Below are 57,023 nucleotides of genomic sequence, written 5' to 3' on the forward strand. Positions count from 1 at the left end.
ATCGAGCACCGGGGCGTGCGCATGATCGGCGTGGAGGCCGGCGGCCACGGCGTGCAGACGCCGGACCACGCGGCGCCGCTCAATGCCGGCAAGGCCGGCGTGCTGCACGGCAACCGCACCTACATCATGGCCGACGAGAACGGGCAGATCCTGCCGACGCACTCGATCTCGGCCGGCCTGGACTACCCGGGCGTGGGCCCGGAGCATGCCTGGCTGAAGGATCTCGGCCGCGTCGAGTACGCGGCGATCAACGACGACGAGGCGCTGGCCGCGTTCCACNTATGAGCCGCATCAAGGAAACCCTGGAGCGCATCCGCAGCCAGGGCCGCAAGGCGCTGATCCCGTACATCACCGCCGGCGATCCGCAGCCGGACGCCACGCTGGGCCTGATGCATGCGCTGGTCAAGGCCGGTGCCGACGTGATCGAACTGGGCGTGCCCTTCTCCGACCCGATGGCGGACGGCCCGGTGATCCAGCTGGCCTGCGAGCGTGCGCTGAAGCACGGCACCGGCCTGTGGGACATCATCGACATGGTGGCGGAGTTCCGGAAGACCGACAGCGCCACCCCGGTGGTGCTGATGGGCTACCTCAACCCCATCGAGATGCGCGGCGTGGCCGCCTTTGCCGAGCGCGCGGCACGCGCGGGCGTGGACGGCGTGCTGATCGTGGACCTGGCGGTGGAGGAGGCGGACGGCTACGTGCCTGCGCTACGCTCGCAGGGTCTGGATTGCATCTTCCTGCTGGCGCCGACCAGCCCGGCGGAGCGCATCCAGGCCGTGGCCCGCCAGGCCAGTGGCTACCTTTACTACGTTTCGCTCAAGGGCGTGACCGGTGCGGCCAGCCTCGACGTGGCCAGCGTGGCAGAAAAATTGCAGGAAATCCGGCGGTTTACGAAACTTCCGCTGGCGGTGGGATTCGGAATCCGCGACGCCGCTTCGGCGCGCGCGGTAGGGGCGGTGGCCGATGCCGTGGTCGTAGGCAGCGCACTGGTCGCCGAAATCGAGAAGCATCAGAATGAGCCTTCAACGCTGCCGGGACGGCTGGCCGACAAGCTGGCGCCGCTGCGCGAGGCTCTAGACAAAGGGAATTGAGTAGCCGATGAGCTGGCTCGACAAGATTTCAGGATCCAAGCTGCTGACCAACGGGCGCCGCAGCAAGAGCGTCCCGGAGGGGCTCTGGACCAAGTGCGAGAGCTGCCAGTCCGTGCTGTACCGGGCGGAACTGGAGCGGACCCTGGAGGTGTGTCCCAAGTGCGGCACGCACCGTCCGATCGATGCGCGCGAGCGCCTCAACCATTTCCTGGACCCGGAACCGCGTTTCGAGATCGCCGCCAACGTGATCCCGACCGATCCGCTGAAGTTCAAGGACAGCCGCAAGTACACCGAGCGCATCAAGGAAGCGCAGGCCGAGACCCAGGAGAAGGATGCGCTGGTGGTGATGCGCGGCCAGCTCATGGGCCTGCCGGTGGTGACGGCGTCCTTCGAGTTCAGCTTCATGGGCGGCTCCATGGGCAGCGTGGTGGGCGAGAAGTTCGTGCAGGGCGTGGACGCGGCGCTGGAGTACGGCACGCCGATGATCTGCTTCGCCGCCACCGGTGGCGCGCGCATGCAGGAGTCGCTGTTCTCGCTGATGCAGATGGCCAAGACCTCGGCGGCGCTGGCGCGCCTGTCGGAGCGCGGCCTGCCGTTCATCTCCGTGCTGACGCACCCGACCATGGGCGGCGTGTCGGCGAGCCTGGCGATGCTGGGCGACATCAACATCGCCGAGCCGCGCGCGCTGATCGGCTTCGCCGGGCCGCGCGTGATCGAGCAGACCGTGCGCCAGAAGCTTCCCGAGGGCTTCCAGCGCGCCGAGTTCCTGCTGGAGAAAGGCGCGATCGACATGATCATCGACCGCCGCGAGATGCGCGAGAAGCTCTATCGCATCCTGTCGATGCTGACGCATTTCACGCCCACGGTCGTGGAGCAGCCGAACTGAGCCCTGCCTCTGCCATTCCGACCGCGGCGTGGACGCTCGCGGACTGGCTGGCCTGGCAGGAGCAGCTGCACCCGAAGAGCATCGAACTGGGGCTGGAGCGCGTGCGCAGCGTCGCGCTGCGCCTGGGCCTGCTGCCGGCGCGGGCGGTCACGCTGACCATCGCGGGGACCAACGGCAAGGGCTCCAGCTCCACGCTGGCCGCGGCGATCTGCCGCGAGGCCGGCTACCGCACCGGGCTCTATACCTCGCCGCACCTGCAGCGCTACAACGAGCGCGTGATGATCGACGGCGTGCCGGCATCGGACGCGCAGCTGTGCCGCGCCTTCGCGGCGATCGAGCAAGCGCGCGCGGCGACGCCGCTGACCTATTTCGAGTTCGGCACCCTGGCGGCGCTGTGGCTGTTCCGCGAAGCGGACGTGCAGGTGCAGGTGCTGGAGGTGGGGCTCGGCGGCCGCCTGGACGCGGTCAACATCGTCGATCCCGATGCCGCGCTGATCACCAACATCGGCCTGGATCATACCGACTGGCTGGGTGCGGACCGCGAGAGCATCGGCCGCGAGAAGGCGGGCATCCTGCGCCCGGGCCGGCCGGCGGTGTTGGTGGAGCGGCATCCGCCGGAGTCGGTGCTGCAGATCGCGCAGGACCTGGGAGTGCCGCTGCTGCGGCTGGGCCGCGACTACGACTTCGCGCCTCGTGACGGCGCTTGGCGCTGGCGGGGACCTGCCGGCGCCCTCGATGACCTGCCGCCGCCGGCCCTGCCGGGCGCCATGCAGCTGCAGAACGCCAGCGGCGTGCTGGCCCTGCTGGAGACGCTGCGCGAGCGGCTGCCGGTGGCGCCTGCGGCCGTCGCGGCGGCGTTGCGCGCGCTGCGGCTGCCGGGACGCCTGCAGCGCCTGGGTGCCTGCCTGCTGGATGTCGGCCACAATGCCGAGGCCGCGGAGGTGCTCGCCGAGCACCTGCAGAGCCTGCGCCCGCGCGGGCGTGTGCTGCTGGTGCTGGGCATGCTGGCGGACAAGCCGGTCGAGGCCTTCGCGCGGCTGCTGCAGCCGCAGGTTTCGCGCGCCTTCCTCGGTGGCCTGCCCGGGCCTCGCGGGCTGGACGCCCATGCCCTGCAGGCGCGGCTGCGCAGCCTGGGCATGGACACCGAGGCCTGCCGCGATATCCCGGAAGCGCTGCGGCGCGCGCTGGCGCAGGCGGCGCCCGAGGACCTGGTGGTGGTGACCGGATCGTTTATTACCGTGGCTGCGGCCCTGGATGTACTGCATGAATGAGCAACTCAAGAATCGCCTGATCGGTGCCCTGGTCTTGCTGGCCGTGGCGCTGCTGATGGCCTTCCTGCTGCCCAAGCCGGGCCAGGTCGAGCGCGACGATGGGGTGCGCCGGGTCACCATCGACCTGGACGGCGGCGAGCCGAAGCCGGTGGCGGAGGGCGACCGCACGATGCCGCCGGCGATCGCCGCGCCGGAGCCGGCCACCCTGTCCGGCGAGCCCGACCCTGTGGTGGAGGGCGAGCCGGAGATCGACGAGCCGGCCCCGGCGGACGCCGAGGGCGACAGCCGCATGGCGGCGGCACCGGTGGCGATCCGTCCCTCCGAGACGCTGGCGCAATCCTCCACCAGCCGCGTGTTGCCGGCGCCGGTGGGCAAGGCGCCGCCGGTGCAACTCAAGCAGGACAACAGCATGGAAGGCCTGACGGCCCCCGGCGCTACCACGCCGCCGCCTCCCGCCAAGCCCGAGGTTCCGCCGCCGGCCCGTCCCGAGATCGCGGCCCGGCCCAGGCTGGAGCCGCCGGCACCGCGCGCCCAGGCCGAAGTGACCAAGCCAGTGGCCCCGGCCAAGCCCGAGCCCGCTGCCGCGCCGCCGCCGCCGAAGCCGGAGGTTGCCGTGGCCAAGCCGGCTCCCGCGCCGGCGGCGAAGGCGGAGCCCGCCCGGCCCGAACCCGCCAAGCCGGCCGGCAAGGAGCGCTGGAGCGTGCAGGTGGGCAGCTACGCGGCGCTCGAGAATGCGCGGACCGCGGAGGGCAAGCTGAAGGCGGCCGGCCTGCCGACCCAGTTCGGCCCGGTGGATACCGCCAAGGGCGTGCTCTACCGCGTGCGCGTGGGGCCGCTGTCCGACGAGGCGGCGGCGCAGGCCGCCAAGGCCAAGGCGGTGCAGCTGGGTTTTGCCCAGGCCACGGTGCGCAAGGACTGACGCGGGCACTGAGCAGCCGTACGGCGCGCGAGGGTAGCGGCGGGATGTTAAAATCCCGTTCTACCTACTGGGCAGGCCGCATGATCTGGGTTGACTACTGCATTCTTGCCGTCTTCATCCTCTCGGTCGCCATCGGCCTGCTGCGCGGATTCACCCGCGAAATCCTCGGTCTTGCCACCTGGCTCTTCGCCCTCCTGCTGGCCTGGCTGCTCGGCCATACCCTGGCCGACGCCCTGGCGGGCAAAATCGCCAATCCCGCGCTGCGCCTGGGCTGCGCCTACCTGCTGCTGTTCCTGGGCGGCCTGCTGGTGGGAGCGCTGGTCACGCATTTCGTCTCGGAGGCGGTCAAGGACAGCTTCCTGAGCCTGCCCAACCGCATGGTGGGCGGCGGCTACGGCCTGGCGCGCGCCGTGGTGCTGACCGCCGGCTTCGTGCTGCTGGCCGGCCAGATGGGCGCCAAGGCGGAACCCTGGTGGCAGCAATCGCTGCTGATCGACAAATTCGAGTGGCTGGCCGACGGGCTGGGCACACTGGTCCCGGAACGCTGGCTTGAAGTCCTGCGTCCCGCCCCCAATTCTTCTCTTCAGACTCAGCAAGGCTAACCATGTGCGGAATTGCCGGTATCGTCACCCAGGGCGCCGGGGTCAACTCGGAACTGTTCGACGCCCTGACCATGCTGCAGCATCGCGGGCAGGATGCGGCAGGCATGATCACCAATGACGGCGATCGCCTGTACCTGCGCAAGGAGAACGGCCTGGTGCGCGACGTCTTCGCCAAGGACGAGCACATGGTCATGCTGCGGGGGAACATGGGCGTGGCGCATGTTCGCTATCCCACCGCGGGCTGCTCCACCTCGGCCGAGGCGCAGCCCTTCTACACCAACACGCCCTTCGGCATCTCGCTGTCGCACAACGGCAACCTGACCAACGCCGAGGAGCTGAAGCAGGAGCTGTTCCTGCAGGACCGCCGCCACCTCAACACCGAGTCCGACTCCGAGGTGCTGCTCAATGTCTTCGCGCACGAGCTGATGCAGCGCGGCGCGCTGCGCCTGTCGCCGGACGACGTCTTCGCCGCCGTGTCCGGCGTGCACCAGCGCTGCCGCGGCGCCTATGCCTGCGTGGCGATGATCACCGGCTTCGGCGTGGTCGGCTTCCGCGATCCCTTCGGCATCCGCCCGGCGGTCTATGGCCGCCGCCTGGGCCCCAACGGCGTGGACTACCTGATCGCCTCCGAGTCGGTGGCGCTGGACGCGCTGGGCTTCGAGATCATCGGCGACATCGCTCCGGGCGAAGCCGTGCTGATCACGCTCGACGGCAAGCTGCACAAGCGCCAGTGCGCCGCCAACCCGACCTATTCGCCCTGCCTGTTCGAGTACGTGTACCTTGCGCGCCCGGACTCGGTGATGGACAACATCTACGTCTACAAGGCGCGCCTGCGCATGGGCGTGAAGCTGGCCGAGAAGATCCTGCGCGAGTGGCCGGACCATGACATCGACGTGGTGATCCCGATCCCGGACACCAGCCGCGTCGCCGGCGCCGAACTGGCGGCGCGCCTGGGCGTGCCCTACCGCGAGGGCTTCATCAAGAACCGCTACATCGGCCGCACCTTCATCATGCCGGGCCAGGCCCAGCGCAAGAAATCGGTGCGCCAGAAGCTGAACCCGATCGACCTGGAGTTCAAGGGCAAGAACGTGCTGCTGGTGGATGACTCCATCGTACGCGGCACCACCTCCAAGGAGATCATCCAGATGGCCCGCGAGGCCGGCGCGATGAAGGTCTACTTCGCCTCCGCCTCGCCGCCGGTGCGCTATCCGAACGTCTACGGCATCGACATGCCGACGGCCTCGGAGCTGGTGGCCCATGGCCATACGGTGGAGGAGCTGCAGCGCATGCTGGGCGCCGACCGCCTGATCTACCAGGACCTGAACGACCTGATCGAGGCCGTGCGCGCCGGAAATCCGCGCATCACGCGCTTCGACACCTCGGTGTTCACCGGCGAGTACATCACGCAGGACATCACCACCGAGTATCTCAACCAGCTGGAGCTGTTCCGCTCCGATGCGGCCAAGGCGGCGCGCAAGCGCGCTTCGTCCACCGTGATCGAGATCCAGAACGCTTGAGTTGTCGGGCGGTTCGCCTTAAAGTCCGCCCCGCGCCCTTTTGATCCCAGCTTGCAGGCGCGGGCTTTCCCCCGGGAAGGTCCAATAAATATCGCTAAACGGGGCTGGAAGCCCGTTTGGTTTTGACCGACGGGCTTTTTCATTGCCCGCAGGAGTGCAGGGCAGTGACCGACACGACCGAGCCGTACTTCGACCCCGAGTGGGGCTACGCCACCCTGGGCATCCGGGCCGCCGAGCCGCGCACGGAGAACATGGAGCATTCCGCTTCGGTCTCGCTGACCTCCTCCCATGTGTACCGCAGCGCCGCCGAGGCGGCCGCGGTGTTCAGCGGCCAGCAGCCCGGCTACATCTATGCCCGCTTCTCCAACCCCACGGTAGAAGCCTTCGAGCGCCGCCTGGCGGCGATGGAGGGGGGCGAGGCCTGCATCGCCACCGCCAGCGGCATGGTGGCGATCCAGACCCTGTGCCTGGCCCTGCTCAAGGCCGGGGACCACATCCTGGCCTCGCGCGGGCTGTTCGGCGCCAGCATCAACCTGTTCAACAACATCCTGTCCCGCTTCGGCCTGGAGACGACCTATGTCGATCCCACCGACCCGGCGGCCTGGAAGGCGGCGGTCAGGCCCAACACGAAGCTGTTCTTCGTGGAGACGCCGTCCAATCCGCTGATGGAGCTGGCCGACATCCGTGCGCTGGCGGACATCGCCCATGCGCACGGCGCACTGCTGGCCGTGGACAACTGCTTCCTGACGCCGGTGCTGAGCCAGCCGCTGAAGCTGGGCGCCGACTTCGTGATCCACTCCGGCACCAAGTACATCGACGGCCAGGGCCGCTGTATCGGCGGCGCCATCGTCGGCGACGCCCAGCGCGTCGGCAAGGACATCTACAGCTACATGAGGACGGCCGGCCCCTGCCTGTCGCCGTTCAACGCCTGGGTGTTCCTGAAGGGCCTGGAGACGCTGGCGCTGCGCGTGCGGGCCCACAGCGACAGCGCGCTGAAGCTGGCGCAGTGGCTCAAGGCACAACCGCGCGTGAAGCGGGTGTTCTACCCGGGCCTGCCGGAGCATCCCCAGCACGAGCTGGCCAGGCGCCAGCTCGCATCGCCTGGCCGCGGCGCCAGTGCCGCGGTGGGCTTCGGCGGCATCGTGTCCTTCGAGGTGGAAGGCGGCCGCGAAGCGGCCTGGAAGCTGGTGGACAGCACCCGGATGCTGTCGATCACCGCCAACCTGGGCGACACGCGCAGCACCATCACGCACCCGGCCACCACCACGCATGCCCGCGTCACGCCGGAGGCCCGCGAGCAGGCCGGCATCACCGAGAGCCTGCTGCGCATCTCGGTGGGGCTGGAGGACATCGAGGACATCATCCGCGACCTGGAACGCGGGCTGGCCTAGGGCCCGCCGACGCCGTGGACGCCTTCGCCGCGATCCATGCCGCGCTGGCGGAGCCCGATCCGCCGGCCAAGTGCGAGCGGGTCGCGGCGCTGGCGTTGCCGCCGGGCGATTTCCCGGTGCCGGCCATGGCCGAGGACGGCATTGGCGTGCCCGGCCGCCCGCAGCGCCCGGTGCTGATCCATCCGCGTGACGTGCCGCACCGCGGTCTCGGCAGCGTGGCCGGGCGCGCGGCGCTGCTGCATGCGGTGGCCCATATCGAGTTCAACGCGATCAACCTGGCGCTGGATGCCTGCTGGCGCTTCCGCGGCATGCCGGCCGGCTACTACCGCGACTGGCTCAGCGTGGCGCAGGACGAGGCCCGGCATTTCACGATGCTGTCCGGGCGCCTGGCGCAACTCGGCACCGCCTACGGCGACCTGCCGGCGCACAATGGGCTGTGGGAGGCCGCCGAGAAGACCGCGGACGATCCCCTGCTGCGCATGGCCCTGGTGCCGCGCGTGCTGGAGGCCCGCGGGCTGGACGTGACGCCGGGAATGATCCAGCGGCTCACGGAGGCCGGCGATGCCGGGACCGTCGCGATCCTGCGCGTGATCCTCGACGAGGAGGTGCGTCACGTGGCGATCGGCACGCGCTGGTTCGAGCATCTCTGCGCGCAGCGCGGCCTGGAGCCGAAGCCGACATTCGCGCGCCTGCTCGCCGAGCATCGCGTGCGCGTGGCGCCGCCGCTGAACCGCGAGGCCCGCCGGCTGGCCGGCTTCGGCGATGCGGAGATGGACGCGCTGCTGGCGGCTCCGCGCTGAGCGGTGCCGGCGCTCAGTGCGCCATCTGGGAGGTCTTGAGTCCGCTGAACTTCGGTGGCGGCAGTTCCTTGTCCGCCGGCACCTGCGCCTCGAAGGTATGCGCCGCCGCCATGTGCCAGAAGTACTGGTACACCGGGTGGCTGGCGCGGCTCTCCAGCAGGTCGCCGGGGTTGAGCCAGGTGATCAGGTTGGAGACAAGGCGCACGTCGTTGGCCGAGACGCGCCGCACGATGTGCCGCGGCTGCAGTTCCGCCGGGTGCTGCAGGCCGGCCGCGCCCACCAGCTCGCCCAGCGCATGCAGCGTGTGGTGGTGGAACTGGTGCACGCGCACGGCCTTGTCGGCCGGCACCAGGGCGCGCTGGCGCAGCTTGTCCTGGGTGGTGACGCCGGTGGGGCAGTGGCCGGTATGGCAGGTCTGCGCCTGCAGGCAGCCCAGCGCGAACATGAAGCCGCGCCCGCTGTTGCACCAGTCCGCGCCCAGAGCCATGTAGCGCGCCATGTCGAAGGCCGAGATGATCTTGCCGCTGGCGCCGATGCTGACGCGGTCCTTCAGGTTCAGGCCCACCAGGGTGTTGCGCACCAGCAGCAGGGCTTCCTGCAGCGGCGTGCCGACGTGGTCGGTGAACTCCACCGGTGCGGCACCGGTGCCGCCTTCGCCGCCGTCCACCACGATGAAGTCCGGCGTGATGTCCGTCTCCAGCATGGCCTTGCAGATGGCGAAGAATTCCCAGGGGTGTCCCAGCGCGAACTTGAAGCCGACCGGCTTGCCGCCGGACAGTTCGCGCAGCCTTGCGATGAACTGCAGCAGCTCGATCGGCGTGGTGAAGGCGGCGTGCCGCGGCGGCGAGATGCAGTCCTTGCCTATGGGGACGCCGCGGGCCTCGGCGATCTCCGGCGTCACCTTGGCGCCCGGCAGCACGCCGCCATGGCCCGGCTTGGCACCCTGCGACAGCTTGATCTCGATCATCTTGACCTGGGGATCGGCCGCGTTGCGCGCGAAGGCCTCCGGGTCGAAACGGCCCTGCTCGTCGCGGCAGCCGAAGTAGCCGCTGCCGATCTCCCAGATCAGGTCGCCGCCGTGCTCGCGGTGATAGCGGCTGATCGAGCCTTCGCCGGTATCGTGGGCGAAGCCGCCGAGCCGCGCACCCTTGTTGAGGGCGAGGATGGCGTTGGCGGACAGCGCGCCGAAGCTCATCGCCGAGATGTTGAACACCGAGGCGCTGTAGGGCTGGGCGCAGGTCCTGGCCCCGATCATCACGCGGAAGTCGTTGTCGGCGATGCGCAGCGGCAGCATGGAGTGGTTGATCCACTCGTAGTCGTCGGCATAGACGTTGTGCTGGGTGCCGAAGGGCCGCAGGTCGATCTGGCTCTTGGCGCGCTGGTAGACCAGCGAACGCTGCGCGCGGGAGAAGGGGATGGGGTCGGTGTCCGACTCCAGGAAGTACTGGCGGATCTCCGGACGGATGAATTCGAGGAAGAAGCGCAGGTGCGCCAGGATCGGGTAGTTGCGTCGGATCGACTGCTTGCTCTGCGCCAGGTCCCAGATGCCGACGAAGGCCAGGAATCCCGCCACCGCGGTGACCAGCCACCAGCCGGGCTGGACGAAGCCGGCGGCGAAGCTCAGCAGGGTCAGCAGGCAGGCCGCGGCGAATGCAGCGAAGCGCGGCGGCAGAAAGGATGGCCAGAGCGTCATCGTTACCCCTCTCGGCGAGCCGCGGTCCGCGGTCCGGTGACCCAGTATAAGGGCTTGCCCGGGCTCAGACCGTGAGCCGGTATAGGCCTTCCTGCGTCACCGCGAGGTATTCCATGCGCTCGGGCCGCCAGTCGGCCAGCACAATGCGCTGCATGCCCCCGGACAGGTCGTGCTGGGCCGGGCGGTGGGTGTGGCCGTGGATCAGGCGGCGGGCGCCGGAGAGCCGGAAGAAGGCTTCCACCGCGGCCGCGTTGACGTCCATGATGTCCTCGGGCTTGTAGCGCTTGCCGCTGTTGCTGCGGCGGCGCACGCGCTGGGCGATGCGCTCGCGCCAGGCGCGGGGCAGGGCGCGGAAGATGCCCTGGGCGGTGCGGTTGTGGGCGAAGCGGCGCCAGCGCTGGTAGCCCAGATCGTCGGTGCAGAGCAGGTCGCCATGCGAAAGCACGGTGATGCCGCCGTAGAGATCGATGACGGCGGGGTCGCGCAGCAACTCCACGCCGGCCAGGGCGCAGAAGTCCTCGCCGACCAGGAAGTCGCGGTTGCCGCGCTGGAAGTACAGCTTCACGCCTTGCTGGGAGAGCGCGGCGAGCAGGGCCACCTCGGCGGCGTACTCCTGCATGCCGAGGTCGTCGCCGATCCAGTATTCGAAGAGGTCCCCGAGGATGTAGACCGCCTCGGCATGGCGGGCGGGTCCTTCGAGGAAGCGCCGGAAGCCCTCGCGGAAGGGCGAGGGCCCCGGCGGCAGGTGCAGGTCGGACAGGAACAGCGTGCGCGGAGTCACGCGGACCGGACCTGCGGTGCAGACCTTACTTGGCCTCGATGATCGTGACCTTGCGGATCACGATCGGCGTCACCGGCACGTCGCGGCCGAACGGCGGCAGGTTGCCGGTGCGGGTGGCGGCGATCTTGTCGACCACGTCCAGGCCTTCGGTCACCTTGCCGAACACGGCATAGCCCCAGCCGTCCTGGCCCGGGTAGTTCAGGAAGTCGTTGTTGCCGTGGTTGATGAAGAACTGAGAGGTGGCCGAGTTGGGCACCGAGGTGCGGGCCATGGCGATGGTGCCGCGGTCGTTCTTCAGGCCGTTCTTGGCTTCGTTGTCGATCGGCGCGCGGGTCTTGCGCTGGTCGTTCTTCTCGTCGTAGCCGCCGCCCTGGATCATGAAGCCGCTGATGACGCGGTGGAACACCAGGCCGTCGTAGTGACCGTCCTTGGCGTACTGGACGAAGTTGGCGACCGACTTCGGCGCCTTGGCGGAATCAAGCTCCAGCTTGATGTTGCCTTCGGTGGTTTCCATCAGCACCTGCACGGGTGCGGCATTTGCAATCGACATAGTGAGTCCCAGGGCTAGAGAGAGCAGCAATTGTTTCATGTTTTGTCCTTCAACGAGTTCTACGCCGCCGGACGAAGGGCGGCAGCCTCCACCTCCGCCAGGGCGGCGCGGATGACGTCCGCGCCGGCACCGGGCCGGGTGGCATTCTGCGAGATCACGCGGCGGAATGCTCGTCCGCCGGGCTGGCCGCGGAACAGGCCCAGGATGTGCCGGCTGATGTGGTTCAGCTGAGCGCCGGCCGCCAGTTCGCGGTCCACGTAGTCCAGCAGCGCTTCGATCACGGCCGGGCGGGTCAGTTCCACCGCAGCCTCGCCGTAGATGCGCGAGTCCACCCCGGTCATCAGGTAGGGGTTCTCGTAGACCTCGCGGCCGAGCATGACGCCGTCGAGTTCCTGCATCTGCTCGACGCAGGCATCCAGGGTCTTGAGGCCGCCATTGAGCACGATGGTGAGCTGCGGGAACTCGCGCTTGAGGCGATGCACCACCTCGTACTGCAGCGGCGGGATCTCGCGGTTCTCCTTGGGCGAGAGGCCCTTCAGCCAGGCCTTGCGGGCGTGGACGATGAAGATCGTGCAGCCGGCGGCGGCGACGGTCTCGATGAAGTCCTTCAGGAAGACGTAGTCCTCGGATTCGTCCACGCCGATGCGGGTCTTGACCGTGACCGGCAGGTGGGTGGCGCGGCGCATGGCGGCCACCGCTTCGGCGACGCGCGCCGGCTCCTTCATCAGGCAGGCGCCGAAGCGGCCCTCCTGCACGCGGTCGGAGGGGCAGCCGCAGTTGAGGTTGATCTCGTCGTAGCCGTAGGCCGTGCCGATCTCGGCGCAGCGGGCCAGGTCGTCCGGCTCGGAGCCGCCGAGCTGCAGGGCCACGGGATGCTCGGCCGGGTGGAAGCGCAGGAAGCGCTCGCGGTCGCCGTGGATGATGGCGCCGGTGGTGACCATCTCGGTGTACAGCCAGGCACGGCGCGACATCAGGCGCAGGAAGAACCGGCAATGCCGGTCGGTCCAGTCCATCATCGGAGCAACGCAGAATTTACGTTCTATTTCAGTCACTTGAAGAATTATCTTCAAGCCGGTGCCGAGACGGCGCCAGCAAGGCGGGCATTTTAAGCCTGCCGGGCCGGTCCGGACACCGCGCGGGCACAGAAATCGACGATGGCCTCGATCAGCTTCTCGTCCTTGCTGCGCGGCGTGGTGGGGGCTACCGGCCGCACCAGGGCCTCGGTGAAGGCGCCGACGATGCAGGCGGCGCTGACGTCCACCGACTGCCGGGGAAACTCGCCGGTGGAGATGCCCTGGCGCAGCACGGTCTTGAAGACGTCGCTGAACTCCTGGCGGCAGAGGATACGGGCGGCCTCGACCTCGGGATCGGTGGGTTCGGCGATGAAGGCGTAGGCGAGATAGGGGCCTTCCAGAGCGCGGCGGGCAAAGGAGTCCACGGCGGCCCGCAGGCGCTGGTCCGCGGTGCCGGGCCGGCCGATGATCTCGCGCAGGATGTCGCACTCGCGCCGCACGGCCTCGGTCAGCACCTCGACGAACAGCTCCGCCTTGGAGGGGAAGTAGCGGTAGATCGCGCCGGTGGACAGGCCGGCGTCGGCCGCCACCGCGGTGATCGAGGCCTCGCGGAAGCCGCCGCGGGCGATCAGGGCGCGGGCCGAGCGCAGGATGCGCTCGCGGTTTTCCGCGAGGCGTTCCTGCATCAGGGCGGAGCGCTGGTAGGCCATGGGGCGAGTATAAAGTGAATCTTGGTTAAATTTGTGAAAGTGACTTCACTTTTTTGCGGTGGAGGCTTAGGATGCAGGCTCCCGGGATTCCCGGACCCGCAGGCACTTCCTTCAGGCAGGCATCGCAGACATGACCTTCAAGAGTCTCAATTTCGATCTCGGCGCGGACATCGACCAGCTGCGCGAGGCCACCGAGCGCTTCGCCGCCGGCGAGGTCGCGCCGCTGGCGGCACAGGCCGACCATGAAAACGCTTTTCCCAACATGCTCTGGCGCAAGTTCGGCGAGTTGGGACTGCTGGGCCTGACGGTGGAGGAGGAGTACGGCGGCACCAACCTGGGCTACCTGGCCCACGTGGTGGCGATGGAGGAGATCTCCCGCGCCTGCTCGGCCATCGGCCTGTCCTATGGCGCGCACTCCAATCTTTGCGTGAACCAGCTGCGCAAGAACGGCAACGAGGCGCAGAAGAGGAAATACCTGCCCAAGCTGGTCAGCGGCGAGCACATCGGCGCGCTGGCGATGAGCGAGCCGGGCGCCGGCTCCGACGTGGTCAGCATGAAGCTGCGCGCCGACAAGAAGGGCGACCGCTACGTGCTCAACGGCAACAAGATGTGGATCACCAACGGCCCCGATGCCAACACCCTGATCATCTATGCCAAGACCGACCCGGCCGCCGGCTCGCGCGGCATGACGGCCTTCATCGTGGAGAAGGGCTTCAAGGGCTTCAGCACGGCGCAGAAGCTGGACAAGCTGGGCATGCGCGGCTCCAACACCTGCGAGCTGGTGTTCACCGACTGCGAGGTGCCGGAGGAGAACGTGCTGGGCGCCGTCGGCCGCGGCGTCAACGTGCTGATGTCGGGCCTGGACTACGAGCGCGTGGTGCTCTCCGGCGGCCCGCTGGGCATCATGGCGGCCTGCCTCGACGTGGTGGTGCCCTACGTGCACGACCGCAAGCAGTTCGGCCAGTCGATCGGCGAGTTCCAGCTGATGCAGGCCAAGCTGGCCGACATGTACGTGGGCCTCAATGCCTGCCGTGCCTATGTCTACGCCGTGGCACGCGCCTGCGACCGCGGCGAGACCACGCGCAAGGATGCCGCCGGCGCGATCCTGTATTCCGCCGAGAAGGCGACCTGGATGGCCGGCCAGGCGATCCAGGCCCTGGGTGGCAACGGCTACATCAACGAGTTCCCCACCGGCCGCCTGTGGCGCGACGCCAAGCTCTACGAGATCGGCGCCGGCACCTCGGAAATCCGACGCATGCTGATCGGCCGCGAGCTGTTCGGCGAATCGAAGCACTGATCCCATGAGCGCGATCAAATCGAAGGTCCGCACGAACTCCGCCGAGTTCCAGGCCAATGCCGCGCTGATGCGCGGGCTGGTCGACGAGCTCCGCGCCAAGACGGCCGAGGCGGCCCGCGGCGGTTCCGAGGCGGCGCGGCAGAAGCACACGGCGCGCGGCAAGCTGCTGGCCCGCGACCGCATCGACGGCCTGCTCGACCCGGGCTCGGCCTTCCTCGAGGTCTCCGCGCTGGCCGGCCACGGCATGTACAACGGCGAAGTGCCCTGCGCGGGCGTCGTCGCCGGCATCGGCAGCATCCAGGGCCGCGAGTGCATGATCGTGGCCAACGATGCCACGGTGAAGGGCGGCACCTACTACCCGGTCACGGTGAAGAAGCACTTGCGCGCGCAGGAGATCGCACGCGAGAACCGGCTGCCCTGCGTCTACCTGGTGGACTCCGGCGGCGCCTTCCTGCCGATGCAGGACGAGGTCTTCCCCGACCGCGACCATTTCGGCCGCATCTTCTACAACCAGGCCAATCTCTCGGCCCTGGGCATCCCGCAGATCGCCTGCGTGATGGGCTCCTGCACCGCCGGCGGCGCCTACGTGCCGGCGATGTCGGACGAGACGGTGATCGTGAAGAACCAGGGCACGATCTTCCTCGGCGGCCCGCCGCTGGTGAAGGCGGCGACCGGCGAGGTGGTGAGCGCGGAGGATTTGGGCGGCGCCGACGTGCACACGCGCATCTCCGGCGTGGCCGACCATTTCGCCGAGAACGACCACCACGCGCTGTCGCTGGTGCGCCGCATCGTCGGCAACCTCAACATCCGCAAGCAGCCGGGCGTGGACATCCAGGCCCCGGAAGCGCCGCTGTACGATCCGGAGGAGATCTACGGCATCATCCCGGCGGACACGCGCAAGCCCTATGACGTGCGCGAGGTGATCGCCCGCATCGTGGACGGCTCGCGGCTGGACGAGTTCAAGGCGCGCTACGGCAGCACCCTGGTCACCGGCTTTGCCCATATCCACGGCTACCCCGTGGGTATCCTCGCCAACAACGGCATCCTGTTCTCGGAGTCCGCCCAGAAGGGCGCGCACTTCATCGAGCTCTGCGCGCAGCGCGGCATCCCGCTGCTGTTCCTGCAGAACATCACCGGCTTCATGGTGGGCCGCAAGTACGAGAACGCGGGCATCGCCAAGGACGGCGCCAAGCTGGTGACGGCCGTGGCCACGGCGCAGGTGCCCAAGTTCACCGTGCTGATCGGCGGCTCCTTCGGCGCCGGCAACTACGGCATGTGCGGCCGCGCCTACTCGCCGCGCTTCCTGTGGACCTGGCCCAACTCGCGCATCTCGGTGATGGGCGGCGAGCAGGCGGCCAGCGTGCTGGCCACCGTGCGCCGCGACGGCCTGGAAGCGCAGGGCAAGACCTGGAGCGCGGAGGAGGAGGAGAAGTTCAAGGCGCCGACTCGCGCCCAGTTCGACACGCAGGGCAGCCCGTACTACGCCAGCGCGCGCCTCTGGGACGACGGCATCGTCGATCCCGCCCAGACTCGCCGCCTGCTGGCGCTGGGCCTGTCGGCCTCGCTCAACGCTCCGATTCCGCAGACGCGCTTCGGCGTGTTCAGGATGTAATGGCCATGTTCACGAAAATCCTGATTGCCAACCGCGGCGAGATCGCCTGCCGCGTGATCGCCACCTGCCGCCGCCTGGGCATCCGCACCGTGGCGGTGTATTCCGAGGCCGATGCCGGTTCGCGCCACGTGCGCCTGGCCGACGAGGCCTACTGCGTCGGTCCCGCCGCCTCGCGCGAGAGCTACCTGCGTGCCGACCGCATCCTGGAAGTCGCCCGGCAGAGCGGCGCCCAGGCGGTGCATCCGGGCTATGGCTTCCTGTCGGAGAACGAGGGCTTCGCCGAGGCCTGCGCCGCGGCGGGGGTGGTGTTCATCGGCCCGCCGGTGAGCGCGATCCGCGCCATGGGCTCCAAGTCCGCCGCAAAGGCGCTGATGGAGAAGGCCGGCGTGCCGCTGGTGCCGGGCTACCACGGCGACCGGCAGGAGCCGGCTTTCCTGCGCTCGCAGGCCGACCGCATCGGCTACCCGGTGCTGATCAAGGCCTCCGCCGGCGGCGGCGGCAAGGGCATGCGCGTGGTCGAGCGCAGCGAGGATTTCGAAGCCGCGCTGGCCTCCTGCCAGCGCGAGGCGAGCGCCAGCTTCGGCGACGACCGCGTGCTGATCGAGAAGTACCTGGTACGCCCGCGCCATATCGAGATCCAGGTGTTCGGCGACAGCCAGGGGCAGGTGATCCACCTGCACGAGCGCGACTGCTCGGCGCAGCGCCGCCACCAGAAGGTGGTGGAGGAGGCGCCGGCCCCGGGCATGACGGCCGGGCGCCGCGCCGCCATGGGCAAGGCCGCCTGCGATGCCGCGCGCGCCGTCGGTTATGTCGGTGCCGGTACGGTGGAGTTCATCGCCGACCCGTCGGGCTCCTTCTACTTCATGGAGATGAACACCCGCCTGCAGGTCGAGCACCCGGTCACCGAGATGATCACGGGGCAGGACCTGGTGGAGTGGCAGTTGCGCGTGGCCGCCGGCCAGCCGCTGCCGCTGGCGCAGGAACAGGTGCCCCTGCGCGGCCATTCGATCGAGGTGCGCGTCTACGCCGAGGAGCCGGAAAAGGGCTTCCTGCCGTCGATCGGGCGCCTGGTGCACTGCGCGCCGCCGGCCGCCTCGGCCAACGTGCGCATCGACACCGGCGTGGAGCAGGGCGACGAGATCAGCCCGCACTACGATCCGATGATTGCCAAGCTGATCGTCTGGGACGAGAACCGGGAGCGCGCCACCGAACGCATGCTGGCGGCGCTGTCGCGGTTCCAGATCGTCGGCGTCGGCAACAACATTGCCTTCCTGTCGCGCCTGGTGGGCCACGCCGAGTTCCGCGCCGGCACGGTCGATACCGGCCTGATCGCCCGCGAGGGCGAGGCCCTGCTGACTGCCGATGCGGGCTTGCCGGCCGCCGCCGTGGAAGCGGCGGCGCTGTGGACCGCGACGCAGGAGCAGCGGCGCCTGCGCGAGAAGGCCGCCGCGTCGCTGGACCTGCATTCGCCCTGGGGCGTGGCCGACGGCTGGCGCATCAACGCCGATCTCGGTCGCCGCATGGCGTTCAGCGCGGGCGAGCAGCGACGCGAGCTGAGCCTGCAGTACGGCCGCCAGGGGCTGTCGATCGACGGCGAGGCGGTGCGCATCTCGACCGCGGCCAATGGCCTGCTGCGATACGCCGCGGGCGAGCGTCATACCGAGGCCACGGTCGTGGCGCTGGGCGAGCAGTTGCATGTGTTCCAGGGCGGACGCCACACGGCGCTGACGCTCCTGGACCCGCTGGCCCATGCCGGCGAGGAACAGGACGCGGACGGCGGCCTGGCGGCGCCGATGCCGGGCAAGATCGTCGCGCTGCTGGTGGAACCCGGTGCCGAGGTGGAGAAGGGCGCGCCGCTGCTGGTGATGGAGGCGATGAAGATGGAACACACGCTCTGCGCGCCGGCCAGGGGCGTGGTACAGGCCTTCCTCGCGGCCGCCGGCGAACAGGTCAAGGACGGCATGGAACTGGTCGACTTCAAGGCGGCCGCGTGAGCCGGCTGCCGCAGCGGGTGAAGCTGGTCGAGGTCGGCGTTCGCGACGGCCTCCAGAACGAGCCGGGCGTGGTGCCCACCGGGATCAAGCTGGACCTGATCACGCGGCTGGCCGATGCCGGCCTGCGCCACATCGAGGCCACGGCGTTCGTCTCGCCCAAGTGGGTGCCGCAGATGGCGGACCATGACGCGGTGATGCGCGGCGCGCCGCGGCGCGAGGGCCTGACCTATTCGGTGCTGGCACCCAACCTCAAGGGATTCGAGGCGGCGGTGGCGGCGGGAGCCCAGGAAGTGGCGGTGTTCGGCGCCGCTTCCGAGGCGTTCACGCAGAAGAACATCAACTGCTCCATCGCCGAGAGCCTGAAGCGTTTCGAGGACGTGGTGCTGGCGGCGAAGCAGCAGGGTATCCCGGTGCGGGCCTATGTCTCCACCGCGTTGGGCTGTCCTTACCAGGGTGACGTCGCTCCGGAGAAGGTGGCCGAGGTGGCGGGCGAGATCTACGACATGGGCTGCCACGAGATTTCGCTGGGCGACACCATCGGCGTCGGTACGCCCCTGGCGACGCGGCGCATGATCGAGGCAGTGGCCCGGCGCGTGCCGCTGGACCGGCTTGCCGGGCATTTCCACGATACCTACGGCCAGGCCCTGGCTAATGTGCTGGCCTCGCTGGAGAGTGGCGTGACGGTGTTCGACAGTTCGGTGGCGGGTCTCGGCGGCTGCCCCTATGCGGCGGGTGCCTCGGGCAACGTGGCGAGCGAGGACCTGGTGTACATGCTGCAGGGCATGGGTATCGAGACCGGCGTGGACCTGAAGGCGCTGGCCTGCGCCGGCGACTACATCAGCGCCGCTCTGGGCCGGCCGACGCGCTCGCGCGTGGCGCTGGCCTTGGCCGGCAAGGCCGCCAGGACGGCTGGCTGAGCACCGCGCGTTTCCGGAACCCGGTTCAGTCCGCGACCCTTCCGGACAATCCGCTCCGCGCCTGCCTGCGGCAGGATGGCGGCGAACGAGGGCATCCGCCGCGGCCGGGGCTAAGATGGGCAAAAGCCCCGGAGGAGACCGCGGATGGATTTCGACTACAGCGTCGAGCAGGACCTGCTGCGCGACACCCTGGCCAGCTACCTGGCCGATCACTATGACTTCGAGATGCGGCGGGCGGCGGTGTCCACGCCGGCCGGCTGGCGTCCCAAGGTCTGGGCGGACCTCGCCGAGCGACTGAACCTGCTGGGGGCGCCGTTCCCGGAGGAATACGGCGGCCTGGGCGGCGGCGCCATCGAGAATGCCATCGTCATGGAGGAACTCGGCAAGGCCCTGGTCGTGGAGCCTTACCTGGGAACCGTGGTGATCGGCGGCGGCCTGTTGCGTCAGGCGGGCGGGGCGCTGGCGGCGGAGTGGCTGCCGCGCATCATCGCGGGCCATGCCGTGCTGGCGTTTGCCGCGGCGGAGCGCCAGGCGCGCTACAGCCTCGGCGATATCGCTGCCACGGCTGCTCCGGCCGAGGGCGGCTACCGGCTCAACGGCCGCAAGACCGGAGTGGCCGGCGGCCCCTGGGCCAGCCAGTTCCTGGTGACCGCAAGGAGCGGGCCGGGCATCAGCCTGTTGCTGGTGGACGCCGGCGCCAGGGGCCTCACGCGCTCCGACTACCCGACCATCGATGGCGGCCGCGCCTCGGATCTCTCCTTCGACGATGTCGTCGTGCCCGCTGCGCGCCTGGTCGGTGCCGAGGGCGCCGCGCTGCCGCTGGTGGAACGCATCGCCGACGAGGCGATCTGCGCGCTCTGCGCCGAGGCCGTGGGCGGCATGCGCCGCATGCTGGCCGACACGGTGGCCTACGCCAGCCAGCGCAAGCAGTTCGGCGTGCCGCTGTCGACGTTCCAGGTCCTGCAGCACCGCATGGCCGACATGTACACGGCGCTGGAACAGTCGGCGGCGCTGACGCTGGTGGCGACGATGAAACTGGACCGCCCGGCGGCGGAGCGCGCGCTGGCAGCCAGTGCGGCCAAGGTGCAGATCGGCAACGCGGCGAAGTTCATCGGCCAGTCGGCCGTGCAGATCCACGGCGGCATGGGCGTGACCGAAGAGCTGTCGCTGGGCCATTACTTCCGCCGGGCCACCGCCATCGGCGCGCAGTTCGGCAACGCCGACTTCCACCTTCGGCGCTACGCCGACCTGTCGCTGGCCGACGCCGCCTGAGGAGACCGACATGAATCTCGACTACACGACCGAAGAGCTGGCCTTCCGCGACGAGGTCCGCGCCTGGATCAAGCAGGCCTACGATCCGGAGCTGAAGAAGCTGATGTCGCAGAGCAAGAACGGCTATCTGGACAAGGCCGGGCAGGTGAAATGGCAGAAGAAGCTGGCCGCCAGGGGCTGGGCCGCGCCGGGCTGGCCGGTGCAGTACGGCGGGCCGGACTGGACGCCGACGCAGCGCTATATCTTCCAGAGCGAGACGGCGGCGGCGGGTTGCCCGATCGTCTCGCCGATGGGCATCGCCATGGTGGCGTACGTCATCATGGAGTACGGCACCGAGGCACAGAAGCAGAGCTTCCTGCCGAAGATCCTCAATACCGACGAATGCTGGTGCCAGGGCTACTCCGAGCCGGGCTCCGGCTCCGACCTCGCCTCGCTGCAGATGAGCGCGGTGCGTGACGGCGACCACTACGTACTCAACGGCTCCAAGATCTGGACCACGCACGCGCAGTGGGCGGACTGGATCTTCTGCCTGGTGCGCACCAACCGCGAGGCCAAGGCCCAGAGCGGCATCAGCTTCCTGCTGGCCGACATGCGCACGCCCGGCATCAGCATCCGGCCGCTGCCCTCGCTGGACGGCCCCATCGACGGCGAACAGGAGGTCAACCAGCTGTTCTTCGAGAACGTGTGCGTGCCGGTGGAGAACCGCATCGGCGAGGAAGGGCTGGGCTGGACCTACGCCAAGTACCTGCTGCAGTTCGAGCGCGGCACGGCCTACGGCTCGCTGCTGCGCTACCTGCTGGCCAAGATCCGCCATATCGCCAGGGAGCAGCCCGCCGGCAACGGCGGCCGGCTGATCGACGATCCGGATTTCCGCCGACGCTATGCCGAACTGGCGGTACGGGTGGAGGCGGTGGATGCCGCCGAGATGCGCTTCTTCTCCAGCGTGGAGTCGGGTGCGGCCATCGGTGCCATGTCGAGCATGTTCAAGCTGGTGGGCACGGAGCTGCAGCAGGCATTGAGCGAGCTGGCCATGGAGGCGCTGGGGCCCGACGGGCTGCCCTTCGTGCAGGACAGCTTCGCCGAGGTCCGTGGCCGCGAGGCTCCAGTGCGCCCCATCCCGGACCATGCGGCGGCGGTGACGCCGCTGTACTTCAACTACCGCAAGACCTCGATCTACGCCGGCACCAACGAGATCCAGCGCAACCTGCTGGCGCGCCATGTGCTCAGCTCCGCGGGAGTGCGCGGATGACCTACGCCCCCTTCGATCTCTCCGGGCGCGTGGTCCTGGTTACCGGCGGCAATGCCGGCATCGGGCTGGGCATCGCCGAGGGCCTGGCGCAGGCCGGGGCCGATGTCTGCATCTGGGGCACCCGCGAGGCGCGCAACGCCGAGGCCCTGGAGCGCCTGCGCGCCCACGGACGCCGCGCCGCGGCGCTGCGCTGCGACGTGTCGAGCAAGGCGGAGGTGGATCGCAGCTTCGCCGCCACGCTGGAGCAGTTCGGGCGCGTGGACGGCTGCTTCGCCAATGCCGGCGTCATGAGCGTGCAGAAGCCTTTCCACGAGATGAGCGAGGCGGACCTGGACCGCACCTTCGGCGTCAACCTGAAGGGAGCCCTCTTCACCTTGCAGTGCGCGGCGCAGCACATGAAGCAGCGCGCCGAGGCCGGCGATGCCTTCGGCCGGCTGGTGGCCACCAGCAGCCTCTCGGCCGTGTCGGGCCTGGCGCGCGGCGAGGACTACGCCGCCACCAAGGGTGCGCTGCTGTCGACCATGCGCGGGCTTTGTGTCGAGTACGCGCGCTACGGCGTCACCGCGAACTCGATCGTGCCGGGCTGGATCGAGACGGCGATGACCGGGCCGCTGCTGGAAAGCGCCAAGTTCGTCAGCGCGGTGACCGCGCGCATCCCGCAGCGCCGCTTCGGCAAGCCGGAGGATTTCGCCGGCATCGCGGTGTACCTGATGTCCAAGGCCAGCGCGCACCATACCGGCGACTGCTTCACGATCGACGGCGGTTACCACAATTTCTGAGGTGACGATGGACTTCTCCACGATCCGGTACGAAAAGGACGGTCATGTCCTGACGATCACGCTCCATCGTCCCGAGCGCATGAACGCCTTCACCTTCACGATGGCGGACGAGCTGATCCGCGCCATCGACCTGGCGGACGCCGACGGCGACATCCGGGCCGTCATCCTCACCGGTGCCGGCCGCGCCTTCTGCGCCGGCGCGGACCTGGAGAAGGGGCAGGATGCCTTCCGCTACGAGACGCCGGAGGGCCAGGAGCCCGACTGGGACGAGGTGCGCGATGCCGGCGGCAAGGTAGCGCTGCGCTTCTTCGAGTGCCGCAAGCCGATGATCGCCGCGATCAATGGTCCGGCGGTGGGGGTGGGGGCGACCATCACGCTGCCGGCGGACATCCGGCTGGCCGCGGAAGGAGCGAAGATGGGTTTCGTGTTCTGTGCCCGCGGCATCGCTCCGGACGGAGCCAGCAGCTGGTTCCTGCCGAAGATCGTCGGCCTGCCGCAGGCCCTGGAGTGGGTGCTGACGGCCCGGGTGTTTCCCGCCGAGGAGGCCTTGCGGGCAGGGCTGGTGCGATCGCTGCACGCCCCGGGCGAGCTGCTGGCCGCGGCGCGGCGGCTGGCCGACGAGATCGCCGCGAACGTAGCGCCGGTGTCGGCCACGGTGGCGCGGCAGATGATCTGGCGCATGGCGGGCAGCCCGCACCCGGTGCATGCCAATGCGCACGAGACCCGCGCGATCTACTGGCGCGGCCGCAGCGAGGACGTGAAGGAGGGGGTGATGTCCTTCCTGGAGAAGCGGCCGGCGAAGTATTCCAACCGCGTGCCGGAGGACCTGCCGCCGGGCTACCCCTGGTGGGGCGAGGAGCCGGAGTTCCGCTAGGCCCTAGCTGGCCAGCGCCTGGGTGCGGGCCAGGCGTTCCTGGTTCTTCAGCATCCAGGCCTCGAAGTCGGCGGCGGACATGGCCTTGCTGAACAGCCAGCCCTGGCCGCAGTTGACACCCTTGCGCGACAGGAACAGCTGCTGCTCGACGGTTTCGATGCCCTCGGCCACCACGCGCAGGCCCAAGTCATGGCCCAGGGTGATGATGGTACTCATCACCGACATCGCTTCCTGTTCCTGCGGAATGCCCTGCAGGAAGCTGCGGTCGATCTTGATCGCCTGCACCGGCAGCTTGCGCAGGTAATTGAGCGAGGAGTAGCCGACGCCGAAGTCGTCCACCGCGGCACTGACGCCGCGCATCAGCAACTGCTGCAGCAGCGCGCTGGTGCGGTCGATGTCGTCCAGCACGATGTTCTCGGTGATCTCCAGCATCAGGCGGTCGCGCGACAGCGGCGAGGCGATGAGGGCCTTCTCGACGTGGCGGACGAAGTCCGGATGGCGGAACTGGTGGGCGGAGACGTTGACCGCGACATAGGGCAGGTCGAGCCCGCGCGACTGCCAGTCGGCGATCTGGCGGCAGGCCTGCTGCATGACCCACTCGCCGAGCTGGATGATCAGTCCGCTGGACTCGGCCACCGGGATGAACTCGCCCGGCGGCACCATGACGCCGTCGCGCGGCCAGCGGATCAGGGCCTCGGCGCCGCGCAGCTCGCCATTCTCCAGGCCGACCAGGGGCTGGTAGTGCAGCACCAGCTCGTTGCGGATCAGGGCCTGGCGCAGCTGCTTGGCCAGGCGCAGGTGCTGATGCGACTGCTGCTGCAGCTCGGGGCGGAACACCATGACCTCGCCCAGTCCGGCCTGCTCGGTACGGTAGAGGGCTTCGTCGCTGCGGCGCAGCAGCAGGTCGATGTCGCCGCCGTGGTCCGGATAGATCGACACGCCGATGTCGCAGCTGACCATGACGCCGCCGGCGTTGGCCAGCGGAGCGCCGATGTCGCGGCGCAGGCCCAGGCAGCGGCCCTGCAGGTCCAGCAGTTCGCCGCTGGGGTGGACCTGGGTGATCCAGATGAAGCCGTCGCTGCCCATGCGGGTGAGCAGGTCGCCGGAGCCGACCGACTGGCGCAGGCGCAGCGCGATCTCCGCCAGGCCGGCATCGGCGGCGTTGCCGTCGATGCCGTGGCGCAGCGTGCGGTAGGACGAGAGGCTGATGCTGACCACGGCCAGGCGCTGCTGCTGCTCGTGCGCGTCCTGCACGCGCTTGCGCAGCAGCTCGCGGAACAGCTTGCGGTCGGGCAGGCGGGTGACGTCGTCGATGCTGGCCTTGCTGAGCGCCACGCGCTGGCCGTCCAGCGCCAGCTTGAGCTCGGACATGCGGTCCTCGCGCAGGCGGTGCAGCGAGGCGATGGTGCCGAGGCTGAACAGGGTTACCGCCAGGCCGCTGGCGACCTGGAAGACATTCATCCAGAAGGCGGGGGTCGGCGGCAGGGAGTAGCCGACCCAGAGCAGGGTGTTGGGGGCCAGGGCGGCGAGCAGCAGCAGGGCTCCGGCCAGGATGCCGATGGCCGTCCACTGGCCCTGGCGAAGGCGCTGCCAGGAACCGATCAGCAGGCCCAGCGCCGTCGCCGCGGCCAGCGGGCCGAGCAGGCGCAGCGACCAGGCCGCAGGCAGCAGCAGGGCGGCGCCGGCGGCCAGCAGCAGCAGGCCGTTGAGGACCCGCAGCCCCGGGTCCAGGGCGGGCAGTCGCCGGCGGCTGTCCAGGGACAGCCGCCCGTAGCGCAGCACGGTGGCGCTGAACAGGGCGCCGAACAGCGGCATGGCGGGCGCCGTGAGTTTCGCCGGCCCGGGGATCTGGCCGCGCCAGGCCAGCAGCCACAGCAGCGACAGCAGGGCACTCAGGGCGAGCCAGGGCATGGAGGGCTCGTCGCGGTAGCGGGCGTAGATCGCCAGGCCCAGCACGCCGATGGCCAGCAGGAAGCCGACATGGACCCCGGCGACGGGATCGGGGTAGGGCGTGCCGAGTATCAGGCCCTCGGGCATCAAGGGGTCCCCCGGGGACGGGAGAGGTCCTGCGCGCGCTCTTTTTCGATGGCGTTCATGTGGTAAGCCCATTCTGGCATTAGTCCCGCCGCAAGGCGACGGGAATTCCGCATCATGTCAACGGGCTATGGCTGGCTGCGTTTCAACGTCTTGATGACACAATACCGCTGCTAGGCTTCCCGCCCCCCGACCCTTCGACCCGCCAAACCCGCATTCATGAATTCGAACAACAATCTGCGCTCCGGACGCCCCGGCCGGCGCTGGGGCCTGTGGGCCGCCGCCGTGCTGGTGCTCGCCGCCGTCCTCTGGTTCGGCAAGGGCCTGTTCAAGGGCGAGAAGCCCCCCGAGTTCACCACGGCGCCTGCCGAGCGCGGCGAGGTGGTGGCCAAGGTGACCGCCACCGGCACCCTGTCGGCGCTGGTCACGGTCCAGGTGGGCAGCCAGGTCAGCGGCCGCATCCAGGACCTGTACGTGGATTTCAACTCCCAGGTGAAGAAAGGGCAGCTGATCGCCAAGATCGACCCGCGCCTGTTCCTGGCCGAGGTCGAGCAGCAGCAGGCCAATGTGATGGCGGCGCAGGCCAACCTGACCCGCGCCAAGGTTCAGGCCCAGGATGCCCGGCGCCAGGCCCGGCGTGCCGACGAGCTGTCGCCCCGCGGCCTGATCTCGCAGAGCGAGCGCGACACCGCCCAGGCGACGGCCGATGCCGCCGATGCCTCGGTGGTGTCCTCGCAGGCCGCCCTGGCCCAGGCGCGCGCGGCGCTGAACCGCGCCCAGGTGAACCTCAACTACACCGACATCATCTCGCCGACCGACGGCGTGGTGATCTCGCGCAGCGTGGACGTCGGCCAGACCGTGGCGGCCTCGCTGCAGGCCCCGGTGCTGTTCACCATCGCCCAGGACCTGCGGCAGATGCAGGTCAATACCAGCGTGGCGGAGTCGGACGTCGGCAAGCTGCAGGGCGGCATGAAGGCCAACTTCACGGTGGACGCCTATCCGGGCGAGCGCTTCCGCGGCGAGGTGCGGCAGGTGCGCGATGCCGCCACCACCACGCAGAACGTGGTCACCTACGATGCCGTGCTCGACGTGACCAACGAGGAACTGAAGCTCAAGCCCGGCATGACCGCGAACGTGACCTTCGTCTATGCCCGGCGCGAGGACGTGCTCAAGGTGCCGAATGCGGCGCTGCGCTTCCGCATGCCAGGTGCCGACGGCCAGCACGGCAATGGCGGGCCCAAGGCGGCGGCCGCCCCGGCGCAGGCCCAGGCGCGTCCGGAATCCGGCGCGCGACAGGCCCCGGCGGGCACGGAGGCCGGCGCGGCCAATGGCAATGGCGAGCGCCGGCAGCGCCGCCAGCGGGGCGGCGAGGGCGCCTCCAGCGGTCCGCGCACGGTCTACGTGCTCCGAGAAGGCCAGGCGCAGCCGGTGGAGATCAAGACCGGCATCAGCGACGGCAGCTACACCGAGGTGATCGAGGGCAGCCTGAAGGAAGGCGATGAACTGATCACCGACATGCCCTCCGCCGAGGACGACAAGCCGCGCAGCGGCGCCCCCGGCATGCGCATGTTCTGAGGCAGGCCCTCGACATGGCACTGATCGAACTGCGTGACGTCACCCGCGAGTACCACATGGGCGACGTGGAGGTGCGCGCGCTGCGCGGCGTCACCCTGGACATCGAGGCCGGCGAGTTCGTGGCCATCATGGGCACCTCCGGCTCCGGCAAGTCCACGCTGATGAACACCCTGGGCTGCCTGGATCGCCCGACCGCGGGCCATTACCGGCTCGACGGCCGCGAGGTGTCCACGCTGGGCCGCGACGAGCTGGCCGACATCCGCAACCGCACGCTGGGCTTCGTGTTCCAGAACTTCAACCTGCTGGCGCGCACCAGTGCGCTGGAGAACGTGGAGCTGCCGCTGCTGTACGCGGGGGTGCCCGCCGCCGAGCGCCACGCCCGCGCGACCGCCGCGCTGGAGCGCGTGGGCCTGGGCAAGCGCCTGGACCATACGCCGAGCCAGCTTTCCGGCGGCCAGCAGCAGCGCGTGGCCATTGCCCGCGCCCTGGTCGGCGAGCCGCGCGTGATCCTGGCCGACGAGCCCACCGGCAATCTCGATTCCGCCACCAGCGTGGAGGTCATGGCCCTGCTGCAGTCGCTGGGGCGGGCCGGCATCACCGTGATCCTGGTGACGCATGAGCCCGATATCGCCGAATACGCGGCGCGCAACATCGTGATGAAGGACGGACAGGTGATCAGCGATATCCGCCGCGAGCCGGTGATCGCCGAGGTGCAGGCATGAACCTGCTGGCCGTGATCCGCGTGGCGATCCGCGCGCTGCTGCGCAACCGCCTGCGCTCCTTCCTGACCGCCCTGGGCATCATCATCGGCGTGGCCGCCGTGATCGCGATGGTCTCCATCGGCGAGGGCGCCAAGTCGCGCGTCGAGCAGAGCTTCTCCGCGATGGGCACCAACCTGCTGGTGGTGCGCTCGGGCTCCAGCCAGATGGGCGGCTCGCGCGGCGGCTTCGGCAGCCAGCCGACCCTGACCTGGGACGATCTCAAGGCGATGCAGACCGAGCTGCCCTCGGTGAAGTATGCGGCGCCCGAACTGCGCAGCAACGCCCCGCTGATCTCCGAGGAGCAGAACTGGACCACCCGCGTGGCCGGGGTGACGCCGGACTACCTGCTGGCGCGCAACTGGCGCATCGCCAGCGGCAGCGGCCTGCCGGAGGACCCCGACTCCAACGTCAAGGTCGTGCTGCTGGGCCAGACCGTGGTGGAGAAGCTGTTCGGCGCCTATTCCGATCCGGTGGGGCAGATCGTGCGCATCCGCAACGTGCCCTTCGAGGTCGTGGGCGTGCTGGCGGCCAAGGGCCAGTCGCCGATGGGTGACGACTACGATGACACGGCGCTGGTGCCGGTGCGCGCCTATGCCGAGAAGCTGCAGGGCGGCCTCAAGAAGTTCATTGCCGGCACGATCTACGTCAGCGCGGCCCCCGGGGTGCCGACCTCCAAGACCGAGAGCGATCTCACCAACCTGCTGCGCGACCGGCACCGCATCCGCCCGGGCGCGGAGGATGACTTCAACGTCCGCAACCTGGCCGAGATGGCCAGCGCGCAGGAGGAGAGCACCAAGACGCTGACCACCCTGCTGGCGGCCATTGCGGCGGTGTCCCTGCTGGTGGGCGGCATCGGCGTGATGAACATCATGCTGGTATCGGTGACCGAGCGCACCCGCGAGATCGGCGTGCGCATGGCGGTGGGTGCCCGTCCGCGCGACATCCTGCTGCAGTTCCTGGTGGAGGCGCTGGTGCTGGCCCTGATCGGCGGGCTGACCGGCGTCGCGCTCGGCGTCACCATCGCCCAGCAGTTGTCCTCGTCCTTCGGCTGGCCGCTGCTGATCCGAGTGGACGTGGTGCTGCTGTCGGTGGCCGTCAGTGCCGCGGTGGGGGTGGTCTTCGGCCTCTATCCGGCCCGCAAGGCCTCGCAGCTCGATCCGATCGAGGCGCTGAGGTACGAGTAGGCGAGGGTCTCGAGGGGCCCGGGGCGCCCGCCTGCCGTCCGGCACCCGTTTCCCTGCCTGTCCAGTCAAGGGGCATGCTGCAAACTGGGGAGGCGCCCCGGGTGGTTTCGGGCATGCTGTCAACCGGTGCATCATTTGCACCCCTGACGGTCCAAGCTCCTGATGATCCAGCCGAAACAGCGTCATATCCTCGTCACCGGCGGAGGCTCCGGCCTCGGCGCCGCCACCGCGCGGCTGCTGGCCGGCCAGGGGCACCGCCTGACCCTGCTGGGCCGCCGCGCCGAGGCCCTGGAAGAGGTTGCCGCGCCGTTGCGCGCCCGGGGAGCGGATGTCCGCGGCCATGCCTGCGACATCGGCGACACGGCGGCCCTGGATGCGCTCTACACCGGCTTCGGCGACACCCCGCCCGACGGCATCGTCGGCAGCGCCGCGCAATTGCTGATCAAGCCCTTCATGGACACGAGCCTGGAGGAGTACGACCGGGTGATGGACGTGAACGTCCGCGGACTCTGGTACCTGTGCCAGCAGGCCTTCCGCACGATGAGCGCGCGGGGCGGGGGCGATATCGTGCTGGTGTCCTCCCTGTCCGGCATCCGCGGCCTGCAGATCGCCCCGGGCAAGAGCGTCTACGCCCCCAGCAAGCATGCGGTGACCGGCCTGACCGAAGCCCTGGCCTTCGACGGGCGCGAGTTCAACATCCGCGTCAATGCCGTGGCACCCGGCTACATGAGGACCGATATGAATGCGCGCTACGGCCTGTACGGCGGCGTGCAGCCGGAGGATGTGGCGCCCAGCGTGGCCTACCTGCTGGACCGCGCCCAGTCCGGCGCCACCACCGGCACGACCCTGGAGGTGTTCTGCAATGGCTGATTCCCGGCCGATCGTGACCCTGAGCCGCCGCGAGTCTTTCTGCGCCTCGCACCGCCTGTGGGAGCCGACGCTGTCGCGCGAGGAGAACTTCGCGCTGTACGGCAAGTGCGCCCGCGACAACGGCCACGGCCACAACTACGTGCTGCAGGTGACGCTGCGCGGCGGCGTGGACCCCGCCACCGGCATGGTGGTGAACCTGGCGGACCTGAAGAACTTCCTGCGCGAGGAAATCATTGCGCGCGTGGACCACTACCACCTGAATCACGACGTGGAGATGTTCCGCGGCGTGAACCCCACCTCCGAGAACGTGGCCCTGGTGTTCTGGAAGGTCTGCCATGCGCGCTTCGGCGAGCTGCTGTCCGAGGTGCGCGTCGAAGAAACGCCGGACAACATCGTCTGCTATCGCGGCGAGTCGGGCTGAAGTTTTCCGCAGGAGCGGCCGTTGCCGCGATACGGAGACTGTCATGGGCATGCCGCCCACGCGGCCAACGGCCGCTCCTACGGCATCTGCCACTCGAGCAGCGCGCCAAAGCTGCGTGGCTCGCCGTAGCGGCTGGCCAGGCGGCTGCCGGCCACCAGCGCACCCTGGTCGTTGAGTTCGCCGGTCAGGTTGCGTCCGTAGACCGCCAGCGTGAAGCCGGCCGGCAGGGCATAGCCCAGCTTGGCGTTGACCAGCACGCGGGCGTCGGCGCGCGAACGCGGGTCATTGTCCGGGTCGCTGTGGAAGGAGCCGATATAGTTGGCGGCGAGCTGCCCGCTGACCCGCTTCCATTCCCGCAGGGTCAGGCCGATGCCGGCGGTCTGGCGCGGGGCGTAAGGGAACTCGTTGCCCCGGTAGTCCTCGTCGTCGGCATCGCTGGTGTCGCCGTCGCCATTGAGGTCGTTGCCGAATTCGTCGAACTCGCTGCGCAGCAGGCCGAAGGTGAGGAAGGCCTCCAGCGGCCCCTGCAGCTTCCACAGCAGCTCGGCTTCCAGGCCGTAGTAGTGCGAGCGTCCGGCGTTGGTGGTGTAGGTGGCGAAGCCGGAAGTCTCGCCGATGGTGACCTGCTGGTCGCGCCAGCGGGTGTAGAACAGGTTGGCGTTGAGCGTCAGCCGCTCCTGCAGCCAGCGTGAGCGCAGCGACAGTTCCACGGTCCGGGTGTACTCCGGGTCATAGGGACTGACCGCCCCGCCGAAGAAGGAGATGCTGGTGCCGCCGGAGCGGTAGCCCTCCTGGTAGGTGAGGCCCAGAGAACTGTCGTCGGTGGCGAACCAGGTCAGGCCGGCCTTGGGCAGCAGGTCGGTGAAGCGCGTGTCGTTCCTTTCGTCATAGTCCGGCGGTACGAGACCGGAGGCGGCAGCGGCCAGAACGTCGGCCAGCGGATCCAGCACCGGGATCACGATGGGCAGCGGCAGGGGAACCTGAGGAGGGGTCGTGAGGCTCAGGTCGAGCTGGCTGACGTCGTGGCGGCGGGCGCGCTCGCGGTTCAGGCGCAGGCCTGCGGTGAGTCTCCAGGCCTCGGCGAAATCCCAGTCGGCTTCGGCGAACAACGCGGTGGTGCGGGTGCTGGCGTCGGAGTCGATGGTGCCGTTGAGCAGGGCGATGCCGCCGCCCGCGGCGACATCGTATCCGGTGGTGTTCTTCACCACGTCGGATCCGGCGTAGTAGAGACCGGTGACCGCCTTCAGGCGCGGGCGCGAATAGCGCAGCCGCAGCTCCTGGCTGAGGATTTCCTCGTCCTCGGTGTTGTCGGAATAGCCGCCCTCGGCGGCGCTGCGGTCGTAGTCGATCGTGTACAGGTTGGACAGCTTCGACCAGCCGCTGATCGCCTCCAGGCTCCAGCGCCGGCTGAAGGCATAGCTCTGCTCCAGGCTGTGCAGTTTCGTGCTCACGTCCTCGTTGGGCCGGACATTGGAGGTCTCCGTGCGGTCGCCGCCGGAGGAGTCGTGGAAGGGATCGCCGTATTCGTTGTCCGACTCGGTGTAGCCATAGAGAGCCTGGTAGCCGGGCAGGGCCTGCGGCAACCAAGCCAGGCGCGCCCGGGCGTTACGCGTGCGCTCGCGCTGGGCGTCGTCCTCGTTGCGCGTGGTGTTGACCACGTCGCCGTTGTCGTAGCGGTCCTGCGTGGCGATGCGGAAGCGCAGCGTGTCGGTGAGAGGGCCGCCGCCGGCCAGCGCGTAGTCGTGACCGTCGCGGCTCATCAGGCCGGCGCGCAGGCGGAGGTCCCAGTCCTCGGTGGGTTCGACGGAGCGCAGCACCACCGAGCCGGCCAGGCTGTTACGGCCCTGGTTGGTGGACTGGGCGCCGCGCAGGATCTCGACCTGCTCCAGGTCCCAGGCCGACAGCGGTCCGGCGAAGGCGCCGGCGCGCGACGGCAGGGCCACGCCGTCGAGATAGACGCTGATGGTGTCGCCCTGGCCGCCGATGCCGCCCTGCGGCACGCCGCGGATGGCGATGGCGCGGTCGCCATCGGCCGATACGACGTTGGCGAACTGCGTGACCACGTCCTTCATCGACGCATCGCTGCTCGCCCTGAGGTCCTCCCGGGTGACGATGGCGACGCTGCTGCTGGTCTCGGCCAGCGAGCGGCCCAGCTTCTCGCCCGTGACGACGACCGGCGCGAGCTGCACCGGCAAGTCCTCGCGCAACTCCGGCATGCGCCGCTCTTCCTGCGGCAAGGGGATGGTCGGCAGCGTCGATTCGGCCTCGGCGTTCCGGGCCAGGACGGGCGGCGGCAGCAGCGAGGCGGCGAGGGTGACGGCGATGTAGGAGACCGGCGCGAGGAAGCGCCGCAGCCGTCGCGGCTGCAGGCGGCGCAGCGCCAACCCCAGGCGCAGCGTGGCAACCATGGCGCCCTGGGCGAGCGCGTGACGCAGCCATAGCTCGGGCAATGCGGCAGGGCCTGCGGCCGCGTTCCACAGGGCCAGCGCGGCGGCATTCAGCAGCAGCAGTGCGAGGAGCCACTCGCAGCGGTTGGACGCTTCGGTGCGTCGCGCGAACAGGTGATGCAAGGCGATAGCCGCCAGGGCGATCTGCAGCGACGCCAGCTGGTCCATGAACTTCCCCCGAGTGTGATCTTGACGCTGCGGCCCCTGCCCGCGATTTGCAAATGATATTAATTATCAATTAAATAAGGAAGCGATTGATATTCACGGCCATCCCATGCCCACGATCCGGAACGCCCTTGTCCTTGCCCTGAGCCTGATGGCGGTGGCCTGCGCCACCACGTCCATGCCACCCGCGACGGCAACGGAAGGGGACCCGGAGCGTGACCGCCGCGCGATCCTGGCGATGGCCGGCGAGTACGAGGTGCATTTCCGCTTCGACGAAACCGTGGCGCTGCAGCCCGGCTACAAGCGGCAGGAGCCGCACCTGACCGGCGGCCATGAGTTCGTGGAGGTCCTGGAGGACAGCCCGCGTCGGATCGTGCTGCAGCATGTGCTGGTGGACGGATCCGGCCATGTGACCAAGCACTGGCGGCAGGACTGGGAGTACGAGCAGACCCGGTACTGGGGCTACGCCGGCGACTACGCCTGGGAAGTGCGCCGCGCCGGCCCGGAGCAGGCGCGCGGGCGCTGGCTGCAGACGGTCTGGCAGGTGGACGACAGCCCGCGCTACGCGGCGCTGGGGCGCTGGACGCATCAGGATGGCGTGTCCAGCTGGGCCTCCGACCGCACCTGGCGGCCGTTGCCGCGGCGCGAGCACACCACGCGCGGCGACTATGACGTGCTGGACACCTGGAATCGCCAGACGCTGACGCCCGCCGGCTGGGTACACGAGCAGGACAGCCTGAAGCTGGACCGTAAGGCGGAGGGTGGTCCGCGTGCGCTGGTGCGCGAGCGCGGACTCAACACCTACACGCGGGTGCAGGGTTACGACTTCGGGCCCGGCCGCGAGTACTGGCGCAAGACCCGCGCCTACTGGGCCGCGGTGCGCTCGGTCTGGGCGGAACTGCTCGCCCGGTACCCCCGCGTGGCCCTGCGCGAGGAAGTGGACGGGACGCCGCACTACATGGCCGTGATGGCGCAGGCCAACGACCTGGCGAACCGGCCCCTGTCCGACGAACAGCGCCGCGCCGCCGTGCGTGAGGCGCTGGAGCCTTATCTGGTGCTGGGAAAACCTTAGCGTTCTTCCAGGCCGGAGCGCAGCACGCCGGCCGGCTCGTTGCCCAGGTTGAGGATCATGCGCACGAAGGCGCCGACCTGCGCATGCATCAGCGGGTAATCGGTGAACTCGCTGGTGACGCGTGGGATGCCGAAGTTGAGCAGGTACACCGGACCGGTGATGTACTGGATCATCGGCAGCCCCGCATCGTTGCGGTAGGCCTGGCCTTCGCCGAAGGGCAGCACCGGAGGAAGCACGATGCTGCGGTCGAACTGCTGCGACAGCAGGATGCTCTCTCGCTCGAATGCCGCGCCGAAGGGCGTGACGATCACCTGCGGCTCGTTGAGCCCGGTGAGACCCATGACGCCCGGGGCGATTTCCAGCCACTCGCGGGCGCCGACGTGCTCGATCTCGATCGCCGCGAGCACCTTCTCCTGCAATTCGTCGTGGTGTTCCTCGATGTAGTGGCCCAGGCCGCCGCCGCCGAAGTGTCCACCGCTGAACACCACGCGCAGGCTGCGCTTGCGCTGCGCCTGGGGGATGCGGGTGAAGTAGCGCATGATCCCGAGGATGGCCGCGGGACCGTTGTCCTCGATGGAGTTGGTGCCGTCCGTGTGCGAGCTGAGCACGATCTCGAGTTCGCTGGCGCCGGGCAGCACGGCGACCACGTTGTAGGCCTCCACGCTTTCCTCGAGGGCATGCAGCGTCAGCCGGGCCGGCTTGGGTGAGAGCGGGTTGGCCAGCAGGCGCTGCTTCAGCGCGGCGCCGGTGTCGCGGTCCAGGTAGACCGTGGGCGAGGCCGGCAGGAAGCGCGCGAAGAAGGGGTAGTAGGAACCCTGCGCGGCCTCCAGGGGATAGTCGACGATGCCGACCGCTCCGGCGGCGCCGGCGGCCTTCAGCGCGGTGGTGACCACCTGCGCCACCACCATGTCGAGGAAGGGGCGCGAGAAGGGCGTGGTGAAACCCATGGTGCCGGCATCGTCGGTCACATGCAGGGCGATGCTGCTGAGTACGCCGATGGGGATCGTCAGCCGCGGAAGGTCGTAGACCACGATCTTGCCGCGCACGTCCGCCGCGGCGAGCAGGGAGACGATGGAGGACAGTCCGCTGGCGGTATCGCCGAGCAGGGATACCAGCGACTGCACCAGCCCGAGGACGCCGCCGGCGAGGGCGCCGCTGTCGAGCATGCGCACGACGACATCGGTCAGGTCCACGGCGGCCAGGCCCGGGACATAGACCAGCGGGCCTTCCAGGCCTTCCGCCCCGGTGTTGCCGGAAAAGGGAATGTAGGACACCAGGGGGACGTCTTCCGGGGACTCGCCCCACAACAGTTCGAGCTGGGCCTTCTGTGCGACCCAGCGGTCGACCGGATAGGGTTCCAGGCGCACGTCGGGTACGCCCATGCCCCGCAGCTGGCTGGCAAGGCGCTGGGCGTAGGCGATCTCGGCGACGCTGCCGGCCGGACGGAAGCCGTTGTCGAAGCGGTCGATCTCGTACTGCCAGCCGCGCACCTGCGCCAGCGTCGGCATCAGCTTCGCGTCGAACTCGCGGCTATGGTCGATGCCCGGGGTGCCGCCGTTGCCGCCCTCGACGGGCTGGCTGCTGCCGCAGCCGGCGGCCAGGAGCAGGCCGGCGGCGGCCATTGCAAGGCCGGCTCCGCGGGCCAGGCGCAGGGAAAGACTCATGTTTTCTCCTCGGGGGGCTGTCCTGGTCGCCGTGGCGGCACTGGCCGCAGGACCGGCAGGCCCATGTCTAATCCGCGAAGTGTGCCGCCGGCAGCCCGCTGCCGCCATTGGCCATGTCACAAGCACTTTTGTGGTCTGGCACAAAAACGGCATCGATTTGTCAGCGGCCGCTTTTTCGTGCAATCGTGTCAGGTTGAAGACATAAAAATGGCTGCATCTGCCGTTCTGCAGCCGCGTGAGTCGTCTCTTCGGGGGATTTATGGGGGCCAAGCTATTCCGGATCGTGATCCCGGTATCGGGACTGGACCAGGCCGCGCGCTTCTACGGCAGCCTGCTGCTGGCGGACGGTTTCCGCGTGCCGCCGGCCAGCCACAGCTTTCCGCTGGGCCAGGCCCTGCTGACCTGCTACGACGCCCGGGTCGACGGTGAGGCAGTACTGCCCCCGTCGCCGCAGGCGATCTATATCGGGGTGGATGAAAACCTGATGCAGCTGCGGGTGCGGGCGCTGCAGATGGGGGCGACCGAGGTCGATGCCGAGCCCCGTCGCATGCCCGCAGGCGAGGCAGGACTGTGCCTGACCGATCCCTGGGGCAACCGCCTGGCGATGGTCGATGCCCATACCATGCAGTGGGGTGCTCCCGCGCCTGCCTTCCGCGCGAAGGAAATGGTTGCCTCGCCCCAGCAGGGCGTGCTGCTGCTGCGGCAGGATTTCCTCAACGCGGTGAAGGGTGGCGAGTTCTCGCGCGTGAAGGAACTGCTGGCCCTGGACCACGACCTGATCGATACGGTCGACAACACCGGGGCCTCGGTGCTGCTGGTGGCCGCCTACAAGCGGCATGAGCGTGTCGCCGCCTACCTGCTGGCCTTGCGCGACGAGCTGAATCTCTGCGAGGCGGCGGCCATGGGTGCGATCGAACCCCTGGCGACCCTGCTGCGCCGCCATCCCGAGCAGGTGAACCTGCCGGGCGCCGATGGCTTCCTGCCGCTGGGCCTGGCCTGTTTCTTCGGGCATGGCGACTGCGTGGACCGGCTGCTGCAGGCCGGCGCCGACCCCAACGCCGTGTCGCGCAACAACATGCGCTCCCATCCGCTCAACAGCGCCCTGACGCAGACCTCCCAGGAATGCGCCCTCGGCATTGTCCATCGACTGCTTCGCGCCGGCGCACGGCCCGATGCGGCACAGGTCTCCGGGCACACGGCACTGCACCAGGCCGCGGGCCGGGGTTTCCTGGAGGCGGTGGACGTGCTGCTGTCGGCGGGCGCCAATCCGGATCTGCGGGCCGACAACGGCGCGACCCCGGCGATGCTGGCGCGCCGGGCCGGACATGTCGCGGTGCTGGAGCATCTCCGGGCGCACGAGCAGGGGCGGCGCCCGGCGGTCGATCCCTTTGCCGAGACCCTGATGTTCTGAGCGGGGCCGCTTCTCCGGCGCGACTCCGGAGCGTTGCGCGCCGCGCGACGGCTACACGCTGTCGGCGCGACCCATGCGCCGCATCAGCAGCGCGGCGCTGAGGCGCGATTGCCAGGACAGATCGTCCAGGTCGGCCTTCAGCAGCGTCTCGATGCGCTTGAGGCGATAGCTCAGGGTGTTGGGATGGATCTGCAGGGTGGCGGCGACTGCCTTGCGCTGCTGCCGCTGCAGGAAATAGCTGTCCAGTGTCTCCAGCAGGTGCGGCTCCGGGGCGATCAGCTCCAGCAGCCCTTCCAGGTAGCCGGCGACGTTGCGCGACTGCAGGGCAGTGTCGTCGAGCACGTAGTCGGAATAGCGGAACTGCCGGCCGCGCGTCGCCAGGCGCCGTCCGATGTCGAGGCCGCGCAAGGCCTGTTCCGCGCTCAGGTGCCAGCCGCGGGCGCCGGTGCCGGCAAGCCCGATGCCCACGGGTTGCGGGTGTCCGCGCAGCGCCGGCAACTGGCCCAGCTGCGTGGACAGGCGGCGCTCGTGGCGGATCGCGTTCTCGCCGCCGGGTACGGCCATCCAGATCACCGCGTGCTCGCGCCACAGCGTGCCGATGGGGCGCGGCTCGTCGCGTACGGTCAGGGCGCGCATCAGCGATTCCAGTTCGTCCTCGGCGGCGCTGCGGCTGCCGCCGGGGGAGGTCTTGGCGAAAGCCAGCGCGATGCGCCGTCCCAGGGGGTCGGCGCCCAGCGCCAGCGCCCGTTCGCGGAATCCCTCGGCGTCGTCGGGGCGGTCGAAGACGATGGAGCACAGTTCGTGCTGCAGGCGACTCTGCCAGCGTTCGCCGCGGCGCTGCTCGTCGACGTAGGCATGGCTGATGGTCTGACCGAGCAGGTCGGTGTGGTACATCATGTAGGGCGAGAGCTTGAGCAGCACCTCGTCGCGCAGTTCGTGGCGGTGCTGCACGCCGTCGAGAAAGGCCTGCCACAGCACCGTGCTGCCGACGCGGAAGGAATGCAGCAACCCGGTCAGCGCGATGCCCTGGTGGAAGCGCCGGCGGGCGAAGTCCGCCACCGGCTTGAGCATCTCGGCATCGGGCGAGCGCCCACCCAGCAGGGCGCGGAACCAGATGTCGACGTTGATCCGGATCATGGTCTCGACTTCCTGAACCACGGCCGGATCGCGGATCGCGGCGTACTCCGGCACGTCTTCCCGCACCGTGGCAAAGACGCGCTGCACGATGGTCTCCGCACGCTGCGACAGTGCCCGCACCTCCGGCGCCATCCGCCGTGAAACCGCCGGGACGGCCGCGCCATCGCGCGGCCGGGCTGCCTTGCTCATCTGCCGTCTCCTCCATATGCGCCCGGTCTTTGCCGCCGGGCTGACCCTTGTATAGCACGGGGCGCCGCCGGGCAGGCCGCCCTGCCTTTGTGCCGCGGCACAAAAGCAGCCGTGAACCTGCCAATGGCGCTGCCGCAGGGCCGCCGCGAAGATGGAGCCACGACATATACGCGTCCGCGAAGGGCCTGCCGGCCCTCGACGGCTGCGAACGCGAGGAGAGACCAACATGCTGGACGCATTGGCGCGCCTGCGCCCGAGGGGTGTTTTGCTTTTTGCATGGCTGTGCCTGGCACTGGCGCAGCCCGCGGCGGCCGAAGTGCGTCGCCAGGGCTACATCACGCTGCGCGACGGCGTGAAGCTGCACTACAACCTGGCCTTGCCGGACGAGCGGGGCAGTTTCCCCACGGTATTCATCTATGACCCCTATGAGGCCGGCGCCGCTCGCAACGGGCCGGTGACGCGGCCCTACGTGACCTCGTTCTGGGCGCAGCGCGGCTATGCCGCCATCGGCGTGAACATCCGCGGAACCGGCTGCTCGGGCGGGACCTTCGTCGCCGAGGATGCACCGCAGTGGGGGCGGGACGGTGCCGAGGTGGTGGACTGGATCGCCGCGCAGCCCTGGTCCAATGGCCGCGTCGGCATGTTCGGCATCTCCTTCACCGGCACCTCGCAGTTCGCGGTGGCGGCACTGGCGCCAACGGCGCTGAAGGCGATCGCGCCCTGGCAGGTGTTCCCGGACTTCTACCGCGACATGGCCTATCCGGGAGGCATCTACAACAGTGTCTTCGTCACCGGCTGGGGGCTGCTGTCGCGGCCGCTGCTGCAGTCTTCGGGCGCCAATGCCGAGGCCCTGGGAGACCCGCAGTGCCTGGCCCACATCCTGCAGTCGCTGCTGCCGAATACCGCCGCCAATGTCGGCCTGAACATGCTGCTGCATCCTTACCGCGATGACTACTGGTCGCGCGATCCCTCCACGATGCTGCCGGCCGTGCGCCTGCCGACACTCGGTTGCGTGACCTGGCAGGACTCCACGGTCACCAGCCGCGCCGCCGATCTGTTTGCCGAGGACCTGCCGCGGGACAGCACCTGGCTGGTGGCCAACAACGGCCTCCACGGCGGCTGCGCAGTATCCGAGGACATGCTGATGCGCTTCTACGGCCGCTATCTCAAGGCAGAGGCGAACGGCTGGGAGCGCACCCCCAGGCTGACCCTGCATCACGAGGTGCCGCCGGAAGGCGATGCCGGCATCGAGCGCTGGACCTCGCCGGGCCGCCCGGCCTGGACCACGAGCCATGATCGCTTCGACGGCGGCGTGCAGCCGCTGCGCCTGCGGCTTCAGCCGGGTGGCCGGCTGGACCTGGAGCCGGTGGCGGCGAAGGAGACGGTCGAGCGCTACCTGTATCCCTCGGTCTCGGCGAATACGGCCTACGACTGGCTGGCGGCCTTCAGCCGCTGGGGATGGCCCCAGCTGCCGGGTACGGTGCTGAACTACACCACGCCGCCGCTGGAGCAGGATGCCGAATTCCTCGGCTCCGGCAGCGTGGAACTGTGGATGTCCACGCCGGGCACCGACGCCGACGTGCAGGTGACGCTCAGCGAGGTGCGGCCCGACGGGCAGGAGATGTACATCCAGAACGGTTGGCTGCGCCTGTCGCACCGCCACGAGGATGCGGCGCGCTCGACGCCGCTGCGGCCCTGGCACACCCACCGGGCCGCGGACGCCAGGCCGCTGGTGCCCGGCGAGCCGGTGCTGGCGCGCATCCCGATGCTGCCGTTCAACCACGTGTTCCGCGCCGGTTCCTCGATCCGCCTGGCCATCGATACGCCGAACCTCGACCACGGTGCCCGCCCGGTGCCGGCAGTGCATGCCGTGCACCTGGGCGAAAACCATGACTCGACGCTGGTGCTGGGCTGGCTGCGCGGCGCGCGTGCCGGCGCTGCGCTGCCCGGCTGCAACGCGGTGCAGAGCCAGCCCTGCCGCCAAGACCGGGTCGGCGTGCCCGAGGGACGCCTGAGGCTGGAGGCCTCCGGGGAGCCGGCGGCCGGCGGCTCCGGTGGCGGCGTCTTCGGTCCCTCGATGTTCGTCTTGCTGATGGCGGCGCTGCTGTGGCGCCGCCGGAGCCACGGTCCCTTCGTGGGGATGCCCGGGGCGCTTCGCCGCCGGGATTGAGATTCATGGCCGGCGTGCGGCGGAGCCGGCCATGAATCTTCTTTCTCCCGGGCCCGCGGACCGGCACGAGGCTGGGCCTTGCTATGCTGGAGCATGTTCAACGGGGGTAGCTCCATGCCAGCGGATTCGTCCTACACGCGCCTGCTCTTCGGCACGGCGATGCTGTTCAATCTCGTGGTCGCGGCCGGGCTGCTCACCTCCAGCGCACAGATCGGAGCGGCCCTGGATCTCGGCGCGGCCACGCCCGGCAGCGTGGTGCTGTCGAACCTCTCCGGCGCGTTCGTGGCCCTGTTCGCCTACGCCTATGCGCGCGTTGCGCTGGAGCCGCAGCGGTATCGCGCCTACGTGGAACTCGGTGCCATCGGCAAGCTGCTGGTGCTGCCGGCCGCCGGCATTCCCCATGTCCTGGGCTACATCGGCTGGGAATTGCCCTTGCTGGCCTGCGGCGACCTGGTCTTTGCGCTGCTGTTCTGGGACTGGCTGCGCCGCACGCGCTAGAGCCGCAAGCTCACCGACGCCAGCAGCATCAGCATCAGCAGCAGCGGTACCGGCAGGCTGATCCAGAAAGTAGCACTGGCGCGGGGCGTTGCGCGTGCCCGCGCGAAGTTGACGATGGCGGTGACCGGGATCGCCCAGACTCCGAGCAGCATCGCGGCCAGGCCGACGAAGGAGCCGTTGCCCCGCGTGGCGAACATCACGAACAGGGTGAGCGCGACCTGCAGCACTGCGGGCAGCCCGACATGGAGCAGGTATTTCACGGCACCCAGTCCACCGGTTCGAGGGCCTTGAACAGGAACGGCAGCATCACGTCGGCCTGGTTCCAGCCCCATTGGAAGGCGCGGTCGAAGTCCTGCGGCGAGGGCAGCAGGTTGATCGGCGACAGGGTGGGTTCGAAACGCAGCAGCCAGTCGAAGTAGGGCTTCTGCGAGTTCATCTGCAACTGCACCGCCTGCGTGACCGGCCACAGCCAGAGATGGCTGGGATCCCATTGCGGATGGAAGCAGTCCAGCGCCAGGTAGAAGGCGTTGCGCGTGCCGATGCGTCCGCCCTGCACGCGCTCCCAGGCGATGCGCGCCGGTACGTTGGATGCCACGCCGCCGTCGACGAACAGCGCCACGTCGTGCTGCTGCCGCAAGGCGGCAAGGATGGCGTCGCTCTCCGCATCGCGTGCCGGAGGCTCGTACTGCAGCACCGCGGGAATGGCCGCCGACAGGCCCACGGCGTCCACGGCCCGGAGGCGCCTTGTCAGCGCGTCGCCGCCCAGCACGATCGGCTTGACCACGCTGGGGCTGACCATGGCGGCGAGCAGCAGCATGCGCTCGGCCACCCGCTTGGAGAAGCGCTTGCCGCTGGCCAGCGGCGAGGTGAAGTCGCGCAGGCCGGAGGGCAGATGCTCATAGGCACGGGTATGGATGCCGGCCACGACCGAGTCGTAGGGGATCTCCAGGTCTTCCAGCCGCATCGGACTGCCGTCCGGCAGGGTCATGATCCGGTGCATGCTGTGCAGGTGCAGGCGCGTGATGCCGGGCAAGGTATGCGTGGCGCCGATGTGGGGACGGCTGAAGATGTCGCGCACGCGCAGCGACTTGGCCCAGGCCATCAGGGCTTCGATGTCGGCCTGGCGGGAGCGGGCCAGGAAGGCGCCGATCAGCGCGCCGATGGACGAGCCCACGAGATAGTCGGAAGAGCGACCCTCGGCACGCAGGCGCGCGGCGGCGCCCACGTAGACGTAGCCTGCACCGCCGCCGCCGCCCGCGATGGTGACCAGCGACTTGCGGCCCACCTCGGCATCGAGTTCCCCGGCGGTGAAGCGACCGGCGTGGCGGATCAGCAGGTTGTCGCGCGCCAGCCGGGCTGCGGCATGCAGCGCATCCAGCGAGGCCATGCAGCCGGCCAGGCGCGCGCGGGGAGAGTCCTCATGGCGCAGCGGCTTGTACCACTCGCGCAGCACCAGTTCGCGCAGCGGTTCGATGATGCCCGGGTCCGGCTCGACCTCGGGGCGCCAGGGAGCGCCCAGCGCGGCACCCGGCGCGAAACCCTGCAGGCGCGCCAGGCCCAGCACATAGCGCAGGCGATGGTATTCGGCAGGCAGCAGGAAGCGCGGCTGCGCCAGTACGGCGCGGATCGCCGCCATCTCCATGCGCTGCAGCTTGAGCAGGGCCTTGGCCCGCGGGTCGGACATGGACGATGGTGCCCCTTGCACTCGTTATTGGAATGCGCCGTATCATGCCATCGACCGCTGTCGGCATCTGCCCGGGCTGCTTCAGTCCCCGGCCCGGCGGTGTGCCGGCAGCTGCGTGAAGACCAGCAGGCCCATGGCCACATCCACCAGCAGGCAGCCCAGCGCGTACCAGTCCGGCATGTAGGCGCTGTGCCCGTGATGCCAGGCATCCCAGGCGACGCCATGGGCGAGGATGCCGCCGCCGAGCAGGACCGGCGCACGCAGGTATCCCCATAGCGCCAGGGCTCCGAACAGCGGGACACCGATGGCTTCCAGCCGCAGCCCGGCCGCGTCCTCCGCCAGCCAGGCCGCCCAGAGGTAGATCAGCGGCATGCCGGCCAGGAACAGGGCCTGCACGAGCCTTTCCAGTTTCAGCCGGCGCCGCGGCAGCGAGCGCAGCAGCACCAGCTGCACGGTCACCAGCACAGCGGCCAGCGTCGCGAAGTAGGGTGGGACCAGCGGATGCCGCAGGGGAGATTCCGGCGCCAGGCCGATCCAGGCGTAGGCGACGACGGCGATCAGCAGGATGAAGGCGGGCCGTTCGAGCCGGGCGAGCAGGTTCATGGTATTCCCAGGAGTCATTCCAGCCTTGTAACCCTGGAGCCGGGTCCCTGCGCAAGCGCGGCCGTCAGCCAGGCCGGGCTTCCAGCGCGCCGCCATACCGGAGCACGGTGCCGAGCAGCGGCAGCGCAAACTCGACCTGGAACAGGTAGCGTCCGTTCTCGATGCGCTTGCCGGCCCGGGAGCGCGGCATCAGAAACAGCGGGACCGGGATGCCGCGGACGCGGGTCCGCAGCACCCGCCAGAGCCATCCGCCGCGGTCCACGTCCACGGTCAGGTGCATCTCGACCGGTCCGGTGCTTTCCACCCACCAGCCGTCGCGGCACGTGCCGACCGGCACGAACAGCGAGCGCATCTCGGCGCCGTTGTCGAAGCGCCGGTTCCACTCCAGCGCCGTTCCGGTGTGCCGGATGCTCACCTCGAAGCCGCGGCGCGGCAGGTCCACCGGAATGCCGACGGACTTCGCCAGCCGCCGTCCGATCCAGCCGGCGGGTCCGCGGCCGACCTGGATGTCGATCTCGCCGCTCAGCACGCCGCCATGGCGATGCAATTGCTGCAGCAGCGGATGCAGTTCGCCGAAGGCGGGGCCGAACCAGCGGCTGACGACCGTTTCCGGGGCCATGGCTTTCAGCGCTGGGCTTCCAGCTCCTCCCAGCGCGCGTAGGCCTCGCCCAGGTCCTTCTGCGTCCTGGCCAGGGCCAGCTCCACCTTGGCGATGTTCTCCCGGGGTTGCTGGTAGAAGCCGGGGGCACTGATCTCCGCCGCCAGCCTGGTCTGCTCGCTCTCCAGTTTCTCGATGCGTCCCGGCAACTGGTCCAGCTCGCGCTTGTCCTTGCTGTTGAGGCGCGAAGCCGGCGCGGCGGCGGCCGGAGCGGGCGAGGGCGCCGCCGCCGGCTTCGGCGGGGGCGATGCGGCCGGGGCCTGGTGCTGGCGCTGGCGCAGCCAGTCGTCGTAGCCGCCGACGTAGTCGCCCACGCGTCCGCCGCCTTCGTAGACCAGGCTGCGCGTGACGACGTTGTTCAGGAACTCGCGGTCGTGGCTGACCATCAGCACGGTGCCGGAGTACTCCACCAGGCGCTCCTCCAGCAGGTCCAGGGTCTCCATGTCCAGGTCGTTGGTGGGCTCGTCGAGCACCAGCAGGTTGGAGGGTCGCGAGAACAGCTGGGCCAGCAGCAGGCGCGAGCGCTCGCCGCCGGACAGGACCCGCACCGGGCAGCGGGCGCGGTCGGGCGTGAACAGGAAATCCTGCAGGTAGGTGTAGACGTGCTTGCGGGTGCCGGCGATCTCGACGAATTCCTTGCCGTCGCCGATGGCGTCGATCGCGGTCTTCTCCTCGTCCAGCAGCGGGCTGCGCAGCTGGTCGAAGTAGGCGATCTCCAGCTTGGTGCCCTCGCGGACCTCGCCGCTGTCCGGCTTGAGCTTGCCCAGGATGATGTTGAGCAGCGTGGTCTTGCCGGCGCCGTTGGGGCCGATGATGCCGACCTTGTCGCCGCGGATCACCGCGGTGGAGAAGTTATGGATGATCTTGCGGCCGCCGTAGGACTGGCTGACGTTCTTCAGCTCCGCGACCAGCTTGCCGGAGCGCTCGGCTTCCTGCACCACGATGTTGGCGGTGCCCTCGCGGTTGCGGCGCTGGGCGAAGGTGTTGCGCATCTCCATGAGCGCCTTGACGCGGCCGGCGCTGCGCGTGCGGCGTGCCTCCACGCCCTTGCGGATCCAGACCTCTTCCTGCGCCAGCTTCTTGTCGAACAGCGCATTCTGGCGCTCCTCGGCATGCAGCGCCTCGGCCTTGCCGGTGAGGTAGGCGTCGTAGCCGCCCTGCCAGCTGCTGAGCTTGCCGCGGTCCAGGTCGCAGACGCGGGTGGCGAGCTTGCGCACGAAGGCGCGGTCATGGCTGATGAACAGCAGGGCCCCGCGGAAGGACAGCAGGAACTCCTCCAACTGCGCGATGCTGGGGATGTCGAGGTGATTCGTCGGCTCGTCCAGCAGCAGGATGTCGGGCTCGCTGACCAGGGCCTGCGCCAGCAGCACGCGGCGCTTTAGGCCGCCGGACTGCGAGGCGAAGGGGGCGTCGGCCGGCAGGTCCAGCTTGGTGATGACCGCCTGGACGCGGCTTTCCAGCGACCAGCCGTCCTGCGCCTCGATCTGCGACTGCAGGCGGCCCAGCTTTTCCAGTTCGGCCTCGCTGTGGGCCTCCATCGACAGGTGATGGAACTCGGCGATCTTGCGGCCGAGTTCGCCGAGGCCCTCGGCCACCACGTCGTAGACCGTGCCGGCGGTACCGGGGGGCACGTCCTGCACCAGCTGCGCCACGCGCAGGCCCTGCTGGCGGATCACCTCGCCCGCATCCACGGCCTGGCTGCCGGCGATGACGCGGAACAGCGTGGACTTGCCGGCGCCGTTGCGGCCGACGAGGCAGACGCGCTCGCGGGCTTCGATGGAGAAATCGGTGCCGTCGAACAGCACGGTATTGCCGATGCGCAGGCTGACGTTCTTGAGGCCGAGAAGCATGGGGGACGGGGCAGGAAAACGGGGCGCGGATTGTCGCATTCCCCGACGTCCGGCGGGATGTGAATCGTGCTTCCAATTTACAAATGAGAAGCATTCCTATGTAATGGCCGCCTCTCTTCCGCCGGTGCAGCCAGTCCTACGCACCAGCCATCCCCCGGCCGAAGTCATTGATGCACTTCCGGGGATTCGTCATGAACACGCTGCACGGGCGGTTGCGCCCGCATTTCGTCCTTGCCGCCGGCCTGGGGCTGGCCGCGCTGTCGCCGGCCGCCGCCGCGCAGGATCCGGTGCCCGCCGCCGAAGCCGCGGCACCTGCGCCTGCAGGAGCCGTACCGCCCGCCGCCGAGATTCCCGCGCCGGCGCCGGCCGGGGACGTCAAGGAGGAAGCCGTCACCCTGCCGGCGGTCCTCGTGACCGATACGGTGGTGACGCCGACCACCGAGGGCAGCGGCAGCTACACCAGCCGGCAGGTCACCCTTGGCAAGACGCCTCAGTCGATCAAGGACACGCCGCAGTCGGTAACCGTGATCACGCGCCAGCGCATCGAGGACCAGAACCTGACCTCGGTGCCCAAGGCCCTGAAGCAGGCGACCGGCGTGAACGTGCAGCGCTTCGATGGCGCCGGCAACTTCAACAACTACTACATCCGCGGCTACCAGGTCGATGCGATCCAGCTCGACGGCATCAACTTCGGCGCCACCGGCAACGTCGTCGAGTTCGACACCGCGATGTACGACCGGGTCGAGATCCTGCGCGGTCCCGGCGGCCTGTTCCAGGGCTCGGGCGAGCCCAGCGGCGTGATCAACCTGGTACGCAAGCGTGCGCTGGCCCATGCCCAGTACGGCGGCGCCGTGACGGTCGGCAGCTGGGACAGCTACCGCACCGAGCTGGACGCCACCGGTCCGCTGACCGCCGACGGCCACCTGCGCGGCCGCATCGTCGGCGCCTACAATCACCAGGACTCCTTCGTGGATGTCGTCGGCTCCACCCGCCAGATGGTCTATGGCACGCTGGAGTACGACCTCGCCCAGTCCACGACGCTGTCGGCCGGTATCGCCTGGCAGGACGTCGATGCGGTGATCGACCAGGGCCTGCCGGCCTATGCCGATGGCCGGCTGCTGGACGTGCCCCGTTCGACCTTCATCGGCGCCGACTGGAACAAGCAGGAACTGGAGTCCACCGACCTCTTCACCGAGGTTGAGCATCGCCTGGACAACGGCGGCTATCTCAAGGCCGCCGTGCGCAAGCTGGACCGCTACATGCTGTACCGGGTCGCGCGCGCCAATAGTGCGGTCGATGCCAATGGCAACGTGAATCTGCAGACCGGCATCTACAGCCCGGATCGCGAGAACCTCAGTGCGGACGCCTATGCCAGCCTGCCGTTCGAAGCCTGGGGGCTGAAGCACAACCTCGTCGTGGGCCTGGACTGGCGCAAACAGGAGGAAACGGCGAAATCCACGGCCTTCGCCAATACCGCGACGATGAATGTCTTCAATCCGGACCATGCGGTTGTGCAGCCGGATTGGGTATTCAACAGCCTCAGCGGTACGGAGACCCGGCAGTACGGTGCGTACACGCAACTGCGCATCAAACCCGTTGCGTGGGCGACCGTGGTGGGTGGCGGACGTCTCAGCTGGTGGGAATCGCAGTCGTACAACCGGCTGACAGGAGCCAAGACTGCCGACTATGACGAGAAGTCCGAGTTCACGCCGTATGCGGCACTGATATTCGATCTGTCGCGGGAAATTTCCCTCTACGCCAGCTGGGCTGAGATCTTTCAGCCCCAGAACAACGTCACGCTCGACAACTCGCCGCTGCCTCCGCGGACGGGGCTGCAATATGAGGCCGGTATCAAGGCCGAACTGCTCCAGGACCGGTTGAATGCGCAACTCGCAGTATTCCGCACCCGGGATAGGGATCGCGCTATCGCCGATCCCAATGCTCCGAGTCCCCTGCCGACGGGAGCGCCTGCAAACCCCTCGATCTCGGCAGGCGAGGTCGAGAGCCAGGGATTCGAGGCCGAACTGGCGGGCAGCATCCTGCCGGGTTGGGAGCTGACCTTGGGTTATGCCTACGTCGACACCGAGTACCTGCGCGGCGCGACCACTGCCCAGACTGGCCAGACCTTTGCGGCTTTCACCCCTCGGCATACGGGCAACCTGTGGAGTTTGTACCGATTCACCGGCGGAGCGTTGAAGGATTTCAGCATCGGTGGCGGCGTCAGGGCTCTGAGCCGCTTCTACAACCAGAGCGGTGCCGTTCGCTTTGAAGCTCCCGCCTATACAGTGGTCTCAGCGCTGGTCGGCTACCAGATCACACCGCACTGGCAGACCACCCTGACGGCTGACAATCTCTTCGACGAGAAATACTACGAGAAGGTCAGCGGCGTGACGCGGCAAGCCTTCTACGGCGAGCCGCTGAACTTCTCGCTGGTCTTGCGCGGTTCCTTCTGATCGCGGCATGACGACACGGCGCGACGGCAGTTGGCGCGAGCGGGGCGCCGTGCTTTCGCGGCTGCTGGCCGCGCTGCTGGGAGGATACGCCGTCAGCGCGCTGCTGGCGGCGGTCCTGGCGCTGCACCTGCCGATGGAACGCAGCGAGGCGGTACTGGTCGGCACCATGCTGTCCTTCCTGGTCTACGCGCTGGCGGTGATGTGGGCCTTTGCGGCCCGCCATGCACTGCGCGCCTGGACCGGGCTGCTGGTGCCGGCGCTGCTGCTGGCGGCGGTCCTTGCCGCGCCGGGGTGGACCGCATGAAGCAGGGTTTCCGCCAGTCGATGGCTTGGCTGCATACCTGGGGCGGGCTGCTCTGCACCTGGCTGCTGTTCGCGGTGTTCTTCGCCGGCTCGCTGTCGTTCTACCGCGAGGAGCTGACGCTGTGGATGCAGCCGGAACTGCACCAGGCGCAGCGCGGCGGCGACGACGGGCTGGCGGCGGCCCTGGCCGTGCTGCAGCAGCGCGCGCCGCAGGCCAGGAGCTGGACGATCGCGTTGCCCGGGCCGCGCGATCCGGTGATCGAGGCCCGCTGGAACCACGGCAAGTTCGACCGCAAGGCCGTGGTGGTGCTGGACCCGGCGACGGGCAGGGCCCTGGAGCCGCGCGAGACGGTCGGCGGCAGCTTCTTCCGCAACTTCCACTTCTCGCTGATGCTCAAGCGCACCGGCTACTGGATCGTCGGCATGGCCACGCTGATGATGCTGGTGGCCCTGATCACCGGCGTGGTGATCCACAAGAAGATCTTCAAGGACTTCTTCACCTTCCGGCCCGGCAAGTCGAAGCCGCGGGCCTGGCTGGATGTCCACAACGCCACCGGCGTCATGGCCTTGCCGTTCCTGCTGACGATCACCTACAGCGGCCTGCTGACCCTGGCCTACGTCTACATGCCGGCCGGCATGATCGCCGGGGGTATCGACAGCGAGCGCTTCCTCAGCGAGATCAGTCCGCGGCAGGAGCCCCCGGAGGCGCGCAGCGGCAAGCCGGCGACGCTCACCGCTCTGGCGCCGTTGCTGGAGCAGGCCCGCCGGCATTGGCAGGGGGCGGCACCGGGCTCCGTGACGATCCACCATCCGGGCGATATCGCCGCCGTGATCGACGTGGCCCGCCGCCGCGGCACCGGCATCACGGCACGCATCGAGCCGGTGATGCGTTTCGACGGCGTCACCGGGCGACTGATCGCGGCGCAGGAGCAGAGCGCACCCGGCGCCGTGACCTACGGCGCGATGTACGGCCTGCACGTGGCCTGGTTCGCCGAACCTTTCCTGCGCGGGCTGCTGTTCGTCATGGGAGCGATGGGCTGCCTGGTGATCGCCAGCGGCGCGGTGGTCTGGGGCGCCAAGCGGCGCGAGCAGCATGGCGCCACCCATGCCGCGGTCGGCTATCGGGCCGCGGAGTCCCTGAACGTGGCGGGCATTGCCGGCATGGCGGTGGCGACGGCCGTGCTGCTCTGGGCCAACCGCCTGCTGCCGGCGGAACTGGCCGAGCGCGCACTGGCGGAACGGCAGTGGTTCTTCGGTGCCTGGCTGCTGTGCCTGCCGCATGCGCTGCTGCGCCCGCGTGTCGCGGCCTGGCGCGAGCAGTTGTGGCTGGCGGCGATCCTGCTGGCGCTGCTGCCTTTCGCGGTGCGGTTCTCCGGTGGGCTGTCCCTGCCGCAGGCCCTGCTGCAGGGGCGGGGGGCGGTCGCCGGCGTTGAACTCGCGGCGTTGGCTTTCGCCGCGCTGCTGGCCTGGGCAGGCTACCGGATCGCCTCGGTGAAGCCGGCGCTGCCGCGTGCGCGCCCGGCAAGGCCGTTGCCGGAGGCGGCGGCATGATGCTGGCGGCGCTGATGCTGGTCTATGCCGGCTGGATGGCCCTGTGCCTGGCGATGACGCGCCACCAGCGCCCGCTGCTGCAGCGCGAGTTGGGCCGGCGGGCGTCCGCCCTGTTGCGTTCGGGTGGGGGAGTGCTGTTGCTGCTGGGGCTCGGCGCGGCTGTCTGCGCGCAGGGTTGGCACATCGGGCCGGTCGCCTGGGTCGCCTGCCTGGCGGTTTCCGGGATCGCCCTGGTGCTGACACTGCCATATCGGCCGCGTGCATGCCTGCGATTTGCAGGGCTGGCGCTCGCACTGGCGCCGTTGCTGGCCGCATGGGCCTGAAGAGCGAGGCGCTGCGGTTAACATGGAAATGATTCTCACCTACAATTCAGACTCCTCCCGCCGCTGCCCGCGCTGAGCCCTGCCGTGTCCGTCTCCGATCCTGCTGTCCGCCGCCGTTTCTGGTCGCGCTTCGCGCTGGCCGGTCCGGTGGTTTTCCTCTGCGCCGCGCTGGTCATGTGCGGCGGTGCGCTATGGCTGCCCAAGGGCGCGGCGCAGATCGACAACCTGGTGATGCCGATCGTGCTGTTCCCGGCGATCTGGGCGGGGCTGTTCTTCTATGCCTACCTGGACCGCAGCCTGGCGCGCGCCTGGGCAGTGATCGGCGGACTGTCGCTGGTTCACCTCGCCGTGATCGGCCTCTACGTCATGCAGACCATGCAAGCGGCCAAGGCCGCAGGGGCGGGTGCCTCGTGATCAAGCTGTCGCAGGAGCGCAACAAATCCCTGCTGGCGGTGCACGGCTGGTCGGCCGTGTTCCTGGGCCTGCTGCTGTACGCGGTGATCCTCACCGGCGTCGCCTCGGTCTTCGCCAAGGAGCTGGGCGACTGGTCCAGCCCGCTCGCGCAGCCGGTGGCGGATCCCTTCAGGCCTGGCACCGACCGCATGCTGCGCGAGTTCGCCGCCACGGTGGATCCCCAGTATCACGAGGAGATGTTCGTGTTCCCGCGCGCCGGGGACCGGCTCTACGCCTTCTTCCACAAGCACGAGACCGATGAGGACGGCAAGCCGCGCGAGCGCGGCGTGGCCGCCGAGTTCGATCCGAACACGCAGACCCTGATCGAGCGCCGCGAGGGCACCGACGAGGACGTGGATGCCGGCGACCGCGCCAATGCGCTGGGCGACTTCATGGTGGAACTGCATGTGCGCCTGCACCTGCCGAACCCCTGGGGGCTGCTGCTGACCGGCGTGCTGGGCCTGGCCATGCTGGTGGCGGCGATCACCGGCTTCGTCGTGCACCGCCATCTGATCAAGGAGTTGTTCACGCTGCGTCGGCACAAGGAGAAGCTGCTGTCGGCGCGCGACACGCATGTCATCGCCGGCACCTGGAACCTGCCGTTCGCCTTCATCCTGGCCTTCACCGGCAGCTACTTCAGCTTCGGCAGCGCCTTCGGCATCCCGGCGGTGGCGATGGTGGTGTTCGGCGGCGACCAGGAGAAGATGATCGAGACGGTCATCGGCAATCCCCCGAAGGAAGACAAGACACCGGCCCCGGTGGCGGACTTTGATCGCATGATCGCCGACGTCCGCGGCCGCACCGACGCCGCGCTGAACTTCATCACCGTGCAGCACTGGGGGCGCGCCGACTCCCTGGTGACGATGTTCATGCAGTACCCCGAGGGCAAGCTGCTCGGGCCGACCTATGTCTACAGCGGTGCCACCGGCGAGTTCCGCTACGCCAAGCCCAGTCTCGGCCTGCAGCCATCGACCGGCGGTGCGCTGTTCGAGCTGATGGGGCCGCTGCATTTCGGCAACTTCGCCGGTGTGTTCTCCAAGGCGGCCTGGTTCGCCCTGGGCTTTGCCGGCGCCTACGTCACGATCACCGGATTGATGCTGTGGACGCTGCGCCGGCGCGAGCAGCGCGGCTGGCGGCACCTGGCACGGGCCACCGTTTGGGTGGGTTACGGCCTGCCGCTGGCGCTGGCGGCACCGGCCTACGCTTTCTTTCCGCTGCGCGCCGCCGGCGAGCTGGTCCACGGGCCGATGATGACGGTCTTCCTGCTGGTGGCGCTGGCCGCCGCCGGCATCGCCTGGGGCCTGCGCAGCCTGACGCTGGCACGCCGCATCCTGCTGGGGCTGACCGGCCTGGCCCTGCTGCTGCTGCCGGCGCTGCGCCTGCTGAGCGGCGGGGCGGGGTGGCCGCTGGCCTTCGAATCCGGCCTGCATACGGTGCTGGCATTGGACATCGCCTTTGCCGTCGGCGGACTGCTGTGCCTGCTCTCCGCGTCGCGCCGGCACGCGGAGAATGCGGCGGCGGATGAGGAACTCGACGAAGCGGTGGAAGCATGAGCACCTACGCCTTCGCTGCCGTCGCCAGCCTGATCAGCCTGCTGCTGCTTCTGCCCATCGCCCTGCGTGACCCCAAGCGCCTGCGTAGCCTGCGCCGCCCCGTACCCAAGCCCGGCCGGGAGCGGCAGCTGCTGGGTTGGGGCACGCTTCTGCCCGGGGCGGCACTGGTGCTGCTGGGCCAATGGCCGGCCCTGCTGATCTGGCTGGGCACGGTCACCACACTGGGTTGGCTGCTGGTGCAGTTGCTGGCCCGCCTGGGGGCGCCGTCGCCGCGTGCGGGCTGAGCCGGGGGCGCGCCCGCATCCGTGGCGTTGACCTGGCGTTGACGCGGCGGCCGCTACGATCGGGCTGTCTCCCCGAGCCCGATCATGATCCGCCGCCCTCCACGTACGCCTGCCTTGCTTCTCGCCGCGCTGATGCCGCTTGCCGCGCAGGCCGGCATCTTCGAGACCAGCAGCCCCGATCCCAGCACCCGGCTGAAGACGGAGCCGCAGCTGGGCTGGAAGGACGATGGCAGCAAGACCACCTGGGCCATGCCCTCGCTGTCGGTGGACCTGCCGTTGCGGCCTGGGCTGCACGCCAACGTTTCCAGCGGCTACGGCCGCGTCGAGAGCGATGGGGGCGACCGCGCCCGCGAGGGTTTGGCCGACAGCAAGGCCGGCTTCAAATGGCGCTTCTACGAGAACCGGGCTGCGCTCTCGCGCCTGGCCCTGGGCGTCGAACCCAAGCTGGGAATCCCGACGGCCGATGACGGCAGCGGCCTCGGGGCCAATTGCTGGAAGCTGGCCCTGCCGCTGCTGGCAGCCTACGAGGCCGGGCGCCTGCGCCTCGAGGGGCAACTCGGCTATACCCATGCCTTCGGTGGGCAGGACGACGACATCCTGCTGGGCGCACTGGCCCTGGTCACGGTGACGCCGCGGCTCAAACTGGGCGGCGAGATCGTGGAGGATTCGCCGGCCGACGACATTCACCGCCGCCAGGTGCGCGCCAACCTCGGCCTCAAGTACAGGCTGATGCGCGACCTGGAACTGCATGGCCTGGCCGGCCGCAGCATCGACAATCATCGCGGCGATACGGTCGAGCAGGCGCGCATGATCCTGCAGATGCTGTTCTGAGGCGATAATCCGCGCCTATCCCAGGTGGAGCGCGACATGCGGATCGGCGATATCGCAAGGCAGGCAGGCACTACGCCCAAGGCCATCCGCCACTATGAGCTTCTGGGGATTCTCCCGGCGGTCCCGCGACAGGGCAGCTATCGCCGCTACAGCGAGCGCGACCTGATGTTCGTGCGCCTGGTACGCCAGGCGCAGGCCCTGGGTTTCCGCCTGGCGGAGTTGCGCGGCCTCTATCCGGCCGATGGCGAGCCCGACTGGTCCCGGGTGCTGGCTGCCCTGCTGGAGCGGCGCCGGCAGGTCGCGGCGGACATCCAGCGGCTGCAGGCGCTGGACTTGCAGTTGCAGGCGGTGGAGGCGGAAACCCGCGCCTGTCTTGGCGGTGGCGGCGGGGAATGCGCGGCGGCACCGGTACGCCGGGCGGCTTGACTCTGCCCCTAGGGGCAGGCTGCAAGCTCCGGTTCCCGCCACCGGAGCCGCCCCTTGAGTCCACGCGTCCTCATCATCCTCGCGCACCCCGCCGAAGACAGCCTCTGTCATGCGCTGGCCGCGAGCTACGCGGCGGGCGCGCTGCAGTCCGGGGCGGAAGTGCGCCGGCTGGATCTGGGGCGCATGAGCTTCGACCCGGTGCTGCGCCAGGGCTATCGCGGCTCGCAGCCCCTTGAGCCGGATCTGGTGTCGGCGCAGCAGGAGCTGCTGTGGGCACGGCATCTGGTCTTCGTCTATCCGGTCTGGTGGGGGGCGATGCCGGCGCTGCTGAAGGGTTTCCTGGACCGCGTGCTGCTGCCTGGCTTTGCCTTCCGCTACCGCCGTGATTCGGTCTGGTGGGACCGGCTGCTGGCCGGGCGCAGTGCGCAGCTCATCGTCACCATGGACACGCCGCCCTGGTACTACCGCTGGTTCTACCGCCAGCCCGGCCACGAACAGATGCGGCGCACCGTGCTGGAGTTCTGCGGCATCCGCCCGGTGCGGGTAAAGAGTTTCGGCGCGGTGCGCAGCGCCACGCCGGCCCAGCGCGCGCGCTGGCTGGAATGGGCGCGGCGGCAGGGTGCGCGCTTGCCGCCGCGGACATGAAAAAAGGGGTGCCGGCCCACGGCCGGCACCCCTTGGACCGCACTCCACTCAGAGCGTCGCCGCCAGCCGGCTGGCCTGGTTGATGGCACGCTTGGCGTCCAGCTCCGCCGCCACGTCGGCGCCGCCGACGAGGTGGACCTTCACGCCGGCCGCCTTCAGCGGCTCCTGCAGTTCGCGCAGCGGTTCCTGGCCGGCGCAGAGGATGATGTTGTCGCATTCGATCAGCGCCGGCTTCTCGCGCTTCTCGCCGAAGGTGATGTGCAGGCCGCGGTCGTCGATGCCTTCGTAGTTGACGCCGCCGATCATCTCCACCTGCTTCATCTTCAGCGAGGCGCGGTGGATCCAGCCGGTGGTCTTGCCCAGGCGCTTGCCCAGGGACTCGGCCTTGCGCTGCAGCAGCGTGACCTTGCGGGCGGGGGGAGTGATCTGCGGGCGCACCACGCCGCCGCGCGAATGGCTCGGATCGCCCACGCCCCATTCCTTGTTCCACTCCTCCAGGTTCATCGTCGGGGAATGGCCTTCCTCGAAGACCAGGTACTCGGAAATGTCGAAGCCGATGCCGCCGGCACCGATCACGGCCACGCGCGGACCGACCGGCTTCCTGTCGCGCAGCACGTCGATGTAGGACAGCACCTTGGGATGATCCACGCCGGGGATCTTCGGCGTGCGCGGGCTGATGCCGGTGGCCAGGATCACCTCGTCGTACTTCTTCGAGGCCAGGAAATCCGCGTCCACCCGCGTATTCAGGTGCAGCTTCACGCCGGTGCTGGCGATCTTGTTGCCGAAGTAGCGCAGGGTTTCATGGAACTCTTCCTTGCCCGGCACGCGCTTGGCCATGTTGAACTGGCCGCCGATCTCGGCGGCGGCGTCGTAGAGGTCCACCTCATGGCCGCGCTCGGCCAGCACGGTGGATGCCGCCAGGCCCGCAGGCCCGGCGCCGACCACGGCGATGCGCTTCTTCTGTGCGGCGGGGCGGTAGACCAGTTCGGTTTCGTGGCAGGCCCGCGGGTTGACCAGGCAGGAGGCGGTCTTGAGCTTGAAGGTGTGGTCCAGGCAGGCCTGGTTGCAGCCGATGCAGGTGTTGATCTCCTGCGCGCGGTTCTGCGCCGCCTTGTTGACGAACTCCGGATCCGCCAGCAGCGGACGCGCCATGCTGATCATGTCGGCTTGGCCCGAGGCGATGATCTTCTCGGCCACGGCCGGGTCGTTGATGCGGTTGGTGGTGCACAGCGGGATGCGCACCTCCTTTTTCATGCGCTCGGTGACCCAGGCGAAGGCGCCGCGCGGCACCGAGGTGGCGATGGTGGGCACGCGCGCCTCGTGCCAGCCGATGCCGGTGTTGATGATGGTGGCGCCGGCACGCTCGATGGCCTTGGCCAGCTGCACGACCTCTTCCCAGCTCTGGCCGTCGGGGATCAGGTCCAGCATCGACAGGCGGTACACGATGATGAAGTCGCGGCCCACGGCCTCGCGCATGCGCGAGACGATCTCCACCGGCAGGCGCATGCGGTTCTCCCAGGAGCCGCCCCATTCGTCGTTGCGCTTGTTGACGTGGGTGACCAGGAACTGGTTGATGAAGTAGCCCTCGGAGCCCATCACCTCGACGCCGTCATAGCCGGCCTCGCGGGCCAGCAGGGCGCAACGCACGAAGGCGCGGATCTGCCGCTCCACGCCCCAGGACGAGAGCTTGCGCGGGCCGATGGCCGTGATCGGCGACTTGATCGCCGAGGCCGAGACCGAAAGCGGATGCACGCCATAGCGGCCGGCATGCAGGATCTGCAGCGCGATCTTGCCGCCCTCGGCGTGGACCGCGTCGGTGACCTGGCGATGGTCGCGCGCCGCGCCGCGGGTACTCATCTTGGAGGCGAAGGGATAGAGCCAGCCCTCGATGTTGGGGGCATAGCCGCCGGTGACCATCAGTCCGACACCGCCGCGGGCGCGTTCGGCAAAGTAGGCGGCCATGCGCGGCAGGTTCTTCTTGCCGTCTTCCAGGCCGGTGTGCATGGAACCCATCAGCACGCGGTTGCGCAGCTGGGTGAAGCCGAGATCGAGCGGCTGCAGCAGGTGAGGGTAGGGATTCGACATGGTGAACTCCGCTTGGAAAGGAAATCTGGATGGCCGGTGGGCTGTCTGGAAGGCGGACCGCGGGCGGCTATCGGTGGCGCGACTGCAGCCAGCGCTGTACCTGCGGCCAGACCTCGTCCTGCGCGGCGCGCGACACGACGATGCCGGGGTGGTCGTAGTCCTGCGAATAGCCCTGGGCGCGCGACAGCAGCACCCAGGTCTTGTCGCCGGAACTCATATGTCCGATGAAGCGTTCGCAACCCTCGGGCGGGTCGACGCGGTCCGCGCCGCCTCCGAAGCCCAGCACCGGGCAGCGCAGCGGCTGCAGGCGCGGCGCCATGCTGCCATCGCGCTGTGCCGCGGTGACGATGCGGCAGGCATCGTCGATCGCGGCGGGGGGCTCGTCCTCCGGGCCCATGCCGAGGCTGCGGGCAGGGAAGCGCCCGAGCAGGCGCGACAGTCCGCGCGTGAACAGGCTGTAGGGCGGCGTCAGGCCGTTCTTGCCGACCTCGCATTGCGCGGCGAA

Annotated in this window: 51 protein-coding genes and 1 pseudogene (1 of these 52 running past the window's edge); 36 read left to right on the forward strand and 16 right to left on the reverse strand. The window is 69.3% G+C overall.

Going from position 1 to position 57,023, the window contains the following annotated elements; all coding sequences use genetic code 11:
• The 9 genes and pseudogenes from C3942_RS16465 to C3942_RS16505 form a co-directional block, all read left to right on the forward strand.
• Positions 1-279: pseudogene (locus tag C3942_RS16465) on the forward strand (tryptophan synthase subunit beta); the annotation flags it as partial.
• Between the two features lie 2 nt (positions 280-281).
• Positions 282-1,091 (forward strand): tryptophan synthase subunit alpha, encoded by an 810-nt coding sequence (gene trpA / locus C3942_RS16470; protein ID WP_104231462.1) that lies wholly within the window; start codon positions 282-284, stop codon positions 1,089-1,091.
• Between the two features lie 7 nt (positions 1,092-1,098).
• Entirely contained in the window at positions 1,099-1,977 is an 879-nt protein-coding gene (gene accD / locus C3942_RS16475; RefSeq protein ID WP_104231463.1) for an acetyl-CoA carboxylase, carboxyltransferase subunit beta, read from the forward strand.
• Positions 1,978-1,991: 14 nt separating this feature from the next.
• Complete coding sequence (gene folC, locus C3942_RS16480) at positions 1,992-3,248, forward strand: bifunctional tetrahydrofolate synthase/dihydrofolate synthase (protein ID WP_104231615.1); 1,257 nt, start codon at positions 1,992-1,994, stop codon at positions 3,246-3,248.
• Positions 3,241-4,167: an SPOR domain-containing protein gene (locus C3942_RS16485; protein WP_104231464.1), complete on the forward strand. Its 927-nt coding sequence runs from the start codon at positions 3,241-3,243 to the stop codon at positions 4,165-4,167. The genes folC and C3942_RS16485 overlap by 8 nt, the downstream gene beginning before the upstream one ends.
• Before the next feature lie 80 nt (positions 4,168-4,247).
• Positions 4,248-4,769 carry a CvpA family protein gene (locus tag C3942_RS16490; RefSeq protein WP_165797489.1) on the forward strand — a complete coding sequence of 174 codons (522 nt, stop codon included), beginning with the start codon at positions 4,248-4,250 and terminating at the stop codon, positions 4,767-4,769.
• A 2-nt stretch (positions 4,770-4,771) separates the two neighbouring features.
• The gene (gene purF, locus C3942_RS16495) at positions 4,772-6,286 is read left to right on the forward strand and encodes an amidophosphoribosyltransferase (protein WP_104231466.1); all 1,515 of its coding nucleotides are present in this window, start codon (positions 4,772-4,774) and stop codon (positions 6,284-6,286) included.
• A 164-nt stretch (positions 6,287-6,450) separates the two neighbouring features.
• Positions 6,451-7,677: an O-succinylhomoserine sulfhydrylase gene (locus C3942_RS16500; RefSeq protein WP_104231467.1), complete on the forward strand. Its 1,227-nt coding sequence runs from the start codon at positions 6,451-6,453 to the stop codon at positions 7,675-7,677.
• Between the two features lie 14 nt (positions 7,678-7,691).
• Positions 7,692-8,477 carry a ferritin-like domain-containing protein gene (locus tag C3942_RS16505; RefSeq protein ID WP_165797490.1) on the forward strand — a complete coding sequence of 262 codons (786 nt, stop codon included), beginning with the start codon at positions 7,692-7,694 and terminating at the stop codon, positions 8,475-8,477.
• A 13-nt stretch (positions 8,478-8,490) separates the two neighbouring features.
• Here the strand turns inward: C3942_RS16505 and C3942_RS16510 are convergent, their stop codons facing one another.
• From C3942_RS16510 to C3942_RS16530, 5 genes are all read right to left on the reverse strand, one after another.
• Positions 8,491-10,170 carry an FMN-binding glutamate synthase family protein gene (locus C3942_RS16510; protein ID WP_104231468.1) on the reverse strand — a complete coding sequence of 560 codons (1,680 nt, stop codon included), beginning with the start codon at positions 10,168-10,170 and terminating at the stop codon, positions 8,491-8,493.
• 64 nt (positions 10,171-10,234) lie between these two features.
• The gene (locus tag C3942_RS16515; RefSeq protein WP_104231469.1) at positions 10,235-10,951 is read right to left on the reverse strand and encodes a UDP-2,3-diacylglucosamine diphosphatase; all 717 of its coding nucleotides are present in this window, start codon (positions 10,949-10,951) and stop codon (positions 10,235-10,237) included.
• 25 nt (positions 10,952-10,976) lie between these two features.
• Positions 10,977-11,540 (reverse strand): peptidylprolyl isomerase, encoded by a 564-nt coding sequence (locus C3942_RS16520; protein WP_104231470.1) that lies wholly within the window; start codon positions 11,538-11,540, stop codon positions 10,977-10,979.
• 20 nt (positions 11,541-11,560) lie between these two features.
• The gene (dusA, locus tag C3942_RS16525) at positions 11,561-12,553 is read right to left on the reverse strand and encodes a tRNA dihydrouridine(20/20a) synthase DusA (protein ID WP_104231471.1); all 993 of its coding nucleotides are present in this window, start codon (positions 12,551-12,553) and stop codon (positions 11,561-11,563) included.
• A 53-nt stretch (positions 12,554-12,606) separates the two neighbouring features.
• Positions 12,607-13,224 carry a TetR/AcrR family transcriptional regulator gene (locus tag C3942_RS16530; RefSeq protein ID WP_104231472.1) on the reverse strand — a complete coding sequence of 206 codons (618 nt, stop codon included), beginning with the start codon at positions 13,222-13,224 and terminating at the stop codon, positions 12,607-12,609.
• A gap of 130 nt (positions 13,225-13,354) precedes the next feature.
• On the opposite strand from C3942_RS16530, the gene C3942_RS16535 reads away from it, so the two are divergent.
• From C3942_RS16535 to C3942_RS16570, 8 genes are all read left to right on the forward strand, one after another.
• Positions 13,355-14,521, forward strand: a complete 1,167-nt coding sequence (locus tag C3942_RS16535; protein ID WP_104231473.1) for an isovaleryl-CoA dehydrogenase — start codon at positions 13,355-13,357, stop codon at positions 14,519-14,521.
• A 4-nt stretch (positions 14,522-14,525) separates the two neighbouring features.
• Positions 14,526-16,133 carry a carboxyl transferase domain-containing protein gene (locus C3942_RS16540; protein WP_104231474.1) on the forward strand — a complete coding sequence of 536 codons (1,608 nt, stop codon included), beginning with the start codon at positions 14,526-14,528 and terminating at the stop codon, positions 16,131-16,133.
• A gap of 5 nt (positions 16,134-16,138) precedes the next feature.
• Entirely contained in the window at positions 16,139-18,127 is a 1,989-nt protein-coding gene (locus tag C3942_RS16545; RefSeq protein WP_104231617.1) for an acetyl/propionyl/methylcrotonyl-CoA carboxylase subunit alpha, read from the forward strand.
• Entirely contained in the window at positions 18,124-19,044 is a 921-nt protein-coding gene (locus C3942_RS16550; RefSeq protein WP_279331231.1) for a hydroxymethylglutaryl-CoA lyase, read from the forward strand. Before C3942_RS16545 ends, C3942_RS16550 begins: the two co-directional genes overlap by 4 nt.
• Before the next feature lie 144 nt (positions 19,045-19,188).
• The gene (locus tag C3942_RS16555) at positions 19,189-20,316 is read left to right on the forward strand and encodes an acyl-CoA dehydrogenase family protein (protein ID WP_104231475.1); all 1,128 of its coding nucleotides are present in this window, start codon (positions 19,189-19,191) and stop codon (positions 20,314-20,316) included.
• A gap of 10 nt (positions 20,317-20,326) precedes the next feature.
• Positions 20,327-21,565 (forward strand): acyl-CoA dehydrogenase family protein, encoded by a 1,239-nt coding sequence (locus C3942_RS16560; RefSeq protein WP_104231476.1) that lies wholly within the window; start codon positions 20,327-20,329, stop codon positions 21,563-21,565.
• A complete protein-coding gene (locus C3942_RS16565) occupies positions 21,562-22,344 on the forward strand; it encodes an SDR family NAD(P)-dependent oxidoreductase (protein WP_104231477.1) in 783 nt (260 codons plus the stop codon). Before C3942_RS16560 ends, C3942_RS16565 begins: the two co-directional genes overlap by 4 nt.
• A gap of 7 nt (positions 22,345-22,351) precedes the next feature.
• Complete coding sequence (locus C3942_RS16570; protein WP_104231478.1) at positions 22,352-23,218, forward strand: crotonase/enoyl-CoA hydratase family protein; 867 nt, start codon at positions 22,352-22,354, stop codon at positions 23,216-23,218.
• A gap of 3 nt (positions 23,219-23,221) precedes the next feature.
• Here the strand turns inward: C3942_RS16570 and C3942_RS16575 are convergent, their stop codons facing one another.
• The gene (locus tag C3942_RS16575; RefSeq protein WP_165797491.1) at positions 23,222-25,255 is read right to left on the reverse strand and encodes a putative bifunctional diguanylate cyclase/phosphodiesterase; all 2,034 of its coding nucleotides are present in this window, start codon (positions 25,253-25,255) and stop codon (positions 23,222-23,224) included.
• 216 nt (positions 25,256-25,471) lie between these two features.
• On the opposite strand from C3942_RS16575, the gene C3942_RS16580 reads away from it, so the two are divergent.
• The 5 genes from C3942_RS16580 to C3942_RS16600 all read left to right on the forward strand — a co-directional run bounded on the left by C3942_RS16580 (position 25,472) and on the right by C3942_RS16600 (position 30,063).
• Complete coding sequence (locus tag C3942_RS16580; RefSeq protein WP_104231480.1) at positions 25,472-26,827, forward strand: efflux RND transporter periplasmic adaptor subunit; 1,356 nt, start codon at positions 25,472-25,474, stop codon at positions 26,825-26,827.
• Positions 26,828-26,841: 14 nt separating this feature from the next.
• On the forward strand, positions 26,842-27,549 hold the full coding sequence (locus C3942_RS16585; RefSeq protein ID WP_243393643.1) for an ABC transporter ATP-binding protein: 708 nt from the start codon (positions 26,842-26,844) through the stop codon (positions 27,547-27,549).
• Positions 27,546-28,772, forward strand: a complete 1,227-nt coding sequence (locus C3942_RS16590; RefSeq protein WP_104231481.1) for an ABC transporter permease — start codon at positions 27,546-27,548, stop codon at positions 28,770-28,772. The genes C3942_RS16585 and C3942_RS16590 overlap by 4 nt, the downstream gene beginning before the upstream one ends.
• Positions 28,773-28,934: 162 nt before the next feature.
• Positions 28,935-29,642 (forward strand): SDR family NAD(P)-dependent oxidoreductase, encoded by a 708-nt coding sequence (locus C3942_RS16595; protein ID WP_104231482.1) that lies wholly within the window; start codon positions 28,935-28,937, stop codon positions 29,640-29,642.
• Positions 29,635-30,063, forward strand: coding sequence for a 6-carboxytetrahydropterin synthase (locus C3942_RS16600; protein ID WP_104231483.1), 429 nt, complete (start codon positions 29,635-29,637; stop codon positions 30,061-30,063). The genes C3942_RS16595 and C3942_RS16600 overlap by 8 nt, the downstream gene beginning before the upstream one ends.
• Before the next feature lie 77 nt (positions 30,064-30,140).
• On the opposite strand, the gene C3942_RS16605 is transcribed toward C3942_RS16600, so the two are convergent.
• Positions 30,141-32,678 carry a TonB-dependent receptor gene (locus tag C3942_RS16605; protein WP_104231484.1) on the reverse strand — a complete coding sequence of 846 codons (2,538 nt, stop codon included), beginning with the start codon at positions 32,676-32,678 and terminating at the stop codon, positions 30,141-30,143.
• Positions 32,679-32,784: 106 nt separating this feature from the next.
• Between C3942_RS16605 and C3942_RS16610 the strand changes: the two genes are divergently transcribed.
• Entirely contained in the window at positions 32,785-33,747 is a 963-nt protein-coding gene (locus tag C3942_RS16610; RefSeq protein WP_104231485.1) for a DUF6607 family protein, read from the forward strand.
• Here the strand turns inward: C3942_RS16610 and C3942_RS16615 are convergent.
• Complete coding sequence (locus C3942_RS16615; protein ID WP_104231486.1) at positions 33,744-35,411, reverse strand: zinc-binding metallopeptidase family protein; 1,668 nt, start codon at positions 35,409-35,411, stop codon at positions 33,744-33,746. The genes C3942_RS16610 and C3942_RS16615 overlap by 4 nt on opposite strands.
• Before the next feature lie 259 nt (positions 35,412-35,670).
• On the opposite strand from C3942_RS16615, the gene C3942_RS16620 reads away from it, so the two are divergent.
• Complete coding sequence (locus C3942_RS16620) at positions 35,671-36,822, forward strand: ankyrin repeat domain-containing protein (protein ID WP_104231487.1); 1,152 nt, start codon at positions 35,671-35,673, stop codon at positions 36,820-36,822.
• 51 nt (positions 36,823-36,873) lie between these two features.
• Here C3942_RS16620 and C3942_RS16625 read toward each other — a convergent pair whose 3' ends face one another.
• Positions 36,874-38,148, reverse strand: coding sequence for a PucR family transcriptional regulator (locus C3942_RS16625; RefSeq protein ID WP_165797492.1), 1,275 nt, complete (start codon positions 38,146-38,148; stop codon positions 36,874-36,876).
• Between the two features lie 226 nt (positions 38,149-38,374).
• On the opposite strand from C3942_RS16625, the gene C3942_RS16630 reads away from it, so the two are divergent.
• Complete coding sequence (locus C3942_RS16630; protein WP_165797493.1) at positions 38,375-40,318, forward strand: CocE/NonD family hydrolase; 1,944 nt, start codon at positions 38,375-38,377, stop codon at positions 40,316-40,318.
• A gap of 114 nt (positions 40,319-40,432) precedes the next feature.
• A complete protein-coding gene (locus tag C3942_RS16635) occupies positions 40,433-40,816 on the forward strand; it encodes a hypothetical protein (protein ID WP_104231489.1) in 384 nt (127 codons plus the stop codon).
• Here C3942_RS16635 and C3942_RS16640 read toward each other — a convergent pair.
• The 5 genes from C3942_RS16640 to C3942_RS16660 all read right to left on the reverse strand — a co-directional run bounded on the left by C3942_RS16640 (position 40,813) and on the right by C3942_RS16660 (position 45,611).
• Positions 40,813-41,076: a hypothetical protein gene (locus C3942_RS16640; protein WP_104231490.1), complete on the reverse strand. Its 264-nt coding sequence runs from the start codon at positions 41,074-41,076 to the stop codon at positions 40,813-40,815. The genes C3942_RS16635 and C3942_RS16640 overlap by 4 nt on opposite strands.
• Positions 41,073-42,500 (reverse strand): patatin-like phospholipase family protein, encoded by a 1,428-nt coding sequence (locus C3942_RS16645; protein ID WP_104231491.1) that lies wholly within the window; start codon positions 42,498-42,500, stop codon positions 41,073-41,075. Before C3942_RS16645 ends, C3942_RS16640 begins: the two co-directional genes overlap by 4 nt.
• 81 nt (positions 42,501-42,581) lie before the next feature.
• On the reverse strand, positions 42,582-43,103 hold the full coding sequence (locus C3942_RS16650; RefSeq protein ID WP_104231492.1) for a hypothetical protein: 522 nt from the start codon (positions 43,101-43,103) through the stop codon (positions 42,582-42,584).
• Between the two features lie 64 nt (positions 43,104-43,167).
• A complete protein-coding gene (locus tag C3942_RS16655) occupies positions 43,168-43,722 on the reverse strand; it encodes a DUF4166 domain-containing protein (RefSeq protein WP_104231493.1) in 555 nt (184 codons plus the stop codon).
• Positions 43,723-43,727: 5 nt separating this feature from the next.
• A complete protein-coding gene (locus C3942_RS16660; protein ID WP_104231494.1) occupies positions 43,728-45,611 on the reverse strand; it encodes an ATP-binding cassette domain-containing protein in 1,884 nt (627 codons plus the stop codon).
• A gap of 191 nt (positions 45,612-45,802) precedes the next feature.
• On the opposite strand from C3942_RS16660, the gene C3942_RS16665 reads away from it, so the two are divergent.
• From C3942_RS16665 to C3942_RS16710, 10 genes are all read left to right on the forward strand, one after another.
• Entirely contained in the window at positions 45,803-48,064 is a 2,262-nt protein-coding gene (locus C3942_RS16665; RefSeq protein WP_165797494.1) for a TonB-dependent siderophore receptor, read from the forward strand.
• Positions 48,065-48,071: 7 nt separating this feature from the next.
• Positions 48,072-48,368, forward strand: coding sequence for a DUF3649 domain-containing protein (locus C3942_RS16670; protein WP_104231496.1), 297 nt, complete (start codon positions 48,072-48,074; stop codon positions 48,366-48,368).
• Positions 48,365-49,918, forward strand: coding sequence for a PepSY-associated TM helix domain-containing protein (locus C3942_RS16675; protein ID WP_133164329.1), 1,554 nt, complete (start codon positions 48,365-48,367; stop codon positions 49,916-49,918). Before C3942_RS16670 ends, C3942_RS16675 begins: the two co-directional genes overlap by 4 nt.
• Complete coding sequence (locus C3942_RS16680) at positions 49,915-50,241, forward strand: DUF3325 domain-containing protein (protein ID WP_207766125.1); 327 nt, start codon at positions 49,915-49,917, stop codon at positions 50,239-50,241. Before C3942_RS16675 ends, C3942_RS16680 begins: the two co-directional genes overlap by 4 nt.
• Positions 50,242-50,325: 84 nt before the next feature.
• On the forward strand, positions 50,326-50,655 hold the full coding sequence (locus C3942_RS16685; protein ID WP_104231498.1) for a hypothetical protein: 330 nt from the start codon (positions 50,326-50,328) through the stop codon (positions 50,653-50,655).
• Positions 50,652-52,247 carry a PepSY-associated TM helix domain-containing protein gene (locus tag C3942_RS16690; RefSeq protein ID WP_165797495.1) on the forward strand — a complete coding sequence of 532 codons (1,596 nt, stop codon included), beginning with the start codon at positions 50,652-50,654 and terminating at the stop codon, positions 52,245-52,247. Before C3942_RS16685 ends, C3942_RS16690 begins: the two co-directional genes overlap by 4 nt.
• Positions 52,244-52,531: a hypothetical protein gene (locus C3942_RS16695; protein ID WP_104231500.1), complete on the forward strand. Its 288-nt coding sequence runs from the start codon at positions 52,244-52,246 to the stop codon at positions 52,529-52,531. Before C3942_RS16690 ends, C3942_RS16695 begins: the two co-directional genes overlap by 4 nt.
• 84 nt (positions 52,532-52,615) lie before the next feature.
• On the forward strand, positions 52,616-53,362 hold the full coding sequence (locus C3942_RS16700; RefSeq protein ID WP_133164330.1) for a hypothetical protein: 747 nt from the start codon (positions 52,616-52,618) through the stop codon (positions 53,360-53,362).
• 36 nt (positions 53,363-53,398) lie between these two features.
• Complete coding sequence (locus C3942_RS16705; RefSeq protein WP_104231502.1) at positions 53,399-53,788, forward strand: MerR family transcriptional regulator; 390 nt, start codon at positions 53,399-53,401, stop codon at positions 53,786-53,788.
• A gap of 54 nt (positions 53,789-53,842) precedes the next feature.
• Positions 53,843-54,433, forward strand: coding sequence for an NAD(P)H-dependent oxidoreductase (locus C3942_RS16710; RefSeq protein ID WP_104231503.1), 591 nt, complete (start codon positions 53,843-53,845; stop codon positions 54,431-54,433).
• 48 nt (positions 54,434-54,481) lie between these two features.
• Here the strand turns inward: C3942_RS16710 and C3942_RS16715 are convergent, their stop codons facing one another.
• Together C3942_RS16715 and C3942_RS16720 are read right to left on the reverse strand one after the other, a co-directional pair.
• Complete coding sequence (locus C3942_RS16715) at positions 54,482-56,518, reverse strand: NADPH-dependent 2,4-dienoyl-CoA reductase (protein ID WP_104231504.1); 2,037 nt, start codon at positions 56,516-56,518, stop codon at positions 54,482-54,484.
• Between the two features lie 67 nt (positions 56,519-56,585).
• Positions 56,586-57,023, reverse strand: partial view of an alpha/beta fold hydrolase gene (locus tag C3942_RS16720; protein WP_104231505.1) — the 3' portion only. 435 nt of this gene lie beyond the right edge of the window; 438 of the gene's 873 nt are visible here — the last part of the coding sequence; its start codon lies off the right edge, out of view — the gene reads right to left on this strand; it ends in the stop codon at positions 56,586-56,588.

Origin of the sequence: Solimonas fluminis (assembly GCF_002930645.1) — a bacterium.
GTDB lineage: Bacteria > Pseudomonadota > Gammaproteobacteria > Nevskiales > Nevskiaceae > Solimonas_A > Solimonas_A fluminis.

Coding starts and splice junctions, on each gene's coding strand:
- trpA (WP_104231462.1), top strand. CDS start 282: ATGAGCCGCATCAAGGAAACCCTGGAGCGCATCCGCAGCCAGGGCCGC.
- accD (WP_104231463.1), top strand. CDS start 1,099: ATGAGCTGGCTCGACAAGATTTCAGGATCCAAGCTGCTGACCAACGGG.
- C3942_RS16485 (WP_104231464.1), top strand. CDS start 3,241: ATGAATGAGCAACTCAAGAATCGCCTGATCGGTGCCCTGGTCTTGCTG.
- C3942_RS16490 (WP_165797489.1), top strand. CDS start 4,248: ATGATCTGGGTTGACTACTGCATTCTTGCCGTCTTCATCCTCTCGGTC.
- purF (WP_104231466.1), top strand. CDS start 4,772: ATGTGCGGAATTGCCGGTATCGTCACCCAGGGCGCCGGGGTCAACTCG.
- C3942_RS16510 (WP_104231468.1), bottom strand. CDS start 10,170: ATGACGCTCTGGCCATCCTTTCTGCCGCCGCGCTTCGCTGCATTCGCC.
- C3942_RS16520 (WP_104231470.1), bottom strand. CDS start 11,540: ATGAAACAATTGCTGCTCTCTCTAGCCCTGGGACTCACTATGTCGATT.
- C3942_RS16530 (WP_104231472.1), bottom strand. CDS start 13,224: ATGGCCTACCAGCGCTCCGCCCTGATGCAGGAACGCCTCGCGGAAAAC.
- C3942_RS16535 (WP_104231473.1), top strand. CDS start 13,355: ATGACCTTCAAGAGTCTCAATTTCGATCTCGGCGCGGACATCGACCAG.
- C3942_RS16540 (WP_104231474.1), top strand. CDS start 14,526: ATGAGCGCGATCAAATCGAAGGTCCGCACGAACTCCGCCGAGTTCCAG.
- C3942_RS16545 (WP_104231617.1), top strand. CDS start 16,139: ATGTTCACGAAAATCCTGATTGCCAACCGCGGCGAGATCGCCTGCCGC.
- C3942_RS16555 (WP_104231475.1), top strand. CDS start 19,189: ATGGATTTCGACTACAGCGTCGAGCAGGACCTGCTGCGCGACACCCTG.
- C3942_RS16560 (WP_104231476.1), top strand. CDS start 20,327: ATGAATCTCGACTACACGACCGAAGAGCTGGCCTTCCGCGACGAGGTC.
- C3942_RS16565 (WP_104231477.1), top strand. CDS start 21,562: ATGACCTACGCCCCCTTCGATCTCTCCGGGCGCGTGGTCCTGGTTACC.
- C3942_RS16570 (WP_104231478.1), top strand. CDS start 22,352: ATGGACTTCTCCACGATCCGGTACGAAAAGGACGGTCATGTCCTGACG.
- C3942_RS16575 (WP_165797491.1), bottom strand. CDS start 25,255: ATGCCCGAGGGCCTGATACTCGGCACGCCCTACCCCGATCCCGTCGCC.
- C3942_RS16580 (WP_104231480.1), top strand. CDS start 25,472: ATGAATTCGAACAACAATCTGCGCTCCGGACGCCCCGGCCGGCGCTGG.
- C3942_RS16585 (WP_243393643.1), top strand. CDS start 26,842: ATGGCACTGATCGAACTGCGTGACGTCACCCGCGAGTACCACATGGGC.
- C3942_RS16590 (WP_104231481.1), top strand. CDS start 27,546: ATGAACCTGCTGGCCGTGATCCGCGTGGCGATCCGCGCGCTGCTGCGC.
- C3942_RS16595 (WP_104231482.1), top strand. CDS start 28,935: ATGATCCAGCCGAAACAGCGTCATATCCTCGTCACCGGCGGAGGCTCC.
- C3942_RS16600 (WP_104231483.1), top strand. CDS start 29,635: ATGGCTGATTCCCGGCCGATCGTGACCCTGAGCCGCCGCGAGTCTTTC.
- C3942_RS16605 (WP_104231484.1), bottom strand. CDS start 32,678: ATGGACCAGCTGGCGTCGCTGCAGATCGCCCTGGCGGCTATCGCCTTG.
- C3942_RS16610 (WP_104231485.1), top strand. CDS start 32,785: ATGCCCACGATCCGGAACGCCCTTGTCCTTGCCCTGAGCCTGATGGCG.
- C3942_RS16615 (WP_104231486.1), bottom strand. CDS start 35,411: ATGAGTCTTTCCCTGCGCCTGGCCCGCGGAGCCGGCCTTGCAATGGCC.
- C3942_RS16620 (WP_104231487.1), top strand. CDS start 35,671: ATGGGGGCCAAGCTATTCCGGATCGTGATCCCGGTATCGGGACTGGAC.
- C3942_RS16625 (WP_165797492.1), bottom strand. CDS start 38,148: ATGAGCAAGGCAGCCCGGCCGCGCGATGGCGCGGCCGTCCCGGCGGTT.
- C3942_RS16630 (WP_165797493.1), top strand. CDS start 38,375: ATGCTGGACGCATTGGCGCGCCTGCGCCCGAGGGGTGTTTTGCTTTTT.
- C3942_RS16635 (WP_104231489.1), top strand. CDS start 40,433: ATGCCAGCGGATTCGTCCTACACGCGCCTGCTCTTCGGCACGGCGATG.
- C3942_RS16645 (WP_104231491.1), bottom strand. CDS start 42,500: ATGTCCGACCCGCGGGCCAAGGCCCTGCTCAAGCTGCAGCGCATGGAG.
- C3942_RS16650 (WP_104231492.1), bottom strand. CDS start 43,103: ATGAACCTGCTCGCCCGGCTCGAACGGCCCGCCTTCATCCTGCTGATC.
- C3942_RS16655 (WP_104231493.1), bottom strand. CDS start 43,722: ATGGCCCCGGAAACGGTCGTCAGCCGCTGGTTCGGCCCCGCCTTCGGC.
- C3942_RS16660 (WP_104231494.1), bottom strand. CDS start 45,611: ATGCTTCTCGGCCTCAAGAACGTCAGCCTGCGCATCGGCAATACCGTG.
- C3942_RS16665 (WP_165797494.1), top strand. CDS start 45,803: ATGAACACGCTGCACGGGCGGTTGCGCCCGCATTTCGTCCTTGCCGCC.
- C3942_RS16670 (WP_104231496.1), top strand. CDS start 48,072: ATGACGACACGGCGCGACGGCAGTTGGCGCGAGCGGGGCGCCGTGCTT.
- C3942_RS16675 (WP_133164329.1), top strand. CDS start 48,365: ATGAAGCAGGGTTTCCGCCAGTCGATGGCTTGGCTGCATACCTGGGGC.
- C3942_RS16680 (WP_207766125.1), top strand. CDS start 49,915: ATGATGCTGGCGGCGCTGATGCTGGTCTATGCCGGCTGGATGGCCCTG.
- C3942_RS16695 (WP_104231500.1), top strand. CDS start 52,244: ATGAGCACCTACGCCTTCGCTGCCGTCGCCAGCCTGATCAGCCTGCTG.
- C3942_RS16700 (WP_133164330.1), top strand. CDS start 52,616: ATGATCCGCCGCCCTCCACGTACGCCTGCCTTGCTTCTCGCCGCGCTG.
- C3942_RS16705 (WP_104231502.1), top strand. CDS start 53,399: ATGCGGATCGGCGATATCGCAAGGCAGGCAGGCACTACGCCCAAGGCC.
- C3942_RS16715 (WP_104231504.1), bottom strand. CDS start 56,518: ATGTCGAATCCCTACCCTCACCTGCTGCAGCCGCTCGATCTCGGCTTC.